The following is a 55,191-nucleotide window of genomic DNA, read 5'->3' on the forward strand; positions in this document are numbered from 1 at the left end:
GCCCGCAGGCCGGCCGCCTGGATCGCTGGGCCGTCGGCCATTGGATCGGAAAACGGCATGCCGAGCTCGATGATGTCGCTGCCGGCGCCGGGCAGCGCCTTCATGATCGACAGGGACGTGTCGTAGTCCGGGTCGCCGCCCATGAAATAGGTGACGAGTGCCGGTCGACCTTCGGCCTTCAGCTTTGCCATGCGGCGGTCGATACGGGTGGCCATGATCAGATCTCCATGCCCAGCATATTGGCCACTGTGTGCACGTCCTTGTCGCCGCGGCCGGACAGGTTGACGATGACGATCTGTTCCTTGTCCATATCAGGCACGATCTTCACCGCCTGCGCGATGGCATGGGCCGATTCCAGCGCCGGAATGATGCCCTCGACGCGCGTCGTCAGCTGAAACGCCTCCAGCGCCTCGTCGTCGAGGATCGGCACATAGTCGACGCGGCCGGAATCGCGCAGCCACGAATGCTCCGGCCCGACGCCCGGATAGTCAAGGCCCGCCGAGATCGAGTGGCCGTCCATGATCTGGCCGTCGGCGTTCTGCAGGAGGTAGGTACGGTTGCCATGCAGCACGCCGGGCGCGCCGGCACTCATCGAGGCGCAATGCTCGATGCCGTCGAGGCCGCGACCGCCGGCTTCGACGCCGATGATGCGCACCTCACTATCGTCGAGGAAGGGATGAAACAGGCCGATGGCGTTGGAACCGCCGCCGACACAAGCGATGATCGTGTCCGGCAGCCGGCCTTCCTGCTCGAGGATCTGGGCGCGCGCCTCGGTCCCGATCACCGACTGGAAGTCGCGCACCAGCTCCGGATAGGGATGTGGGCCGGCGGCGGTGCCGATCAGGTAATAGGTGTCCTCGACATTGGTTACCCAGTCGCGCAGGGCCTCGTTCATGGCGTCCTTCAGCGTGCCGTGGCCGGCGGTCACCGGCCGCACCTCGGCGCCCAGAAGCTTCATGCGAAACACGTTGGGGCTTTGCCGGGCGACGTCGGTCGCGCCCATATAGACGATACAGGGAAGCCCGAAGCGCGCCGCCACTGTAGCGGAAGCGACGCCATGCTGGCCGGCACCGGTCTCGGCGATGATCCTCGTCTTGCCCATGCGCTTGGCGAGCAGGATCTGGCCGAGGCAGTTGTTGATCTTGTGCGAGCCGGTGTGGTTCAGGTCCTCGCGCTTGAAATAGACTTTTGCGCCACCCCCGAGGCCCTTAGCCGCGGAAACCCCGCGAAGATGCCGGGTAAGGCCTTCGGCGAAATAGAGCTTCGACGGCCGCCCGGCATAGTGCGTCGAGAGATCGGTCAGTTCGGCCTTGAAATCCGGGTCGTTCTTGACCTCGTTCCAGTGCCGCTCCAGCTCGAGGATCAGGGGCATCAGCGTTTCGGCAACGAAACGACCGCCAAAAATGCCGAACATGCCCTGCTCGTCGGGGCCGGTGCGGAAGGAATTCGGTATCGCCGGCTTATCCATCGCCGATCTCCTGGTCTGTGGTTTGAAGCGTGGTCAGGCGGCGCGGTTGTCGCGTGCTGCCCCGACGGCCCGGAAAAATTGTTCGATCAGCGCCGGTTCCTTGACGCCCGGTGCGCTCTCCACGCCCGAGGAAACATCTATTCCGGGCGGGTTCGCCAGCCGAAGCGCGTCGCCGATATTGCCGGCGTTGAGCCCACCGGAAAGCATGTAATCAACGCCGGCGTCAAGGCCGGCCAGAACGCGCCAGTCGAAGGCAAGGCCGTTGCCGCCCGGCAATTCCGAACCCTTAGGCGGCTTGGCGTCGAACAGGAAACGGTCGGCAATGCCGATGAAGGGTTTAACCCGCTCGAGATCGGCAGTCTCGCTGACCGGCAGCGCCTTCATCACCGGCAAGCCGTAGCGCGCCTTCACTTCGGCCACCCGCCCGGGGGTTTCGGCGCCGTGAAGCTGCAGCATGTCGGGCTGCATCTTTTCGACGATCTCGTCCAGGAACATATCGCTGGCGTCGACCGTCACCGCAACAGCCTTAGCCTTGCCGCGCGCCGCTTCGCGCAGGCGGCCGGCTTCCGCCGGCCCGACATAGCGCGGGCTTTTGGCAAAGAAAATGAAGCCGACATGGCTGGCGCCGCCGGCCAATGCCGCAGCCAGTGCCTTGTCGGTCTTCAACCCGCATATCTTGATGTCGAGCGCCATGGCGCGGGATTGGCACGAAACGGCAAAAGAGTCGAGAAAAAGCATCCTGTTTGCCGCCAGCGCGGAACGCGCTACCTTGCTAATGTAAGAGCGGAACGCGCTACCTTGCTAATATAAGAGCGCGACGCGCTACTTGCTCAGGCACAAAGGCGGGAGAACAAAGACATGCCGGAAAAGACCGTCGCGGAACTCAGGCAAAAGCTGGCACAGGCCCATGAGGTCATCGCTCATTTGATGGACAAGGCGGCTTTCAACGGCGCCGAGGCGCACCGGGCGCTGGCCTATTTCAGCAACGAGACCTTCGAGCAGGATTTTCTGCCTTGGCCGCGCCATGTCGATGAGGGGTTGCGGCCGGAGGAGTTGAACGCGGCGAATGACGATTGATCGGACAACTACTCGAACGCGATCGCCTGCAGCGCGCCGCCATTGCGCTTGAGCCAGTCCTTGCAGCGGTCAGTGTCCGGGCAAAGCTGCTCGCATAATTTCCAGAATTTCGGGCCGTGGTTCATCTCCTTGAGATGCGCCACCTCATGCGCGACGAGGTAGTTTATCACCGGCCGCGGCGCCATCATGATGCGCCAGGAAAACGACAGATTGCCGTCCGACGTGCACGATCCCCAGCGGCTCGACGTATCCTTGAAGCGGATCGCCTTGGCGCGCTTGCCAACCGCAGCACAGTGCTTGGTCACCAGCGCCTCGATCTCGCGCTTGGCCTCGCGCTTCAGGAAATCGGCGATGCGGCGCGGCAGATGCACGCGTTCGCCATGCACGATCATCAGCGGCCCGCGCTCGTCGTGCGACAGCGTGACGGTGCCGCGTTTCGACGGTTCATGGACGATGCGATGCGGCACGCCGCGCATCGGTATCTTGATGCCGGGCCGCACCTGCGGCCGATTGGGCACTTTGGCCAGCCTTTGCTCCAGCCAGTCCTGATGGCGGTCGAGGAATTTTTCGACCTCGCCGCGGCGCAGCCCCGGCGGCACGGTGATGCGCAGGCCGCGGCCGCCGGAATCGATGCGCAGCGTCAGGCGCCGCGCCCGGTCGTTCTCGACGATCTTGAGCGGCAGAGTGCGGCCGGCAACGCAATGCTCGCGCTCCACGACGGGCGTGGGCTTGGGTTTCGTCGGGGTGCGGAAGAAGCCGAAGGACATTCCGGGACGATACGTGATTCGAGGGAAACGACTAGAACAAAAAAGAAACGGCGCCGCTGACGCGACGCCGTTGGATTATCTATCTGCGCACGGGACCTTACTCGTCGAGCAGGCCTGGCGTGCCGCTGGGTTTGTTGTTCGTCGTCGATCCGGTCGTGGGTGATGTCGACTTGTTGCGGTTGGCCATGAAGCGGTCGAACTCTTCCTGGTCCTTGGCGCGGCGCAATTCGCGGGCATATTCGTCGAACTCGCTCAGCATCTCGTCGAGCTTGCGGCGTTCCTCGGCAAGCCGCTCGAGTTCCTTTTCGCGCCAGTCGTCGAAAGCGACGTTGCCGGTGCGGGCGGAGCCATGACTCCAGCGCGCGGCCTTGTCGGAACCGCGGCGGCAGCCGGCGAAGATGCCGTCGGTGGCGCGGTTGACGTCACGCTTGAAGCCGTCGAGCCTGTCGCCCCAGATGATGTAGGCGAGCATGGCTAAGCCGAGCGGCCAGAACACCATGAACCCGATCACCATCAACGCGATGGTCGCCGGCGTCCAGGCCGGACGGATCAATGCAGATGTGTTCATTTCTCCCAATCCTTCAGTTGGAGACAGCCAAATCCGGCTGCGTGGAATCGAAATGGGATGGAGAAAACGGCGATTCAAGACAGCAACCGCCAAAACCGGACAAGCGGCTGAAATGATTATCGCTTTTTGAGCTTTTCGAGGAAAAGCACGACCAATCCCGCTATCAGCCCCCAGAACGCCGCACCGACGCCGAATAACGTCAGCCCCGACGCGGTGACCGCGAAGGTGACGGTGGCGGCCATCCGCTCGTCCTCGTCTTTCAGGGCGATCGACAGCGCATTGGCGAGCGGTGCCATTAGCGCCAGGCCGGCGACCAGCGCGATCAGGCTCGGCGGCAATACGGCGAAGATCGCCACCAGCGACGCGCCGAACAGGGCAAAGACGAGATAGGCCAGTGCGTAGAACGGCCCGGTCTTCCAGCGCTCGGCTGGATCGGGATGCACGTCGGGTCCGGTGCAGATCGCCGCCGAGATCGCCGCCAGATTGGTGGTCGAGGCACCGAACGGCGCCGTCAGCAGCGAAAACAGGCCGGTGACGCCGATCAGCGGCCCGGGTTCGGGATGATAGCCGGCTGCCCTCAGCACGGCGAGGCCGGACAGGTTCTGCGAGGCCATGGTGACGAGGTAGAGCGGCAAAGCGAGGCCGATGATCGCGGTGGCGGTGAACTGCGGCATCACCAGCGTCAAGCTCGAGAGTTCCGGTGCCGGCAGACCGCCGACTCGGCCGGTGAGGAAGGCGGCGAGACCGCCGCCGATCAGCACCAACAGCACCGACAGCGCCGGGTTGAACAGGCGGATGACGAAGAACGCCGCAACCAGCGGCAGGATCAGCCAAGGGTCGACGGGACGGTCTTCACCGCATTGATGGCGAAGGTGACGACGATGCCGGCCAGCATTCCGGACGCGACCGAAGCCGGTATTCTGGCGATCAGCTTGGTCAACGGCCTGAACAGGCCTGTGGTGATCAGCAGGACCGCGGTGACGATGAAGGCGCCGACCGCCTCGCCCATCGAAAAGCCGGTCGATGCGGCGATCAGCGCCACGCCTGGCGTCGACCATGCGGTGATGACCGGCATTTTTGTGCGCCAGGACAGCCACAGGCTCTCGATCGCCATCGCCAGGCAAAGCGCCGCCACCAGCTTGCGGTCTCAACCTGCGTTGCGCCGACCGCCTTGGCGGCGGCGATGACGATGGCCAGCGTACCGCCGAAGCCGACGATCGCCGCCACAAAGGCAGACATCGGAATGGAAATGCGCATGTCCTTATCCCGCCTGCCGCACCATCGCGCCCACCGCCCGCACCAGCATGTCGAGATCCTGAGGCCGCGACAGGCGGTGGTCGCCGTCGGGGATGAGCGACAGCGTGACGTCGTCGGCAGGCAGCAGGCTGACCAGCTTCAACGCATGGCTCGACGGCACGTCGGGATCGGCCAGCCCTTGCAGGATATGGACCGGGCAGTGCGTGTCGATCGGCCCGGTCATCACCCGGTTGCTGCGGCCGTCCTCGATCAGTGCGCGCGTGTAGATGTACGGTTCGGCGGAATAGTCCGATGGCTCTTCGAAAAAGCCTTTTTTCCTGAGGTCGCGCTTCTGCGCCCCGGTCAGCACCGGCTCCACCAGTTCGAACGTGAAATCGGGCGCCGGGGCCAGCAGCACAAGGCCGGCAACGCTGTTCTCGCCCGCCTTGCGCAATTCCTGCACCATGCGCAGCGCGATCCAGGCGCCCATCGATGAACCGACCAGGATTTGCCTGCCCCGGGTGAAGCGACGGTAAACGGCCAGGCTCTCGTCCAGCCATTTCGAGATGGTGCCGTCGGCAAAGGCGCCACTCGATTCGCCATGGCCGGAATAATCGTGGCGCAGGAAGGCGCGGCCTTCCCCGAGCGCCCATTCCGACAGGGCTTCGGCCTTAGTGCCCAGCATGTCGGATCTGTAGCCGCCAAGCCAGACGATGCCGGGCTCGGCAGCTGCCGCATGCCTGACGGCGATGCTCGTCCCGTCGACGTCCAGAAAGATCGGGGTGGTGGTCATGGTGTATTCCCTCACGCCGGTCTTTTGGCACAGCAAGGCATTCAACGAAAAGTGCTCTGCTACTTTCTTCGCTTGGTGCAGAGGAGCATTCATCGAGCAGGTGATTTCCTGAGAATGCTGTGCTATTGACTCCGACCGCGCGCTCACCACATTGCGCGTTCGCAATTCTGAACTGAAGAACCCCTTAACGAAACGGCTCAAGGAGACCACGACCATTCGCAGACCTTTCAAAGCAGCGGCGCCCACCAAGGAAGGCCCGCGCTCCAACCGTGACATCCGGGTTCCCCGGGTCCAGCTAATCGACGCCGAAGGCCAGAACCGCGGCGATGTCTCCATCAACGACGCATTGCTGCTCGCCGAAGAGGCTGGGCTCGATCTGGTCGAGATATCGCCCAATGCAGTGCCGCCCGTCGTAAAGATCCTCGATCTCGGCAAGCTGAAATACGCCAACCAGAAGAAGGCGGCCGAGGCGCGCAAGAACCAGAAGGTCATCGAGATCAAGGAGATCAAGATGCGCCCGAACATCGACAGCCATGATTATGAGACCAAGATGAAGGCCGTCCGGCGCTTTTTCGAGGAGGGCGACAAGGTCAAGCTGACATTGCGCTTCCGCGGTCGCGAGATGGCGCATATGGAACTCGGCATGCAGCTTCTGAACAAGGTTCGCGAGGAAGTGGCGCCCATCGCCAAGGTCGAAGCCGAACCGAAGCTCGAAGGCCGCCAGATGATGATGGTGCTGGCGCCCCGCTAAAGCGCGTTGCGCTTTAGTTCTGTTTTGTGCATGTCGTTGTCCCAAAACCGCGGCGCACTTTTGGGCGACATGCATTAAATCCGCCTGAATCATGTTGCAAGGCGTCCCGGCGATCGGCGGGGCGCCTGTTTCTTGTCCAGACGCTGCGATCGCCGGCGAGCGCAAAGACGCTCTGGTTCCCTCGACGATCGGATTCCCGACATGGTCAATGACGTCAAGCATTCGGAAGCCAAATATGGGCTGGGCAGCTACCAGCACACGCGCAGGATGGTGCTTGCCGTCGTCGTCGTCGTCCTGTTCGCGATGCTTTTGTTCGGGCAGTCGGTTTTTCCGCCCGATACGCCAGTGCATGAAACGATCGAAATGGTTGGCGTCGTGCTGATCTTTCTCGGCATCGTCGGGCGCTTGTGGTCGACGCTCTATATCGGCGGTCGCAAATCCTCCGAAGTGGTGACCGGCGGACCCTATTCGATCACCCGCAACCCGCTCTATGTCTTCTCTACTTTAGCTGCCGCCGGTGTCGGCGCACAGATCGGCTCCTTCACCGCCACGATCGGCTTTGGAGCGCTCTGCGCGGGTGCCTTTTACATCGTTATCCTGCGCGAGGAGAAATTCCTCAAGGAGGTTCTCGGCGCGCCATACCAGGCCTACCTGGCGAAAGTGCCGCGCTTTTTACCGAAGCTGTCGCTGTATCAGGAAGGCGACACCGGCGGCTTCAAGCCGCGCCTGCTGCGAACCACGCTGCTGGACGGTCTGGTCTTCCTGGTTGCCTTGCCGGCTTTCGAACTGATCGACGGCGCCCAGCAGTCCGGCATATTGCCGGTGCTGTTCCGTTTCCCCTGAGTACAGTGTTGCTGAGTACAGCGTTGCTGAGCACGGGGTGTTGCGCGCGCCCCCGCTTTGACGTATAGGACCGCCGTTCCCAAAAAACCGCCCGGCAGGGCATGCCGTGGCGGTTTCATTTGCTTTTCGGGCTTTGGTCGGCCTGAAGCGAACAAAAAGCGCATTGGTGCGCATATAAACGGAGTAGCAAAATGCCCAAGATGAAGACCAAATCGGCCGCCAAGAAGCGGTTCAAGATCACAGGTACGGGTAAAGTTCTGTCGGCTGCGGCCGGCAAGCGTCACGGCATGATCAAGCGTTCCAACAAGTTCATTCGAAATGCCCGCGGCACGATGGTTCTGGCTGAACCGGATGGCAAGAAGGTCATCAAGAATTTTCTGCCGAACGGCCTCTAGGGCATGATGCCAAAAAGTTGCAGACTTTTTGGAAAACATCATGCACCAAAATAAGGGCATTCGGTCTGGACACGCATTTGTTTTACGCAATTCCGAACGGAAAACCGCTAGGCACTTTTCCTGGAATTGCTTTTAAGGAGATCATGACATGGCACGCGTAAAGAGAGGCGTCACCTCGCACGCCAAGCACAAGAAGGTCCTGAAAGCCGCCAAGGGTTTTTACGGCCGTCGCAAGAACACCATCCGCATCGCCAAGCAGGCGGTGGAAAAGTCGATGCAGTATGCGTATCGCGATCGCAAGAACCGCAAGCGCTCGTTCCGCGCGCTGTGGATCCAGCGCATCAATGCGGCGACGCATGAGCATGGCCTGACCTATGGCCGCTTCATCGACGGTCTCAACAAGGCCGGCATCGAGATCGACCGCAAGATCCTGTCGGATATGGCCATCCACGAGCCGCAGGCCTTCGCCGCACTCGTGGCCAAGGCCAAGGTTGCACTCGAATACCTCAAGAACACCACGCCGAATGCTTTTGAAAGCGCTGTCGCTTAAGACCAGCGCTTCCCAAGCTATTCGACACTTGATTTGGGAAACCCGCGCTGGCAGGGCTGGCGCGGGTTTTTCTTTGCTTCCAATCGGATCTGGAACATGAGTGACATGGAAACTCTCGAAAATTCCCTGATGGCCGAGATTGCCTCGGCTGCCGATGAGCAGGCGATCGAGGCGGTGCGTGTCTCTGCTCTCGGCAAGAAGGGCTCGGTTTCCGAGATACTGAAGACACTCGGCTCGATGAGCGCCGAGGAGCGCCAGGTCAAAGGCCCGGCAATCAACGGCCTCAAGAACCGCGTCACCGAGGCACTTTCTGTTCGCCGCGCCGAGCTGAAGGACGCGGCGATTACGGCCCGTCTCGCCGCCGAGAAGGTCGACGTCACCTTGCCGGTCAGGCAATCGCCGGCCGAGCGCGGCCGCATCCATCCGATCAGCCAGGTTATCGACGAGATCGCGGCGATCTTCGGCGATCTCGGCTTTGCCATCGCCGAAGGTCCGGACATCGAGACCGACTATTACAATTTCACCTCGCTGAACTTCCCGGAAGGCCACCCGGCGCGCGAGATGCACGACACCTTCTTCTTCCAGCCGGACGCGCAGGGCGAGCGCAAGCTTTTGCGCACCCACACCTCGCCGGTACAGATCCGCACCATGGAAATGCAGAAGCCGCCGATCCGCATCGTCATTCCCGGCAAGACCTACCGGCAGGATTCCGATGCCACCCACTCACCGATGTTCCATCAGGTCGAGGGGCTGGTGATCGACAAATCGGCCAATGTCGCCAACATGAAGTGGGTGCTGGAGGAGTTCTGCAAAGCCTTCTTCGAGGTGCCGAGCGTCAAGATGCGCTTCCGGCCGTCCTTCTTCCCGTTCACCGAGCCCAGCCTCGAGGTCGACATCCAGTGCGACCGTTCGCGGCCGGGCGAAGTGCGCTTCGGCGAGGGCTCGGACTGGATGGAGATCCTCGGCTGCGGCATGGTCCACCCCAATGTGCTCCGCTACGGCGGCCTCGATCCCGACGAATACCAGGGCTTTGCCTGGGGCATGGGCATCGACCGTATCGCCATGCTGAAATACGGCATGCCAGATCTGCGCGCCTTCTTCGACGCGGATGTGCGCTGGCTGTCGCATTACGGTTTTAGGCCGCTCGACATGCCGACGCTGTTCGGGGGCTTGAGCGCGTGACAACCGGGCCGCAGCAAATCCGCGGGCAGCTCGCCTTCCTGCACATGTCCGACGCGCGGCCGCATAGCTTCAAGTGCAGCGTGCCTAGACCAGACGGAACACAGTCATGAAACTTACCCTCTCCTGGCTCAAGGATCATCTCGAGACCGACGCCTCGCTGGCGGAAATCGTCGAGCGTCTCACCTCGATCGGCCTCGAGGTCGAGCATGTCGACGACCGGGCGAGCCTGGCCCCCTTCGTCATCGCCAAGGTGGTGACGGCGGTCCAGCATCCCGACGCCGACCGGCTTCGCGTGCTGACCGTCGACACCGGCGACGGCAGGGCGCCAGTGCAGGTTGTGTGTGGAGCGCCGAACGCCCGCGCGGGCCTGATCGGCGCCTTTGCAGCACCGGGCACCTATATTCCCGGCATCGACGTGACGCTGACCGTCGGCAAGATCCGCGGCGTTGAAAGCCACGGCATGATGTGCTCCGAGCGCGAGCTCGAATTGTCAGAAGAGCATGACGGCATCATCGACCTGCCGGCCGATGCGCCGGTCGGCACCAGTTTCGCCGCCTATGCCCATCTCGACGATCCGCTGATCGAGATCAATCTGACGCCGAACCGGCCCGATGCAACCAGCGTCCATGGCATCGCCCGCGATCTGGCTGCGAGCGGGCTCGGCACGCTGAAGAGCGCGCCGATAGAGCCGGTCCCCGGCAAGGGCGAGACGCCGGTCAAGGTGACGATCGAAGCGCCGGAGCTCTGTCCCGGTTTTGCGCTGCGCCTGGTGCGCGGCGTCAAGAACGGTCCGTCGCCGAAATGGCTGCAGCAAAGGCTTCTCGCCATCGGCTTGAGGCCGATCAGCGCGCTCGTCGACATCACCAATTACGTCACCTTCGACCGCGGCCGGCCCCTGCATGTCTTCGACGCTGGGAAGGTCACCGGCAATCTCGCCGTGCGCCGGGCGCGTGACGGCGAAAAGGTGCTGGCGCTCGACGGCCGCGAATACACGCTTACGCCGGAGATGTGCGTGATCGCCGACCAGGACGGCATCGAATCGATCGCCGGCATCATGGGCGGCGAGCATTCCGGCTGCGACGAGAACACCACCGACGTGCTGATCGAGTCGGCGCTTTGGGACCCGATCGCGACCGCCCGCACTGGCCGCACGCTCGGCATCATCACCGATGCACGCTATCGGTTCGAGCGCGGCGTCGACCCGGAGATGATGGTTCCCGGCCTGGAGCTGGCAACGAAGCTGGTGCTCGATTTCTGCGGCGGCACGCCGGCGCAAACCGAAGTCGTCGGCTACGCAGGCCATCGGCCGAAGATCGTCTCGTTTCCGTTGTCGGAAGTGAAGCGGCTGACCGGCATCGAAGTGCCGCGCTCGACGAGCCTCGACATTCTTGCCCGCCTCGGCTTCGAGCCGGAGGGCACGGGCGATGTCGTCAATGTGGCGGTCCCGTCCTGGCGGCCGGATGTCGCCGGCAAGGCCGACCTGGTCGAGGAGGTCATGCGCATCCACGGCGTCGACAACATCGCGCCGCAGCCGCTTGGTTCTCATGATGCGGTCAACGCCAAGATCCTGACTGTGCTGCAGATCCGCACCCGCGCCGCCAAGCGGGCACTCGCCGTGCGCGGCATGATGGAGGCCGTCACCTGGTCGTTTATTCCGGCAAAACACGCCGAATTGTTCGGCGGCGGCCAGCAGGCGCTGAAGCTTGCCAACCCGATCGCCGCCGATATGTCGGACATGCGGCCGTCGCTGCTGCCGGGGCTGATTGCGGCCGCGCAGCGTAATGCCGACAAGGGCATCGGCGATGTCGCGCTGTTCGAAGTGTCGGGCACCTACGAGGGCGATGGCGCCGACCAGCAGCGGCGTGTTGCCGCCGGCGTGCGGCGCGGCACCGCCAAGCTCGAGGGCTCCGGCCGCCATTGGGCCGGCAACGCCGGCGCCGTCGGCGTCTTCGACGCCAAGGCCGATGCGATCGCAGCACTCGAAGCCTGCGGCGCGCCGGTCGAGCGGCTGCAGATCGAGGCCGGCGGCCCGGCCTGGTATCATCCCGGCCGCTCCGGCACGATCAAGCTTGGGCCGAAGGTAATCCTTGGCACGTTTGGCGAGTTCCATCCGAAGACGCTGGAGGGGCTGGACGTCTCCGGCCCGCTTTGCGGCTTCGAAGTGTTCATCGATGCGGTGCCTGAGCCGAAGGCCAAGCCGACGCGGACGAAGCCGAGGCTCGATCTGTCCGCCTTCCAGGCGGTCAAGCGCGATTTCGCCTTCGTCGTCGACAAGGCGGTCGATGCCGGCACACTCGTTCGCGCTGCCCTTGCCGCCGACCGGAAGCTGATTTCCGGTGTCTCGGTGTTCGATGTTTTCGAGGGTGCAGCGCTCGGCGCGGCGAAGAAGTCGATCGCCATCGAAGTGTCGATCCAGCCGGTTGAAAAGACGCTGACCGATGAGGATTTCGAGGCGCTTGCCAAGCGCATCGTCGAGAATGTCGGCAAGCAGACCGGCGGCGTGCTCAGAACCTAGAACGGTTGCGATGATGGTTCACACCAGCAAGCTCTCCATCACCTGGCTGGCAACTCACATCGGGACGATCGACGGCTTCCTGGATGACCAGGAATGCGCCGATCTGATCGCTGACAGTGAACGGCGCGGTTTCGAGGCGGCCAAGGTGAACAGCTCCGGCGGCGCCACCGTCCTGAAGGAGCTTCGCAACAACGACCGGGTTGTCTTCGATGACGAGGACCTTGCGGATTTGCTCTTCGCACGGGCGCGGCCTCTGCTCTATCGTGGTCTCGGCGACTGGCGCTTGACCGGGCTGAATGAGCGTTTCCGTTTCTATCGCTATGGGCCGGGCCAGAAGTTCGATTGGCACCATGACGGCTATTTCGAGCGCCACGCCTTGGAGCGCAGTCAGTTCACGTTCATGATTTATCTATCGGATGGATTTGAAGGGGGAGGAACCTCGTTTCGCGGCGAGATGCCGGGCTATGCCGGTAGCAGTCTTCTGGTGAAGCCGAAGAAAGGAATGGCACTGGCGTTCTACCATCCGATCGAGCATCGCGGCGACGAGGTGCTGTCGGGGCGCAAGTACGTCATCCGAACGGACGTGATGTACAAGCGCCAATGAAAGGCTGTCCGTTGTGCCGCTGAGCTAGATGCACCTGACCCCGCTGGAAGTGTTTTTCGTCCAGGAGTTCTGCCGTTCCGCCGGCATTTCTCCTGACATGATGAGTGCGCTGAAAGTCAAAGAACGCAGCCGCGATCCTGTGGGATTCATGACCAGAGTCACTCCCTCATCGGTTGCTCCGGAATTGCGATGCGAGAGTCGGGTGTTCAGTTCACCCAAGGTAGCGCATGTCGGACCCGACCGGCTTCCTTGCGGCATGGTTTTGTTCTTCGACGAGATTACAGGAAGGCTCGCCGCCATCGAGGGCTTTGTATATGGCGAAGAATGGCCCTCAACCGAAGAACCGGCTTCTGGGCAGAGCCTGACGAATAATGAACTGATGGATTGCGCAGGCATCGCGAATCGCCTTCCAAGAGCCGATGGACCATCTGCGCTATTCCGGGCTCTCCTTCGAAACGCAGCGCACGGCGTTTCTCGACATCGTCTCGAAAGACGCCCTGATCCATGAAGCGCTGGTTCGCGCACGCGGTCTCGACCTCCCCGACTGGCTGGTCGTGTCCGGCGCGCTTTACAACACCGTCTGGAACCATCTGACCGGAAAGCCGTCGGGTTACGGCATCAGGGATGTCGACTTGTTCTATTTTGACGAGAGCGATCTGTCCTATGAAGCCGAGGACAGTGTGATCGCCCGCGCCGCGCCGGTCTTCGCCGATCTGCCCGTGCCGGTCGAGATCCGCAACCAGGCGCGGGTGCATCTGTGGTATCCGATCAAGTTCGGGCAGGAATGCCCGCGTTATATGAGCGCTAGCGAATCGGTCAGCTATTTTGCGTCGAAGACCCATGCGGTTGGCGTCCGCTTCGACGCCGAGGGGCGCCTCGATCTGGTGGCACCGTTCGGACTCGACGACATTTTTTCGTTTCGCATCACGCCAAATAGAGTGCTGGATAATCAGCGGACGCATGAGATAAAGGGCAGGCGGGCACAGGAGTGCTGGCCGGAGATTACTGTCGTGCCTTGGTAGAATGTCGGCGCGAGGCACCCCCCTCTGCCCTGCCGGGCATCTCCCCCTCAAGGGGGGAGATCGGATGTCGCCTCGGCTTTCGCCAATCACCGGCGCCGGAAGGACGGGCAGGGCGCTGGAACTGCCAATCTCCCCCTTGAGGGGGAGATGTCCGGCAGGACAGAGGGGGGTGTCTCGCGCCGGCGTTCCGCAACCTCTTTGCGCCGCGATACGCAAAAAGAGGCGCCTGAGCGCCCCTTTCGTTTCTGAGATCGCCACTCACCCGTTGACCAGGGCCAGCAGCTCCTCGGTATAGCGCTTGCCGACCACCTTCTCCGGCGACAGCGCATCGCCGATGGCCTGCACCTCGGCCGCGCTCAATTCGATATCCGCCGCCGCCGTATTCTGTTCCAGATGGCGGATTTTTCGTGCACCAGGGATCGGTACGATGAAATCGCCCTGATGCAGCACCCAGGCGAGCGCCAGCTGCGCCGGCGTCACGCCCTTCTCGGCGGCCATCTTTTCCAGCACGGCGACGACCGCCGCATTGGCCGCCATGGCGTCGGCCTGGAAGCGCGGCAACCCGCGGCGCCAGTCGTCGGCGCCGAGAACATCGGGCTTGGCGATCGTGCCGGTGAGCAGGCCGCGGCCGAGCGGGCTATAGGGGACAAAGCCGATGCCGAGCTCGCGGCAGACGGCCAAGACCTCTTCCTCCGGATCGCGGGTCCACAGCGAATATTCGCTCTGCACGGCGGCGATCGGATGCACGGCATGCGCCCGGCGGATGGTCGCCGCACTCGCCTCCGACAGGCCGAGCGCCCGCACCTTGCCCTCGCGCACCAGCTCGGCCATGGCGCCGACCGTATCCTCGATCGGCACGTTGGATCGACGCGGTGCTGGTAGTAGAGGTCGATAACCTCCGTATCCAGCCGCTTCAACGACGCTTCGGCAACCGCCTTGACGTGTTCGGGACGGCTGTCGACGCCGGCCATGCGCTCCATGCCGCTGCCTTCTTCGAGGATCTTGAAGCCGAATTTGGTTGCGATCGTCACCTTGTCACGCACCGGCTTCAGCGCCTTGCCGACCAGGACCTCGTTCTCGTAGGGGCCATAGACTTCGGCCGTGTCGAAGAAATTGACGCCGATCTCGACGGCGTGGCGCAGCGTGGCAATCGCCTCCGCCTCCGGCTGGCCGCCATAGGCAAAGCTCATCCCCATGCAGCCGAGGCCGACCGGGTAGACGTCGAGTTCATTGCCAAGCTTGCGGGTTTGCATCACGTGTCTCCTTGTTGTGATGGTTGTGATGCGGCAGAGATAGCGTCTTGCGCTGCGTTCGATAATCGGCTCTCATCTGCACGGGCTGTTCCAAGAAATAGATCAATGAAGCGAACCCATCTTTCACAGCTCGCTGTGCTGGCAACGGTCGCCCAATGCGGCAGTTTTCGCGGTGCCGCCAAGGAGCTGGCAATCGCGCCATCCGCGGTCAGTCATGCGGTTTCCAGCCTCGAAGCGCGCCTCGGCGTCCGCCTTCTGGCGCGCAGTACGCGCAGCGTCGCGCCGACCGAGGCGGGCGCGCAGCTGCTCGAGCGTCTCAGGCCGGCGCTGTCGGAGATCGACCTGGCGCTGGAATCGGCGATCGAGGCACGCGACCGGCCGGCCGGCAATCTCAGGCTGACCGTGCCGCGCACCGCGGCCCACCTGGCGCTGACGCCAAGGCTCGGCGCCTTTGCCGCTGCCTATCCGGACATCGTGCTGGAAATCGTCATCGAGGACCGCTTCACCGACATGGTCGAGGGCGGCTTCGATGCCGGCGTGCGGCTGGGCGAGAGCCTGCAGCGCGACATGATCGCCGTGTGCATCGGGCCGAACCTCCGCGGCGCCGTGGTCGGCGCGCCGTCCTATTTCAAGACCAGGCCCAGGCCGCTGCATCCGCACGATCTTGCCGCTCACCGCTGCATCCGTTTCCGCTTCTCCAGCGGCATTCTCTACCGATGGGAATTCGAGAAAAACGGCGAGGAGATCGAGATAGCGGTACAGGGGCCGCTGATCCTCGACGAGGACCATCTGATTGCCAACGCCGCGGTAGATGGCGCCGGGCTTGCCTTCGTGTTCGAGGACTATGTCCGCGATGCGCTCACCACCGCCAAGCTCATTCGCGTGCTGGAGGACTGGTGCCCGCCTTTCGACGGCTTCTTCGTCTATTATCCCAGCAGCCGCCAGATGCGGCCGGCGCTCAGGGCCTTTGTCGATTTCTTCAAGGTCGGCGAGTAAGCCAACCCTCCCCACAAGGGAGAGGTGGAAGAAAGCCGACCTGGCATTCGTTCACCGACCATGTCAGCACTGCCCAAAAACCAGGCCACCGGCTACGGCTGGACGGCGATCATCCTTCACTGGCTGATCGCGGCGCTCTTTATCGGCCAGTTCGTGCTCGGCTTCGTCATGGTGAGACTGTCCAGCCAGCGCACCGCCTTCGAACTGATCCAGCTGCATAAATCCTTCGGCTTCCTGCTGCTTGGGCTGGTCATCCTGCGCATCGCCTGGCGCCTAGGCAGACCGACCCCGCCGCTGCCGCGCTCGGTCGGCCCGTTCGAGCGCCGGATGGCGCCGCTGGTCCATCTCGCGCTTTATGCGTTTCAGCTCGCTCTGCCGTTGTCCGGCTGGGCGCTGGTCTCGGTCTCGGTGCTGGAGATCCCGAGCGTGCCGTTCAATCTGTTCGTCATGCCCAATCTGCCGCTTGGCGAATCGGACAAGGCAGAAAGCTTCTGGGCAGCGACGCACTGGTATCTCGCCTATGCCGGCATCGGACTTGTCGCTTTGCATCTCGCCGCGGCGCTGCGCCATCATTTCTGGCTGAGGGATACGGTGCTGACGCGCATGATCACGGCTTCGTCACATCGCGACACGGAATAGAGCGGGCGGCTCATTCGTTGATGGGGCGAGGACGCAAGAAAGCGTTGCCTGCCAAGAGGACCATTTCCATGTACGCGCGCATCTTCGGATTTGCGGCAACCGCCGCTTGTTTTGCCATGCCTGTTTTCGCCGCCGTTGCCCTTGGCGACGCGGCCGGCAGCTACACCATCAGTCCGGGGAGTTCCAGCATCCACTTCTCCATCGCCAAGCTCGGCGGCGGCGGGCTCGACGGTGCTTTCTCCCGCTTCAAGGGCAGTATCCTCATCGACAACAGCGATGTCGGCCGGTCCCAGGTCAATTTCACCATCTTCCCCGAAAGCGTCGGTACCGGCCAAGGCCGCATCGATGCCTTTCTCCGCTCGGACGCAGTCTTCGACGCGGCCAACAATCCGGAGATCCAGTTCCGTTCGACCAGCGTCAAACGGACCGGCGACACGTCAGCCCTTGTCACCGGCCGGCTGACGGCGCGCGGCAAGACCTTTCAGGAAAAATTCACGGCCGAGCTTGGCGGCCTCAAGGCGGGCACGATAAAATTCCACGTCACCGGCAAGGTGTTGCGGTCGCGCTATGGCATGGATGTCGGCACGCCGATTTATTCCAACGTCGTCGACTTCGACATGACGCTGACGGGTAGAAGGGGATAGTCTTTGCGGAACCTGGTTCCTCGCCCTCGCAAAGCGGGGGAGAGGTGGCCCGGCGAAGCCGGGACGGAGAGGGGGACGACGGCCGCCAAGCCAGAATCCTGCAGGGGCAGGGCGCGGACTGATTATGATGCGAAGCCCATAACGGGCGCGTGAACAGCCAATTCGGCCGCCGCGAAGGCCCCTCTCCGTCTCGGGCTTCGCCCGAGCCACCTCTCCCCACTTCGTGGGGCGAGGAACCAGTGTCCCGCATTGGCTTTTCTCTTGAATTAGGGCAAACCTCCAGGCCTGCAATCGAGAGGAGAAACCTGATGTTCCGATGGGGTGTTTTGTCGACGGCCAAGATCGGCCGCGAGCAGCTTTTGCCGGCAATCGTCGAGGCGGAGAATGGCGTGCTGTCGGCGATCGCCAGCCGCGACCTGTCGAAAGCCCGGGCACTCGGTGAACGCTTCGGCGCGCGCCACGCTTTCGGCTCCTATGAGGAGCTGCTCGCCTCCAGCGACATCGACGGCGTCTACATTCCGCTGCCGACCTCGCAGCATGTCGAATGGACGGCCAAGGCGATCGAGGCCGGCAAGCATGTTCTGGTCGAAAAGCCGCTGGCGCTCGATGCCAAGGACATTCCGCCGCTGATCAAGCTGCGCGATGCCAGGAAGGTTCTGGTCTGCGAAGCCTTCATGGTCGTCTACCATCCGCAATGGATCAAGGTGCGCGAGCTGATCGCCAACGGCGCCATCGGCCGGCTGCGCCATGTCCAGGGCGCGTTCTCCTATTACAATGTCGACCCCAACAACATGCGCAACAAGCTCGATCTTGGTGGCGGCGCGCTGCCCGACATCGGCGTCTATCCGACGGTGTCGACACGCTTTTCGACGGGCAAGGAGCCGCTGCGCGTCCAGGCGACGATCGAGCGCGACAAGACATTCGGCACCGACATCTATTCCTCGATCCGTGCCGATTTCGGCGACTTCGAGCTGTCCTTCTACCTGTCGACGCAGATGGCGGCACGCCAGGTGATGGTCTTCCACGGCGAGAAGGGCTTCATCGAGGTGTTCTCACCGTTCAACGCCGGGCTCTACGACCATCACCGCGTCGAGCTGCACAACCAGAACCACAGCGAGGCGCAGGTGTTCCGCTTTCCTGGCACGCAACAGTACCGGCTGGAAGTCGAGGCCTTCGCGCGGGCGGCACAGGGCGGCAAGGACCGCGTCTTCACCCTGGAAGAATCCGTGCTCAACCAGAAGGTCATCGATGCCATCTTTCGCGCCGGCGAGAAGGAAGGCTGGGAGGCAGTCTAGGCCGGCCATGATCCCAAAAAGTGGGGGACCGGTTTTTGGACGAGATCATGGTCAAATAGATGCCCGACGACGCGGATGTGATCATTGTCGGCGCCGGCCTTGCCGGCCTTGTCGCGGCGGCCGAACTGACTGCGGCCGGCAAGAAGACCATCATCGTCGAGCAGGAGCCGGAACAGTCGCTTGGCGGTCAGGCATTCTGGTCGCTCGGCGGCATCTTCCTCGTCGATTCGCCCGAACAACGGCGCATGCGCATCCGCGATTCGTATGAGCTGGCGCTCGAGGACTGGCTGGGCACCGCAGCCTTCGACCGTGCGGAAGATCTCTGGCCGCGCCGCTGGGCCGAGGCCTATCTCGGCTTCGCCGCCGGCGAGAAGCGGTCCTGGCTCATGCAGCGCGGCCTGAAATTCTTTCCGGTGGTCGGCTGGGCCGAACGCGGCGGCGGCAATGCCGTCGGCCACGGCAATTCGGTGCCGCGCTTCCACATCACCTGGGGCACCGGCCCTGGCGTGCTCGAACCGTTCGTCCAGCGCGTGCGCGAGGCCGAGAAGCGCGGATTGATCCGCTTCAGGTTCCGTCACCGGGTCAACGAATTGACCCGGACGGGCGGCGTCGTCAACGGCGTGCGTGGCGACCTATTGGCGGCGAGCGATGCCGAGCGCGGCCGCAAGAGCTCGCGCGAGATCGCCGGCGATTTCGAGCTGAAGGCGCAGGCCGTCATCGTCGCCTCCGGCGGCATCGGCGCCAATCACCAGCTGGTTCGGGAGAATTGGCCGCAGCGGCTGGGTGCGCCGCCGAAACGCATGATCACCGGCGTTCCCGATCATGTCGATGGCCGCATGCTGGCGATCGCCGAGGCTGCCGGCGGCAGGCTCATCAACCGCGACCGCATGTGGCACTATGTCGAGGGCGTCAGGAACTGGGCACCACTCTGGACCGATCATGCGATCCGCATCCTGCCCGGCCCGTCATCGCTGTGGCTCGACGCGCGCGGCAAGCGCCTGCCGGTGCCGCTTTATCCCGGTTTCGACACGCTGGCCACGCTCAGCCACATCATGAGCACCGGATACGACTATTCCTGGTTCATCCTGACCAAAAAGATCATCCAGAAGGAGTTCGCGCTGTCGGGCTCCGAGCAGAACCCCGATCTGACCGGGAAAAGCTGGCGCCAGGTGCTTGGCCGCGCCACCAGCGGCGTGCCCGCGCCGGTCAAGGCGTTCATGGAGAAGGGCGAGGATTTCATCGTCGAGCCTGATTTGCCGGCGCTGGTCGCCCGCATGAACGCAGTGGCCGGCGGCGAGCCGCTGCTCGAACTGGCTCAGGTCGAGCGCGAAATCCGCGCCCGCGACCGGCAGCTCGACAATCCGTTCTCCAAGGACATGCAGATTACTGCGCTGCGCGGCGCGCGAGCCTATCTCGGCGACCGGCTGATCCGCACCGCAAGGCCGCACAAGCTGCTCGATCCCGCCAATGGCCCGCTGATTGCCGTCAGGCTCAGCATCCTGACCCGCAAGACGCTCGGCGGGCTTGAGACGGACCTCGACAGCCGCGTGCTGGGCGCCGGCGGCCAACCGGTCGAGGGGCTGTACGCGGTGGGCGAGGCCGCCGGTTTCGGCGGCGGCGGCATGCACGGCTATGCAGCGCTCGAAGGCACGTTTCTCGGCGGCTGCATCTTTTCCGGCCGCAGCGCTGGACGGGCGGCGGCACGCGCGGTGGGGTGAAACAAGGCCCGCCGGCGGCCGTTGCGCCAAGGTGGCGGTCGCACCGAATGGCCAACTTCCCTTAGGCGAAGGGCTGCAAATTGACGTCCTGAAGTTTGGAACCGGCAAGCAAAGCCTCGAGCACCTGCTTCTTGAGATACAGGCACTGCGAACGGGCAAGTTTGACGATGCCGGAAACGTCGCCTGCCTCGCAGGCAAGAACCAGTTCCTTTTGCTGGGCGATGATCAACTGGGTGAAGTCGCGCGACTTGAACCCGAGGTGGAGAACCCGCGCCGACTGGTCGAGTATCTGGTCCAGCAGATGCGCCAGCCGCAGATTTCCCGAGAGCTCCGCAAGGGCCAGACGAAAGGCGCGATCGGCCGCAAGGAAGGCGACGTGGCTGCGTAGCGTCTCCGGCTTCAGCACTTTTTGCGCTGCCAGCCTGACATCCTCGAGCCCGCGCTCGGTCATGTTCGATGCCGCCACCCTGAACACTTCCGGTTCGATCAAGCTGCGGACATCGAAGATCTCGTTGACGTCGCGCAGGCTGAGCGTAGCAACGACGTAGCCGCGGCGCGGCTCGCTCCTGACCAGTCCTTCCTGCATCAGGCGGGCCAGCGCGGCGCGGATGGTCGCCTTCTTGATCAGGTATCGATCGCCGATCTGTTTCTCGGTCAGCGCTTCACCGGGGCGCAGCACGCAGGCAATGATGTCGTTCCTCAGCTGCTCATATGCCTGTTCCCTGCGAAGGACATCGGCGGCTGACAGTGCTGTCGCCTCGCCCGTGGCCGGCCTTGCCGGTTCGGCCGTCAACTTCGTCGTTTTCATATTTTGTCCGTCTGGCTGTCCGGTTGACGCTGGCATCAGCCTTCGCTAGCGTGAGCATCTCAGATTGGAAATCTGAGCATCTCAGGGAGGATAACTGATATGCCTTTACCCGCCAAGTCGCCTCTCTACGCCGTTGCCGATGATATCGTCAATGCCGCGAAGGGGCCAGATCCCCTCGAAGCGGTAAGGACGGTCCTGGGCGACTACACCAACCGTTTTCACGCATCGGCAACACTCGCTCACGAAGAAGACGACGACGAGGTTCTTTTGCATGCGAGCCCGAACCTGACGATCTATCACATCACGCTGTCGCCCGGCCTGCAGTACCCGCCCCACAACCACCGGATGGATGCCTTGATCGGCATATACGAGGGCAGCGAGACGAACTTCATCTATCCCGTTGCTGGCAGCGAACTCGATGTTCCCGAAAGGCAGGACATCGCAGCGCCTGCCGTGGTGCATCTGGCGTCAAATACCGTGCATTCGGTTGCGAATACAGGCAGCGCGCGATCGGGTGCGCTGCATGTCTACCTCGGCGATCTCACACGAACCCACCGCCAGCTGTGGAGCCCGGACAGCAACCAGGCCGAGCCGTTTGACAATGACCGCTACCTCGCCGGCGCTCGGCCCATTCAGCAGTCCGGGCACGAATGAGCGCGGGGGCGCCACGGGTGGCAAAGTCGGCAGTGATCAGCGAACCCGTCGGAATCGCGTCACACTTGTCACTCTCGCCAATCTGCTATCGCCCCTATCCTATCTCACGACCCAACCCGTCGCGCCTGCGGCGACAAACCAGCAAGGGAGATGCACAATGACGGCACATCAGAATGGCACAGGCGAGCAGACGACGCGGCTCGCGATGAAGACACCACCGGTCGTTTCGCCTGACGCGTGGGAAGCCGCGCGCCAGCAACTGCTCGTGAAGGAGAAGACGGTGACCCGGGCTCGCGACGCACTGGCCGCCGAGCGCCGGCGGATGCCGTGGATGGCGGTGGAGAAGACCTATACGTTCGAAGGGCCCGACGGAAAGGTCAGCCTGCTCGACCTGTTCGAGGGCCGCCGTCAGCTGATCGTCTACCGCGCCTTCTTCGAGCCCGGCGTATTCGGCTGGCCCGACCACGCTTGCCGCGGCTGCTCGCTGGGGGCCGATCAGGTCGGCAACCTCGCCCATCTGAACGCCCGCGACACCACGCTTGCCTACGCCTCGCGCGCACCGCAGGCCGACATTGCGCGGCTGAAGGCGCGGATGGACTGGAAGATGCCCTGGTACACCATCACCGACAGCTTCGATGCCGACTTCGGCGTTGACGAGTGGCACGGTCATAACGTGTTCATCCGCGACGGCGATCGCGTGTTTCGCACCTACTTCATCAACAACCGCGGCGACGAGGCGATGGGGACGGTATGGAGCTATCTCGACCTGTCGCCGCTCGGCCGCCAGGAGGTTTGGGAAGATTCGCCCGAGGGCTATCCGCAGACGCCGACGTACAAGTGGTGGAACTGGCACGACAATTACGGCGCCGAAGCCGTTCCCGACAAAAAGTGGGTCGAGGTGTCGGACGCCGGAGAGGCCGCGTTCCGGAACCGCACTGAATAGAACGTCTTTGGCGTCGCGGAAATGCGGCTAGGACAATTGGAGGAGCGGGATGCACGGTTCAATTCGACTGCATCCCGCTCACTACCAGGGACAACGGACATGAGCGAGATTCATGCAGGCGGATCCGCCGGCGATGCGAGCCCGGCCGGCCATAGTGCAGCCGATTGGCTGTCCTTTGCGGCCGCGCCGACCTTCGCAACCATGGCGCTGCTGACGCTTCTCGGCGGAGCGCCGGATATGATGTGCTCGACCGGCCAAGAGGCGTCACCGCTGGGCGGCATGGTCCCGATGTACCTGCTGATGAGCGCCTTTCATTTGGGACCTTGGCTGAAGCGGGTTTCCGGCCGGCGACGCCGCCGCAAATAGAGCTGTACCGGCCGACAAAGGCCCGTTCTGGTCGGGAAGACATCCCTCACCAGATCCACTCGCCCCTTCCCAAAACCGCTACCGCATCGACAATCCGGGTAAAGCTCGAGCGGGCGCGGCCGGCCGTGTGCCTGGCGCGCAAATAGCCGTGCACCAGTCCCGGCTCCTCGAACCACCAGGCGCGCCCGCCTGCAGCAACGATGCGATCGCGATAGGCTTCGCCGTCCGACGACAGCGGGTCGCATTCGGCGGTGATCACGATGGTGGGCGGCAGATTGGCAAAGTCGGCGTCGGCGAGCGGCGACAAGGTGAGATCGCCGGTGCGGTCCTCGCCACCGGTCCTGATGTCCTTGTAGAAAACGAGGTCGCGCACGTTAAGCATCGGCGCTTCCGCGTGGGTGACATAGGAACCGGCGGAGCTGTCGCCGCCAAGGCCGGGATAGACTAGGATCTGGCCGATCGGCTTGCGCGCATGGCCGCGCGTCGCGTGGCTGACGGACGCGGCGAGATTACCGCCGGCACTGTCGCCGCACAGCAGGATAGGCCGTTCGTAAGTGGTCGACGCCCATTCGAAGGCGCTGATGGCATCGTCGAAGGCGGCCGGATGAAGGTGTTCCGGCGCCAGCCGGTAGTCGACCGAAACCACTTCGTAGCCGGTGCGGCTGCAAAGCTCGGCGCAGAGGTCGTCATGGCTGTCGAGCCCGCCGAGCATAAAACCGCCGCCATGGAAATAAAGCACCATCGCCGCCGTTTCCGGCGCCGGAGCGCGGTAGATGCGGATTGGAACCGGATGCCATGGCGTGGCAATGGCGGTGGTTTCCGCCGTGACGCCTTGGGGATAGCCGGCAAAGAACTCGCGGCACATCCGGTTATAGATCTCGCGCTGCTCGGCGATAGTGTAGTCGATCGTATCGGGCGGATAATAGGAATTGGTCCGCTCGATGAAGGACCAGGTCTCGGCGTCGATGAGCTTTTTGTAGTCGGTCATGGGCGCTGAATGGATCGCAAAGAATCCGCCTGAACACCCCCCTCTGTCCTGCCGGACATCTCCCCCGCAAGGGGGGAGATCGGCAGCTTTGGCCTTACAACCCGTCTGTCAACGGTGGAGATTGGCGAAAGTCGAGATGACATCCAATCTCCCCCCTTGCGGGGGAGATGCCCGGCAGGGCAGAGGGGGGTGTGAAGGATCGCCATCATCTCCTCAGCGTCATTTCCCCTTCCACACCGGATCGCGTTTTTCGGCAAAGGCGCGAAAGCCCTCGAGATTGTCCTCCGAGCCGTAGAGCGCGTCAACCGTCGGCAGTTGCCGGCGCGTCACCCGGTTCATGGCGTCCTGGAAGGTCAGCGATTCTGCGACCCGGGCCGTTTCCTTGATCGCAGCGAAGACCAGCGGCGGGCCGCTGGCAAGCAGCCGGGCGATCTCCCAGACGCGGTCCTCCAGCGTGTCCTTGGGCAGCACTTCGTTGACCAGGCCCCAGCGATGCGCCTCCGCGACATCCATCCAGCGGCCGGTGAGCAAAAGGTCCATGGCGACGTGATAAGGGATGCGCTTCGGCAATTTGATCGTCGCCGCATCGGCCAGCGTGCCGGCGCGGATTTCGGGCAGGGCGAAGGAGGAATGATCCGACGCATAGATGAGGTCGCAGGACAGCGCCAGTTCGAAGCCGCCGCCGACCGCCATGCCATTGACGCAGGCAATCACCGGCTTGTTGAGATCGCGCAGTTCCTGCAACCCGCCGAAGCCGCCGACGCCATAATCGCCGTCGACCGCGTCGCCGCCGGCCGCGGCTTTCAGATCCCATCCGGCGCAGAAGAACTTGTCGCCGGCGGTCTTGACGATGGCGACGCGCAGGTCGGGATCGTCGCGAAACGCCTTGAACGTCTCGCCCATCAGCCGCGAGGTCTTCAAGTCGATGGCATTGGCCTTCGGCCGGTCGAGCGTCACTTCGAGGATCGTGCCCTCGCGGCGGGTGGTGATGATTTCAGCCATTCTTCTTGTCTCCCAGCACCAGCAGCGCATCGGCGATCCAGGCGCCCTTGCCCTCGGTGCAGACGATCAGCGGATTGATGTCGAGCTCCTCGATTTCGCCGGCATTTTGCTGCACGAAGCCGGCAATGCCTGATATCGCATCGATTGCCGCCGCGACGTCGGCCTTCGGCCGACCGCGATAACCGTCGAGCAGCGGGAACAATTTCAGCCCGCGCAAAGCGGCCTCGATATCGTCGGGGGTCGCCGGCAGCATCAGCGTGACGCTGTCGCGCAACAGCTCGACCAGCACGCCGCCGGTGCCGAGCGTCATCACCGCGCCGAACATCGGGTCGCGGGTGAAGCCGACCAGCAGCTCGGCGACGCCATCGCGCACCATGCGCTCGACATAAAGCCCAGTGCCGAGCGGGCCGAGGTCATGCGCCGCGGTGCTAACGGATTCGGCATCCCTGAGGTTGAGCCGGACCGCATCGAGCTCGGATTTGTGGATGACGCCAAGGGCCTTCAGCGCCACCGGGAAGCCGAGCGCCATCGAGGAGATCACAGCCTCGACCGCATTGCCGGCGCGCTCGCCCTTCGGCACGGGGAGCCGGGCCTCGATGAGCCGCGCCTTCGCCTCGGCCTCGTCCGGCGTGACATGGTCGCCGGCCGGCGCGCCGGACGCCGAGGTGTCGATCGGCTGCGCCCGCGGCTCGCGCCAGGCCCAGCCGATGAAGGCCGCCGCCTGGGCGGCGTCCATGGCCTCGGAAATGCCGAACAGCGGCACCATGCCCCGCGCCATCAGGCCGGCAGTGTATTCCTCGGGCAAGTTCTCCGGCAGCGAGGAGACGATCGCGCCTTGCGCGCTGTTGGTCTTCAGCGCCGCTTCGAAGGCGCGCAGCGTCGCCCACCAGTCCGTGTCCGAACAGCGGTCGGGGCGGGGGAAATCGAGCACCAGCATGTTGAGGTCGAAGCCGCCAGACACCATGGCGGTGAAGGTGGCGGTCATCGCCGGCTCGTTGTTCCAGATGAAGGTGTGATAGTCGAGCGGGTTGGCCACCGCGACCAACGGCCCGAGCGTCGATTTGACATGCGCGCGGTGCTCGGGGGTGAGTGGCGGAAACGTCACCCAGCGGCCTTCGGCGCTGTCTGCCATCACCGATGCCTCGCCGCCCGAACAGCTCATCGACGACAGCCGGTAACCGGGCAGGGGGCCGGTGACGTGCAGCAGCTTCAGCGCCTCGATGAAGGCCGGGATCGAATCGATGCGGGCGATGCCGAGCCGCTTCAGGAAGGCACCGGACGCTGCGTCCGAGCCGGCCAGCGACGCGGTATGCGAGACGGTCGCCTGCCGCGCCTGCTCGGAGCGGCCGACCTTCATGGCGATAACAGGCTTCTTCAGCTCGCGTGCCCGTGCCGCCAGCCTTTCGAAGCCGGCTACCGAATCGAAAGCCTCGATATGCAAGCCGAGCGCGGTGACACGGTCGTCCTCGATCAGGCCGAGCGCCATTTCGGAAAGCCCGGTCTGCGCCTGGTTGCCGGCGGTCATCAGAAAGGCGATCGGCAGGCCGCGCTTCTGCATCGTCATATTGATGGCGATGTTCGACGACTGGGTGATGATGGCAACGCCGCGACCGCCTTCTGGTAGCCTGATGCCGCCATGCTGGTCGGGCCACAAAAGCGCGCCGTCGGTGTAATTGATCAGCCCATAGCAGTTCGGCCCGATGATTGGCATCCGGCCCGCCGCCGCGACCAGCTCGGCCTGCAGCCGCTCGCCGTCCTCGTCATAGGCCTCGGTTTCGAGGAAGCCGGCGGCGAAGCAGACCGCACCGCCGGCGCCGCGCTCGGCCAGCGCCTTGACCACTTCGATGGTCAAGTGCCGGTTGACGCCGATGAAGGCGGCATCCGGCGCACCGGGCAACTCGGCCACCGAGCGATAGGCCTTGCGGCCGGCGACTTCGTCCTTGCTCGGATGCACCGGCCAGATCTCGCCGGCAAAGCCCATCTTGATCGATTGTGCGACGACGGCAGCCGCCTGCGCACCGCCGAACACTGCAATGGAGCGTGGACGCAGGAGACGTTCAAGTCTGTGCATCGATCAGCCCCCGAACGGGCGCAGCAGCGCCCGCGAAATAATGTGGCGCTGGATTTCCGACGTGCCTTCCCAGATGCGCTCGACACGGGCGTCGCGCCAAATGCGTTCCAGCGGCAGGTCGTCCATCAGCCCCATGCCACCATGGATCTGGATCGCCTCGTCAGCGACGAAGGCAAGCATTTCGGTGGCCTTCAGCTTGGCCATGGCCATGTCCTGATCGGTGACGGTGCCCTGATCGTACTTCCAGCCGGCTTCGAACACCATCAGGTCGGCGGCTTTCAACTCGGTCGCCATGTCGGCGAGTTTGAACGACACGCCCTGGAACTTGCCGATCTGCTGGCCGAACTGCTGGCGCTGCGCGGCATATTCGATGGCGTGGCCGAGCGCCCGCTCGGCACGGCCAAGGCAGGTGGCGCCGACTTGAAGGCGGGTCGCGCCGAGCCATGAATTGGCAACATCGAAACCCTTGTGGACCTCGCCGAGGACCTGGCTTGCGGGCAGCCGGCAATCGTCGAATTCGAGTATGGCGTTGGTGTAGCCGCGATGCGAGACGTTACGGTAGCCGTCGCGCACGGTGAAGCCCTTGGTGCCCTTGTCGACGAAGAAGGCGGTGATCTTCTTGCGTTTTCCACGCGAAGACTCTTCCTCCCCCGAGGCCATGAAGACGATGGCGAAATCGGCGAGGTCGGCGTGGCTTATGAAATGCTTGGTGCCGTTCAGCACCCAGTCGTCGCCGTCTTGCACGGCGGTTGCCTTCATGCCGCGCAAATCGGAGCCGGCGCCCGGCTCGGTCATTGCCAGGCAATCCCATTTTTCGCCGCGAATGCACGGGAACAGATACTTCTCGCGCTGCTCCGGCGTGCCGGCAAGGAGGATGTTGGAAGGCCGCGCCACGCAGGTCCAGTGCAGCGCGTAATTTGCGCGGCCGAGTTCTTTTTCATAGAGCAGCCAGGTCACCGTATCGAGCCCGGCGCCGCCGACATCGGCCGGCATGTTGGCGGCATAGAGGCCGGCTTCGATCGCCTTGGCCTTGATCTCCTCGATCAGCTCGCGGCGCAGCACGCCGGTACGCTCCACTTCGCGCTCATGCGGGTAAAGCTCGTTCTCGACGAACGCCCGCGTCGTCTCGACGATGAGCTTCTGCTCCTCCGAAAGACCAAAATCCATGGTCAGCCTTTCTTCTTTTTCTTCGCCTTTTCAGCCTTGGCCTTTTCGGCCGCCTTGGAGGCAACGGGCTTCTTCGCCGCAAGCTTGGCCAGCTGCCTGGTGTAGTCCTTATGCAAGGCGCCGGCACCCCAGCCTTTGCCTTTGTTCTGCTTCGACAGTGCCTCCATGATGGCGACCAGATTGTCGTCGCGGATCTTTTCGAGCTCGCGGATCGACAGGCCGTGCGCCTGGTCGTCCGACTGGGTGGCGATCAGCTCGACCAGCTCGTCGTTGAACTCCGGCACGTCCATCAGCTTGGTCCATGGCCATTTCAGGCACGGGCCGAACTGCGCCATGAAGTGGCGCATGCCGGCCTCGCCGCCGGCGACGCGATAGACCTGGAACATGCCCATCTGCGCCCAGCGCAGGCCGAAGCCGTAGCGCATGATGTCGTCAAGCTCCTCGACCGTGCAGATTCCGTCCTTGATCAGCCACAGCGCCTCGCGCCAGGCCGCTTCGAGCAGGCGATCGCCGACGAAGGCCTCGATCTCCTTGCGGATCACCACCGGCTTCATGCCGATCGAGGCATACATCTCCTTGGCGACTTCGATCGCCTCGGGAAAGGTCTGTTCGCCGCCGACGATTTCGACCAGCGGCAGGAGATAGACGGGGTTGAACGGATGGCCGACGACCAGCCGCTCCGGATGCTTCTTCATCGCCACCTGCATGTCGGTCGGCTTGATGCCGGAGGTGGAGGAGCCGACAATGGCGTTGGCCGGCGCATAAAGGTCGATCTCGGCCAGCACGCGGTGCTTCAGGTCGAGCCGCTCAGGCACGCTTTCCTGGATGAAGTCGGCATCTGCCACCGCCTCGGCGATCGTCTTGGCGAAGGTGAGCTTGCCCTCCTTCGGCAGGCCGCCGGGCAGCATCTGCTTGTAGGCGCGTCGCGCTCCCTTCATCACCTCGCCGACCTTGCGTGACGCCTCGGGATCTGGATCGAAGATCGACACGTCGATGCCATTGAGCAGCAGCCGCGCCACCCAGCCGGCGCCGATGACGCCGCCGCCGATGGCGGCCGCCTTGTTGATGATGCTCATGCGGAGGCTCCGGTTCTTGTCCTGGCTGTTGCGGGGTCGGTGAGGGCGACACGCTCGCCGGCACGGATCACGGACGCGTCATAGGCCTTGCGCGCGAACACTTCGAGCACGAAGGGCCGGAAGAAATCGATCGGCAATGTCTCAAAATCCGGGTCGAAGCTCGACTGGTCCCAGCGCTCGCAAAACTCATCGCAATCGTCGAAATACATGTGCCCGGCGAAACGGTCGCGGGCGTGCGGATTGCCGCGGAGGTGATGGGCGTAATAGAGACGCTGGAAGTCGCCGTGCTTCTCCACCACCCAGGTGCATTGCTCGCGCACAAAAGGCTTCAGGATCGACGCCGCATACTCGTCGTGATTATAGGGTGCATAGATGTCGCCGATATCGTGCAGCAGCGCGCAGGCGATCCAGTCGGTGTCGGCGCCGTCGCGCCAGGCCCGTGTTGCCGCTTGCAGCGAATGGCCGAGCCGGGTGATCTTGTAGCCCGACAGGCCCTCGTCGAGTTGGACCAGCGCATTGAGCAGCCGTTCGCCGGTCTTTGCCGCGTAGTCGATCTCGTGCTCGGTGAGGAAGGCGTAATCCTCGCGGTCGCCGTCCTTCATGGCGGTGAACTTCACGGTCTTCATCGGCGGCTCCTCCCAACCGGGTTCTTCCCGCCCTTGCTCAAAGCGGTGCGCGCTTCGTCAGGTTCAGCTTCTTGCGGACTTCGTCCGGGCCGATGACCCTGGCGCCCATATTCGACACGATGCTGACCGCCCGCTCGACCAGTTGCGCATTGGTCGCCAGCACGCCTTTGTCGAGCCAGAGATTGTCCTCCAGCCCGACGCGGACATTGCCGCCGGCGAGCACCGCGGCCGCGACATAGGCCATCTGGTTGCGGCCGATGGCAAAGGCCGACCAGTTCCAGGTTGGCGGCACATTGTTGACCATCGCCATGAAGGTGTTGAGGTCGTCCGGCGCGCCCCACGGCACGCCCATGCACAATTGCACCAGCGCGTCCGGCTTCAGCACTTCTTCCTCGACCAATTGCTTGGCGAACCACAGATGCCCTGTGTCGAAGGCCTCGATCTCCGGCTTGACGCCGAGCGCCGTCATCATGCCGCCCATGGCGCGCAGCATGCCGGGCGTGTTGGTCATGACATAATCGGCCTCGGCGAAATTCATCGTGCCGCAGTCGAGCGTGCAGATTTCCGGCAGGCACTGGCGCACATGCTCCATGCGGTTGCTGGCACCGCCCATGTCGGTGGCTTTTTCGTTCAGCGGCAGCGGCTTCTCCGGCGGGCCGAACACCATGTCACCGCCCATGCCGGCAGTCAGGTTCAAAACCACGTCGACGTCTGCCGCGCGGATGCGCTCGGTTACCTCGCGATAGAGATGCACGTCGCGCCTAGGCTTGCCGGTCTCGGGATCGCGCACATGGCAGTGCACGATCGCAGCCCCTGCCTTTGCCGCCTCGATGGCCGAATCGGCGATCTGCTTGGGCGAGCGCGGCACATGCGGGCTGCGGTCCTGCGAACCGCCGGACCCGGTCACGGCACAGGTAATGAAGACCTCACGGTTCATCGCAAGCGGCATCGGACTCTCTCCCAATAGAACGTAGGGCAAGAATGCCTGACTTGCCGGAAACTGTTTTGCGTTTTACGAAGATCGTGTGACGAAAAACGAAAAACCGACGATCTTTCGCGCCGAGCGTTTGCCGCTCAAGGTGACGCTGCTGGTGTTCTCCGGCTCGTCGATCATGTGCGTCGCCTCGGCCGTCGATCCGTTGCGCGCCGCCAACCGCATCGCCGGCGAGACGCTGTTCGATTTCAGGCTGGTCTCGGTCACAGGCGAGGCGCCGGTCACCACATGCGGCCTGCCGGTGGCGGTCAGCGGCCGCTTCGATGCGGCTGACACAACCGACATGCTGGTCGTCGTCGCCGGCTTCGGCACGCAGAACTACGCCACATCGGCCCTGCTGTCCGGACTGCGCCGGGCGGCGCGCGCGGCGCGCGCCTGCGGCGGCGTCGAGGCCGGCACCTGGCTGGTGGCGCGCGCGGGCTTGCTGGAGGGGCGCAGCGCCACCACCCACTGGGAGGATATGGAGGATTTTTCATCGGCCTTTCCCGGCGTCGACGTGCGCCCCGACCGCTACGTCATAGATGGCCCGGTGTTCACCACAGGCGGCGCCTCGCCGACCTTCGACCTGATGCTGCATCTGATCCGCACGCGGCTCGGCATGGCCGTGGCGCTCGATGTCGCGAGCGTCTTCATCTACGACCAGGCGCGCGCCGCGACGGACGCGCAGCCGCTGGTCTCGCTCGGCCGTCTTGACGGCTACGATCCCAGGCTGGCGCAAGCCATCCGGCTGATGGAAGCGCATGTCGACCAGCCGCTGACCATAGCCGCAGTGGCAAAGCGCGCCGGGGTGACGGCACGGACGCTGGAAGGCATCTTTCGCAAGTCGATCGGCGAAACGCCCGGCGCTTATTACCTCAGGCTGCGCCTCGGCGCCGCGCGCCGCCTGGTGGTCGACACGCGCATCGCCATGGCGGACATTGCCGGGCGAACGGGGTTTTCGTCCGCCGCGGCATTTTCCAGAGCGTTTTCAAGAGCGTTCGGCGAAGCGCCGGTCAGGCTGCGCCAGAGATAGTAGGGGTCAGGCAGCGTCCTGGCGGACGCTGTTGCCGTCGATCTGCGAGCGCATCTGTCTCGCAAGATGGGTCTCGAAGCGGCTGGCGACCGCGCGATCCCATTCGTTTGCGCTCAACGCACCTCGCTTCGGGTGCGGCAGCGCCATCAGCCGGTCGATGATCGATCCGGCCTCGCCAGATGAGAGCAGGGCGTCGATTTCGCGTTCGTGCTGCATATCGTTTCGCCTCCTTCTTTCTGATTCCCGCCACGAACCACACTATAGGAGGTTCGTGACGGCTGTTTGAAGGCAAGAGCGAGGCGATTGATGGGCGATGCCGGGCAAAGTTTTGTCCGCCGCCGCTCATCTTGGGCACGATCGTTCCGGCAGGTCAGGAAGTGCTTCAGCCAAGCCGCATCGACAGTTCAACATCCTCGCCGAACGGCGTGGACATGTAGCCACTCCCGGTCGAGCGCACCCGCTCGAGGTATTCGGGGCAAAGATCGGCGTTGTCGGCAACGACGAAGGCGCCCGGCCTGAGGCGGTTTTCAACCAGACTCAAGATCTCGGGATAGAGCGCTTTGGCGCCGTCGAGCAGAAGCAGGTCGACGGTTTCGGGAAGATCGACGCTTAATGTTTGCAGCGCGTCTCCTTCGCGGATTTCCACCATGTCAATGAGACCGCCTGCTGTCAGATTACTCCTGGCGCGCGTCACCTTGGATGGCTCGAACTCGCTGGTGATCAGGCGGCCGCCGCCATTGTCCCGCAAGGCTGCGGCAAGGTGCAGGGTCGAGATGCCGAACGAGGTTCCAAATTCGACGATCGTCCGTGCGCCACTGCCTCGTGCCAGCATGTAGAGCAGCGTACCGGTCTCTCGCGAAACGGGAAGCCAGAGGTCCCTTAGCCGCCCATAGAGCTCGACGTATTCGGTCTTGCTTCGAACCAGGCGGCTCCGCTCCTCGGCGGAGAGCTCCGCCACTGCAGGGCTCGTTGCCGCAGCGGCTTCCTCGAACAGGCGGTCCAGCAGGGGCGCGAGCGGCTTTGTCGTCAGTGTGGTCATAGCGGTCTCCAGTCAAAGTTGAATGCGTTCTTGTGCGGCATTCAAAATACGACTAATCATTCGCATTCACTAATCGCATTGGCGCGCCTCTCAATGAGCGATCACCGAAGTCCGCGGATTTCCTCGCGAAAACAGCCCAAGCAGGTCCGCTCGGCGGAACTCGTCGCTGCGATTTTGCAGGCTGCTGTTCAGGTTTTGGCGAAAGAAGGCGCACAGCGCTTCACCACGGCACGGGTGGCCGAGAAGGCCGGCGTCAGTGTCGGATCGCTGTATCAGTATTTTCCGAACAAGGCGGCGATCCTGTTCCGGCTCCAGAGCGACGAATGGCGGCAGACGACCGATTTGCTGCGCGACATCCTCGAGGATATCAGGAAACCGCCGCTTGAACGGCTGCGCGGCCTGGTCCACGCCTTCCTCCGCTCGGAGTGTGACGAGGCCGCGGTGCGTGTGGCGCTCGACGACGCCGCGCCGCTTTACCGCGATGCGCCTGAGGCGCAGGCGGCAAGGGCGTCCGGAGACCGCACCATCCAGTTCTTCATGCAGGAGGCGTTGCCCAACGCCGCGCAAGTGACTCGCGAATTGGCCGGCGACTTGATCGTGTCGACGCTCAGCACGGTGGGGAAGCAGTTCTCGGAGGCGCCCCGAACTTCCGCGGAGATCGAAGCCTACGCCGACGCCATGGCCGACATGTTTTGCGCCTACCTGAGAGGCCTCGATCACGACTAAGACCTTGTCGTCGGTCTCAGCCCCGCGGAAAGTGCTCTTTATCCCGCGGCCGCTGAACAATGCGGCCGCGAACCGGGTACGCCTCAGACGTACCGGTTGACGATGTTCTCGAGCAGCTCCTGGCGGCCGGATCGGGGCTGCGGCTCGATCTTCTCCTTGACGACGCGCTCGGCGATCTCCTCGAGAGTGCGCTTGCCGGCAAGCATCGCCTTGGCCTCGGCCGCATCCCAACCGGCATAGCGCTCGGCGAGCGGAGCGGACAGCGCCTTGTCCTCGACCATGCGCGCTGCCGCCTTGAGGCCGCGAGCGCAGCAATCCATGCCGCCGATATGGCCGATCAGCAGATCCTGCGGATCGAGCGACTGGCGCCTGAGCTTGGCGTCGAAATTGGTGCCGCCGGTCTTGAAGCCGCCGGCCTGCAGCACCTGGTAGTAGGCTAGGGCCATCTCCGGCACATTGTTTGGGAACTGGTCGGTATCCCAGCCCGACTGGTAGTCGTTGCGGTTCATGTCGATCGAACCGAAAATGCCGAGCGCATTGGCCAGCGCCAGTTCATGTTCGAACGAATGGCCGGCCAGGATGGCGTGGCCCTGCTCGATGTTGAGCTTGACCTCATTCTCCAGTCCGAAGCGTTTGAGGAAGCCATAGACGGTGGCGACGTCGTAATCATACTGGTGCTTGGTCGGCTCCTGCGGCTTCGGCTCGATCAGAATGGTGCCTTCGAAGCCGATCCTGTGCTTGTAGTCGACGACCAGGTTGAGGAAACGGCCGGCCTGTTCCTGCTCGCGGGCAAGGTCGGTGTTGAGCAGTGTCTCATAGCCCTCGCGGCCGCCCCACAGCACGTAGTTCTCGCCGTTCAGCCGCTTGGTGACGTCGATGCAGTGTTTCACCGTCGCCGCCGAATAGGCAAAGACGTCCGGATCGGGATTGGTGGCGGCGCCCGACATGAAACGGCGGTTGGAGAACAGGTTCGCCGTGCCCCAAAGCAACTTGACGCCGGTCTGCTTCATCTTTTCGGAGAAATAATCGGCGATCTCGTCGAGCCGCGCCGCACTTTCGGAAAAGTCCCGGCCCTCCGGCCGCACATCGGCATCGTGGAAGCAGAAATAAGGCGCGCCCAGCAATGAAAACATCTCGAAGGCGACGTCTGCCTTGAGCTTGGCCAGCTCCATCGTGTCGGTGCCGCCGGCCTTTGGGAACCACGGCCGCTCGAACGTCTGGCCGCCGAACGGATCGCCGCCCGGCCAGGCAAAGGAATGCCAATAGGCGACGGCAAAGCGCAGATGGTCTTCAAGCCGCTTGCCGGCGACGATCTCGTCGGGATTGTAGAACCGGTAGGCCAGCGGATTGATCGAATCCGGTCCCTCATATTTGATCTGCTGGATGTCGCCGAAAAAACCGCTGCTCATGTTCTTTTCCTCTCGCATGGTTCGGCCTGATTACCTCAGGCGTAATTGGTTTCGCGCTGGCGCTGGTCGAAAAGGCTCATGTCAAAGCCACCCAACGAAGGAGACAGACCATGACCGACCTCAACACCATTGCCGAAAACTACATCGCCGTCTGGAACGAGAGTGACGCCGCGCGCAGGAAAGCCTTGCTCGAGGCGACCTTCACCGAGGACATCGGCTACCGCGATCCGATCATGCAGGGCAATGGCCATGACGGCATCGCCGCGCTGATCGACGGCGTGCAGCAGCGCTTTGCCGGCTTCAGGTTCTCGCTGAAAGGCAAGCCGGACGGCTTCGCCGATACCATCCGCTTCTCCTGGAACCTCGGGCCGGACGGCGTCGAGTCCATCATCGAAGGCACCGATATCGGCGTCATCGAAAATGGCCGGCTGAAAAGCATCACCGGCTTTCTCGACAAGCTGCCGGCGTAGTGAGGAAATCTCGGCAAAGTGGGGGCCAAGCACCCCCCTCTGCCCTACCGGGCATCTCCCCCTCAAGGGGGGAGATTGGCTGGCCTTTCCGCCTTCGCCAATCACCGATCTTGCAAGACTGGCATAGCCGTCGACGCTGCCGATCTCCCCCCTTGAGGGGGAGATGGCCGGCAGGCCAGAGGGGGGTAAGCGCCAGCTCACGCGGTTACAGCCCTGATCGCCGGATAAAGCGCCCGGTAGCGCTGATAAGCATCCGCGTAGGCATCGCCGAGGGCGGCGACCGGCTCGACCGTGGTGTCCGTCGCCGGCGCCGTGCACACGGCGCGCGGATTGGCGCCGGTCGCTGCGATCAGGCCAAGCCGGGCCGCACCGAACGCGGCGCCGAAATCGCCGTCGGCGGGAATTTCGACTGGCAGGCCAAGCGCGGTGGCGATGGCCTTCAGCCAGTAGCGCGAACGCGAGCCGCCGCCGATCGCCGTCACCCGGGTCAGCGTCGTGCCGGCTTTGGCCAGCGCGTCGAGGCTGTCGCGGAAGGCGAAGGCGACGCCTTCGAGCACGGCCTGGGTCAGCGCGGCGCGGCCGGTCTCGTGTGCAAGCCCGGTAAACGCGCCACGAATGGCGGAATCATTGTGCGGCGTCCGTTCGCCCGAGAGATAGGGCAAAAAGGAGACGCCGGTCGGCGCCTGCAGCGCATCGCCAAGTTCGGCGGTCAGCTCGCCGGCGCTTTTTCCAGCGATTGCCGACAGCCAGTTGAGCGAATCGGTTGCCGATAGGATGACGCCCATCTGGTGCCAGGTGCCGGGTAGTGCGTGGCAGAAGGTGTGTACCGCACTTTCCGGATTGGGCAGATAGGAGGCGTTGGCGGCAAAAAGCACGCCCGACGTGCCGAGCGAGACGAAAGCCTGGCCGGCGCCGACCGTGCCCATGCCGCAGGCCGAGGCCGCATTGTCGCCGGCGCCGCCGGCGATCGGGATGCCCGCCTGCATGCCCCATTTCGCAGCCAGTTCGCTGCGCAAGGCACCGGCCTTTGCCGTTCCTTCGACCAATGACGGCATCTGCCTTTCGTCGAGCGACGTGGCGGCGAGCAGTTCGGCGGACCAGGATCGTTTGCCGACATCGAGCCACGACGTGCCAGCCGAATCCGACATTTCCGAAATATGCTCGCCGGCGAGCCAGAGCCGCAAAAAGTCCTTCGGCAGCAGGACCTTTGCCACCTTGGCGAAAACAGCCGGTTCGTTGTTTTTCACCCAGGCCAGCTTCGGCGCGGTGAAGCCGGGAAAGACGATGTTGCCGGTCAGCTTGCGAAAGCGCGGGTCGGCATCGAGTACAGCCGCCTCGGCGTGGCTGCGTGTGTCGTTCCACAGGATGCAGGGACGCAGCACCTGGTCGGCGGCATCGAGCAGGGTGGCGCCATGCATATGGCCGGAAAGGCCGATGCCTTTGACCGCCGCGAGTTCCTTCGCATGCATGGACCTCAGCTCGGCGATCGCCGCTTCGCAGGCGCGGGTCCAGTCGGCCGGGTTCTGTTCGGACCAGCCGGGATGCGGACGCGACACGTCGAGCGACGCATGGCCGGAACCGACGATGCCCTGCGCCGCATCGATCAGCAGCGCCTTGACGCCCGACGTGCCGAGATCGAGGCCGAGATACATGTTTCCTCCCATGTCCGTCATGCCTGGCGGCGACGGTCTTCCTTGCTTCCCTGCCCAGTCCTGCGACAAAGGCGGCGAAGATATCCCGGCAATCGTGCCGCCGGAAACGCGCTCCGGTCAACACGCGAAGATTTTTTCGACACTCGAAAAAATCTGGCCGGGGCAGTTTTTAAGGCAAGACGTGGCCCTGGTCAATTCGCTGCGAGAGCGGTTGCGCGCCGTGAAAACAGTGCCGACAACGGGCTGTTCGGCCGTGCCAGTGCGCGTTCCGCCGCAAGCGCCCTCGCCAGCGCGCCATCACCGGAACGCAATGCCGCCTCGATCAGCGTCAGGTCGATGACGTCGCGTTGTGCGTGGCTGCCGCCGAAGCGATGGGCGATCGCCCGGATCGGCCGGATCAGGCGTATCGTCTCGGCATAATTGCCCTCGCCGAATGCCTTGATGGCGAGCGTCAGCGGATAGCCGACATCCCGGGTGAAAGCAGCGTTGTCGTCTTTGCCCTGCATCGCCTCGCGCTGCGCCTCGAGCAGGCTGCGGGCCGGCGAGTCGAGGCCGGCGCGGACAAACGCCATCATCGCGTGGGCGTCGTTGAAGGCATAATGGCCGGCGCTGGCCTTGGGCAACCAGTTGGCGGCGAGTGCCGTCCAGCGCTCGCCGACATCGACGCCGCCGAGATGCAGCCGCCACAGGATCGCCGAGGCATCGACCATGTTGAGCGCCAGCGTCGAGCGCTCGCCATAGATCGGCCCGTCATAGAGCGCCAGCACCTCGTCGGTCTCGCCGAGATCATAATGGAACAGCGCCAGGTGCCACCAATTGTGCACCTGCAGGAAGCTTTCCCGCGTCCACGCTTCGGGATTGGCGCGCATCCACAGAATGCCGTCCTTCTGCCGGCTCTGCATCTCCATGACATGGGCCACCGCATGCTGGGCCCAGCCGTCGCGCGGCTCGAGATCGACTGCGGTGCGGCCAAGTTTTTCGGCGCGCGCGTAGTCGCCCATTTCCTCCAGCCCAAAGGCCTGCATGCCGAGTATGGCGTGATAGCCCGGCATGCCGCTCTGCCAGGACGGCAGCGCGCGGCCGATGCGGTCGCGCAGCATGCGCGCATTGCCGGTGAAGAAGTCGATCTGGTGGCCGGTCTGCAGCGCCAGCGCATCGAGCGGAAACTCGATGGCGATATCCTCCAGCACGCGGGCGGCCTCGTGCCAGCGTCCCTCCGCAAGGTGGCCAAGGGCGGCGACATGCGCCTGCTCGCGCGTCGTCGCGGCAAGCGGCAGCGCTGCCTCGTGACATGCCTTGGCCAGCGCCGTCGCTTCGCGCTCTGTGGCAAGGCCAAAGAGATAACCTTTGAACACATGCGCCATGACGAAGCCGGGATCGTCGGCGATTGCCCGGTCAACTGTACCGACCGGATCGCCGATGAAGCACTGCAACTCGCGCGCAGCCCGGCTGTAGGACGAGAGCCCGGCCTCCGTCGCGCCGGACAGTGTCAAGCCGAATGCATCGCTGACCGCCATGGTCTGTCCTCAGTTGCCCGATCGCATCGCCACCGTCGCGATCCCGGCGCCGACCAGCAGCGTGCCGCCGGTGCGATTGAAGATGCGGATCGCCTTCGGGTTGCGCACCACGTTGCGCGCCCTTGCCGCGATCAGCGCATAACCGAAGGCATTGGCGAAGGCGAGCGCCAGGAAGGTCATCTCGAAGATCAGCATCTGTGCCCAGAAATCCGCATGCCGGTCGAGGAACTGCGGCAGGAAGGCGACGAAAAAGGTGATGCTTTTCGGATTGAGCGCGGTGACCAGCCAGGCATGCGCCGTCATTTTCGCCGACGATACCGCATCGGTGCGCGGTTCGGCCCTGAGCGCACCGCCGGCGCGAAACAACTTTATGCCGAGATAGATCAGATAGCCGGCGCCGATCACCTTCAGCACGGTGAACACGGTGGCCGACGCCGCCAGCAGCGCGCCGATGCCCAGCATCGACAGTGTCATCGCGGTGAAGTCGCCGAGCGCCACGCCGACTGCCATCGGCAGCGCGGTACGCCAGCCCTGGCCGAGCGCATAGGACACCACCAGCAGGATGGTCGGGCCCGGGATGACCAGAAGGACTGCCGAGGCGGCGGCAAAGGCGGCCCAGTTTTCGAAGGACATTTTCTTCTCCTCGAGCTCAAAGAAGAGGATAAATCCTTGGCCTCGCGCAGATGTAAAGAGGCAAAAATCGAAAAAGCCCCTCGTTAACGCCAGCCGGCCGGCCTTCACGCTTTTTCAACCATGATTGGTGAAAATGCCTGCTATCCGGCCGGACCGTGTTTCCCGCCGATAGCGTAGGGTTTGGGTAAATGCGTGAGTTGCCGCAAGGTCTGTCGCTGCCGCACACCGGCGACGCAATCAAAACCGAAATACAGCTTTCCCGCCGCACGGTGCTGTCCGGCGCCGGCGCGCTGGCGCTGCTCGGCGTCGCCAGCTGCAGCCAGACGCTGGATCTGCCGTCGCTGCAGCTCGACGACGTCACCACCGGCTCGATCCGGCCCATCCGCCCGAGCATCAGCGTCGACAAGAACATTACCAGCCCCGACGTGATGTACGCGTCGCTCACCGACGGTGGCTTCAATGTGCCGGAAGTGCCCTATCTCAAGGTCAAGTCGGAGTTTCGCCGCCAGATCGTCGTCGATCCGACCGGCGAGCAGCCCGGCACCATTGTCGTTCACTCGCAGGAGCGGCTGCTCTATCTGGTGCAGCCCGGCGGCGAGGCGATCCGTTACGGCGTTGGCATCGGCAAGGACGGATTCCGCTGGTCCGGCCGCGCCAACATCCAGTACGGCAAGGAATGGCCGGTCTGGACCCCGCCGCCCGAAATGATCGCCCGCAGGCCGGAACTGTTGAAATGGCAAAGCGGACAGCCGGGCGGCCTCGACAATCCGCTCGGCGCGCGTGCCCTCTACATCTATCAGAACGGCAGCGACACCGGCTATCGCATCCACGGCTCGCCCGAATGGTGGAGCATCGGCCAGGCGATGTCGTCGGGCTGCGTGCGCCTGATCAACCAGGACATCATCGACCTCTACAGCCGCGTCTCCAAGAAGAATCCGGTCGTCGTCGTCTGATCGGCGGCTTCCCTTTCAGCGATCACTCTGCCGTTGCGCGATGCCGCAAGACAGGCGAATGTGCCTGCGATTTTCATCGCCCGGGAGACGTGAACAATGTCCGGAACTTTTGTCATCGCGCAAGGCGGCGGCCCGACCGCCGTCATCAACCAGACCGTGGTGGGCGCCACGCTCGAAATCCGCAAGCGGCATTCCGGCGCTAAGGTCCTTGGTTCCATCCACGGCGTGCGCGGAATTCGTGACGGCAATTACGTCGATCTTTCTGCCATCCCCGAGGACCGCCTGCGGCTGATCGCGGCGACACCGAGCGCCGCGCTTGGTTCGACGCGCGACAAGCCGGATGCCGCCTATTGCGACCTCATCCTCAACGGCTTGAAGAAAGCCGGCGCTGACGCCTTCATTTATATCGGCGGCAACGACACCTCGGGCACGCAGCAGATCCTCACCGACGCCGCCGGCGGCAAGATCGCCTTCGTCCACGCGCCGAAAACCATCGACAACGATCTCGAGGAGAACGATCACACGCCCGGCTTCATGTCGGCGGCCGAGTTCGTCGCCGGGGCATTCCTTTCGGTCGATCTCGATTTCCGCGCTCTGCCGGGCATCTATGTCGGCATCGTCATGGGGCGGCATGCCGGTTTCCTGACGGCCGCATCCGCGGCATGGCAGCTCGACCAAGACAGCGGCCCGCATCTCGTCTACGTGCCGGAGCGGCCGTTCTCGGCGGCAGGTTTCATCGACGACGTGCGCGCCACGCTCGACCGCCACAAGCGCTGCATCGTTGCCGTCTCCGAAGGCGTCAGCACCGCCGACGGCAAGGCGCTGGTCGAAAGCCTTGTGCCGCCGGAAAAGCTGGAGCGCGACCAGCACGGCAATGTCAAGCTGTCGGGCAGCGACCTGCCGGCAGCCTTGGAGCGCGCGCTCGCCGAAGGATTGCCGGGCAAGCGGGCGCGCGTCGATGCGCTCGGCTATATGCCGCGCGGCTATGTCGGCGCCATCAGCGCGGTGGACGCGCAGGAGGCCTTCGACGCCGGCGCCTTCGCGGTCACGGTGGCCGACGAGGGCGGCGGTTCGGTGGCGCTGCAATATGACGGCAAGAAAACCGTGCTGAAGAAGGTGCCGCTGAAGAACGTCGCCGGCAAAACGCGCCATATGCCGGATGATTTCATGCTGCCCGATGTCAACCGGCTGTCCGATGCGGGGATGGCCTATCTGAAGCGGCTGGTCCCGCAAAAGTACAAGATCGGCAAGCCGTTCGTCTGATGCCGGCCTTGATCTGATGGACAGCTGGTTCAGCAAAACCATCGTCGATGCCAAGACGACGATGCTGACCGAGCCCTTGGTGCATGAATTCGTGCGCGCCAACATCTGGCATTTGCGCGGCCGCGATGTCGACCTGCTGGTCGACACCGGCATGGGGATCTGCCCGCTGGCGCCGCAGATCGACACGCCGGCCGGCAAGCCGCTGCTGGTCGTCGCCACGCATATCCATCTCGATCATGTCGGCTCGCTGCACGAGTTTCCGTTGCGGGCAGGGCCGAGCCACAGCGCCGCGCAGTTCGACAGCATGGATGAAGCGGTGACCTACGCCTACATGTTCCATGATCTGGAAGGCGCCGTCTCCAGGCTGCCGGCAAAGGGCTGGAAAGCGGCCGATTACAGGATTCAGCCGGCGCCGCTGACTAGGACCCTGGACGAGGGCGATAGGATCGACCTCGGCGGCCGCCAATTCCGCGTCCTGCATCTGCCCGGCCACTCTCCGGATTCGATCGCGCTGTTCGACGAGGCAGACGGCCTCTTCTTCGCCGGCGACGCCATCTACGACGCCATGCTGATCGACGACCTGCCGGATTCGGATCGCGTCGCCTATCGCCGCACCATGCAGCGCCTGCTCGACCTGCCGATCCGCATCGGCCATGGCGGCCATGGACCGAGCTTCGACGGCAGGCGAATGCGCGAGATCGCCACCACCTATCTCAGCCGGACCGACGGGAAAGGCGAATAGGAGGCCTCTGCTGAAGCGGCGCAAATCTGAAGCGATTTGTCTTGGGTAGCTATTTTGTTCTTGCTTTGTGCCGGCAGCTATGCTACTAATTTGGGTATGGTGCTGATTCGCCCCAACGACCCGCCGCAAGGCGGGTTTTTGTTTTCGGGTTTCGGCGCCAGCCCGGCACGGCGGTTGCCAGCCGGAAATTAAATCTTCGTAATATTATCTGGAAACGACGATCGGTGCCCTAAATGCGGGGCTGTCGATCCGGTCGGCTGCCGTGACAGGCGAGACAGGCAAGGCCGACGACCGACGCGCCGGTGAATCGTTCCGGTGACGGAACGTTGTGGCTTCACCAATCTCTCGCCCGGACAACGGCCATGTCACCAATCCAGACCCTTCGCAGACATCGCGTCGCCGCTCTGCTGGGCGCCGCGCTGGTTGTCAGCCCCTTCGCCCTGCCTCTCGCTCCCAGGCTGAATGATGTCCTGGCGGCAACAGTCACCCCTCCCGTCACCGGCATGACGGCGCCGAGCGGCTCGTTCGCGCCGGTCGTGGCGGCGGACAAACCGGCGGTGGTGACCATCACGACGGTCATGAAAGCTCAACAGCCGGACACCATGAGCGACGCCTCGCCGTTTGGCGGAACCTCGCCTTTCGACGACTATTTCCGCCATTTCTTCGATGACCAGGGACAGCCCGCCCCCAAAACACCGCCGGAGCAGGCGCCGCGCACCGAGGCCCTCGGCTCAGGCTTCATCGTCGGCGCCGACGGCACCATCGTCACCAACAATCACGTCGTCGACGGCGCCCAGTCGATCAAGGTGACGCTCGACGACGGCACCGAGCTTCCCGCCAAATTGATCGGCCATGACGCCAAGAACGATCTTGCCGTGCTCAAGGTCGAGGCCGGCAAGCCCTTGCCGACCGTCAAATGGGGCGATTCCGATAAGCTCATGCCGGGCGACCAGGTGCTCGCCTTCGGCAATCCTTTCGGCCTTGGCACCACGGTCACGGCCGGCATCGTCTCGGCGCGCGGCCGCGACCTGCACAGCGGGCCGTTTGACGACTTCATCCAGATCGACGCGCCGATCAACCGGGGCAATTCCGGCGGCCCGCTGACGGATGTGAACGGCAATGTCGTCGGCATCAACACGGCGATCTTTTCGCCGAATGGCGGCAGCGTCGGCGTCGGCTTCCTCGGACCAGGCGCAAAAGGTCGTCGCCAAGCTGATGAAAGGCGGCTCCATCCAGTACGGTTATCTCGGCGTCCAGATCCAGCCGGTGACGCCTGACATGGCGAGCGCCATCGGCCTCGATCACCCCGCCGGCGTGCTGGTCGCGCAGGTCAGCGACGGATCGCCGGCCGCCAGGGCAGGCATCGAGACCGGCGACGTCATCACCAGCTTCGCTGGCCAGGACATAAAGGATCCAAGGGATCTGTCGCGCGCCGTCGCCGACGTTGCGCCCGGCACGAGGGAAACCCTCAGTGTCTGGCGCAAGGGGCAAAGCCTGCAGATCTCCGTCGAGGTCGGGCGCAACGAAGACGACATGGCAACGGGATCGGTGACAGGCGATCAGGGTCAGCCGTCGACGGAGCAGGGCTTTCGCGCACCGGCGCTCGGTCTCGGCCTGATGGACGTCACCCCGGATGTGCGCCAGGCAATGAACCTGGCAGGCAACCAGCACGGCGCACTGGTCGAGCGCGTCGACCCGAACAAGGCGGCATCGGCTTCCGGCATCCAGCCCGGCGACATCATCGTCACCGTCGACCAGCATCCGGTGAGGAGCGCCAGGCAGGCTAACCAGGCGATTGTGCAGGCTGCCAAATCTGGCAAGAAATCGGTGCTGCTGCTTGTCGAGCGTGGCGACGCCCAGATGTTTGTCGCCGTGCCCTTCGCCAGTGGCTGAAGCAGACGGCGCGCTGCCAAGGTCGATGTAGAGCATTGCCGCCAGGCCGGAGCCAAGATTTCGGTTGCCCGCGGGCGCGTCTTCGAGAAAACTGACAAAGGTCGATTGGACCTTGCGCAAACGGATATTCTCGATGGTTACCCGAGGCTTCTCTTCCGGACGAAAGCCGCCGACGGATACGGATGCACGTATCCCGCCGGGGCAATATCTCGAGCAAGGTTTCCCGGTCCTGTCGGCCGGCCCGACGCCGCATGTGCGCACCGAGGATTGGTCGTTCACGCTTAAGCAAGGGCCGCGGCCAATCAAGAAGTGGCACTGGGCCGAGTTCAACGCGCTGCCCTTGACCAAGATGACGCGCGACATCCATTGCGTCACCGCATGGACCAAGTTCGACACGGCGTGGCAGGGCGTGCTGGTCGACGACATCCTTGCCGACGCCGGCATCGAGCCGCCCACTGCCTTCACGCTGGCGCTGGGTTTCGACGGCTATTCCACCAACGTGCCGACGAAGGATCTCACCGGCGGCAAGGCGATGGTGGCGCTGCTTTACGAGGGCAGGCCGATCACCCCCGACCATGGCGGCCCGGCACGGCTGCTCGTTCCGCATCTCTATTTCTGGAAATCGGCCAAATGGCTGAACGGGTTGCAGTTCACCGAGCGTGACGAGCCGGGTTTCTGGGAGTTGCGAGGCTATCATATCTATGGCGACCCGTGGCGCGAGCAGCGCTACACGAACGATCCATGAGCGGCGACGCACCGGCGGCGCAGTCGCCCTGGCAGACGGTCACCATCACCCGCATCCAAAAGCGTACGCCGCGCGTCACCAGCTTTTTCCTGCAGCCCTCGCGGCCCTTCGCTTACCGGGCCGGACAGCATGTCGACGTCAGGCTGACTGCACCTGACGGCTATCAGGCGCGCCGCTCCTACTCCATCGCCTCGGCGCCGGAGACCGGCGAGACCATCGAGCTGGCGATTGAAAAACTCGAGGACGGCGAGGTCTCGCCATTCTTTCACGAGATCGCGGCGGTGGGCGACGAGGTCGAGTTGCGCGGGCCGCTCGGCGGCCATTTCGTCTGGTCCGACGGCGATGGCGGACCGCTCCTGCTCGTCGGCGGTGGGTCGGGCGTGGTGCCGCTGATGTCGATGGTCCGTCACCGGGCGATGCGGGGATCGCTGGTCGCCGCCGCCCTGGTGTTTTCGGCGCGGGTCTGGGACGAGGTGGTCTTTCGCGACGAGTTGATCCACCTCGCCGAGCGCCGGGATGGTTTCGACCTGGTGCTGACGCTGACGCGCGAGCCGGCCCGCCGTCCGGCGGATTATGCGCGGCGGATCGACGCCGCGATGATGGTGCAAGCCATGACGAGGCTGCCCGCGCCGCTGAAGCTCGCCTTCGTCTGCGGCTCGAACGCATTCGTGACGGCCGCCGCCGAGGCACTGATCGATGCCGGCGTGCCGGCGGCACTCATCCGCACCGAACGCTACGGAGTCTGACCCGGTTCTGCTTGCCCGGTTGCTGCCTTCGCCGGCCGGCATAAATGGGCCGAAAACAGGCAGAACGGCGAGGCCGCGTTTGGCTGAAATGGTTAACGATTCCATAAACAACCCCTGCTGCTACTTTTATCGGTTTTAAAAAATCGAACCGAACGGTTCGTTTCTGTTGACAATGCGTGCAGGACGCTGTGAACGCTGCCTCTCCAAGTCACCTTGCAGCCAGACCGATGCTACGGGCTATCCAACTGATATTTATAAATAAAATTGTGGCGAAGGGAATCTCTGGCACAATTTCAAGGTGTAGATTCTTGGTCCACACCAAACAACTTCGTGATTGGAAACTGGCCATTGGCTTTCCCACATCGGGGCTGTCCGAACGACGCGAATTCCTCCCAAGACACGCCGCTAGACGGACCGAAAACTAAGATACTGGAGTACTAAAATGAAAAAGATCGCTCTTGCCGCCGTCGCCGTTTTGGCCATCACCGGCAGCGCCTTCGCTGGCAGCGACAACTTTGGTTCCAATGGTGCGAACCAGCCTGCCGCTTCGGTCGACAGCTCGTACACGGCTTCCATTCAGAAGCCGGTTCATGCTGACAAGCAGCCTGTCCAGGGCGCCGACCGTAACCTCTTCGGCAACAACTAACAGCCGATCCCAGTATCAGGGCGGCGGGCATATCCGCCGCCCGGGATCTGAAAAAATTCAGGAGTATTAAAATGAAAAAGATCGTTCTTGCTGCCGCCGCCGTTCTGGCCATCACCGGCAGCGCTTTCGCCGCTAGCGACAATTATGGTTCCAACGGTGCCAACCAGCCTACCGCTTCTGTCGATAGCTCGTACACGGCTTCCGTCAAGACGTCGGACCAGGCTGAAAAGCAGCCGGTCGTCCAGGGCGCCGACCGCAACCTCTTCGGCAACAACTAACAGCCGATCCCACCATCAAGGCGGCGGCATGCCCGCTGCCGGGACCCGAGAAATTCAGGAGTATTAAAATGAAAAAGATCGTTCTTGCTGCCGCCGCTCTCTTGATTGCCGCCGGCAGCGCCGATGCCCGCAACGACAATGTTGGCGGCACCGACATCAACAAGCAGACGACCGTCAACGTCGACAAGACGCAGACGTATTCGGTGCGTGACAGCAACTCGCCGATCTACAAGCTGCTGAATTCGTCTGGCGATGTGCCTAAGTCCGCGCCTCAGGGCGCCGACCGCAACCTCTTCGGCAACAACTAACAGCCGAACTGGAATTAAAAACAAGAGCGGCGGGCCATGCCCGCCGCTCCTGTCTTTTGCATGGCGGAAAAACGCCTGCTTCAAGCCGCCTTTGCTTCTGCTTCATGGAGCGCGAAAGAGCGCCCGTCCGCGTCGAAAATATGCAGGTCGCCGGCGTCAGCCGTCAGCCGCAGCGTCGCTCCGCGCTTGACCTCGACATTGCCCGGCAGCTTGGTCACCAGCGGCAGGTCGGCGCGGCCGATGTCGACATAGACGAGTTGGACCTCGCCGAGCTGCTCGACATAATCGACCGTGCCTTCGAACAAATAGTCGGCGCCAGTGGCAATCATCAGATCCTCCGGCCGCACGCCGAAGCTCACCGCAGCGCCTTTCGCCGAGACAGGCGTTGCGATCGGCACCGTCGCCTTGCGGCCGCCGACATGGCTGACGACGGTGGGGTTGCCGGTCCTGTCGATCGTTGCCGGCAGGATGTTCATCGCCGGCGAGCCGATGAACTGGGCGACGAACAGATTGCCGGGCCGCTTGTAGAGCTCCATCGGCGTGCCGACCTGTTCGATATGGCCTTCCTTCAGCACTACGATGCGGTCGGCCAGCGTCATCGCCTCGACCTGGTCGTGGGTGACGTAGATCATCGTTGTCGCCGGCATCGATTCCTTGAGCTTGGCGATCTCGATGCGGGTGGCGACACGCAGCGCCGCGTCGAGGTTGGATAGCGGCTCGTCGAACAGGAAGACCTTGGGATTGCGCACGATGGCGCGGCCGATGGCGACGCGCTGGCGCTGGCCGCCCGACATCGCCTTGGGCAGACGGTCGAGATATTTGGTCAGCTGCAGGATCTCGGCCGCCTGGCGCACCCGCTTGTCGATCTCGGCCTTGCTTTCCTTGCCGATCTTCATCGAGAACGCCATGTTGTCGTAGACCGTCATGTGCGGATAGAGCGCATAGGACTGGAACACCATGGCGATGCCGCGTTTCGACGGCGGCACGTCATTGACAATTTCGCGGTCGATCTTGAGCTCGCCCGAGGTGATCTCCTCCAGCCCGGCGATGCAGCGCAGCAAGGTCGACTTGCCGCAACCAGACGGACCGACGAAGACGATGAATTCGCCCGACTTTATGTCGAGGTCGACGCCGTGCAGAATGTTGAGATTGCCGTATGATTTCTTCACTTGCCTTAGCGTGACATCGGCCATGGTACGTACCCTCCAGTTCTTCCTTGAATTCAGTCGATACGCCCGAACCAGGCGCCGTAGCCGCCGAGGCGGATAGTGCCGGCGCCAGTCTGTCCCGAAAACCCGTGTCCCGGCAAGGGCTGCAGTGAGCGGCCGCCAAGATCGACTTCGGCCGGCTTTGCGCCGAGATTGAAGGCGCAGACGATCTGCTCGTTGCCTTCGCGGCGCGTGAAGGCGACGGTGTCACCGTCGCTTTCGATGAACTCGATATCGCCCTTGGCCAGTGCCGGATGAGCGCGGCGGAAAGCCAGGAAGCGCCGGTAGTGCTCGAGCAGCGAGCCGTCGTCGCCTTGCTGCACATTGACCGCTTGCGCAAGGTGCTTGCTGGGCACCGGCAGCCAGGGCTTTGCCGTCGAGAAGCCGCCATTGCGGGCAGCGCCGTCCCAAACCATCGGCGTGCGGCAGCCGTCGCGGCCCTTGAATTCCGGCCAGAAGCGGATGCCGTATGGGTCCTGCAGATCCTCGAAGCTGAGTTCAGCCTCGCTGAGCCCGAGCTCCTCGCCCTGATAGATACAGACCGAGCCGCGCAACGACATCAGCAGCGCCGAGATCACCTTGAGGTAGGCGGTCGGGTCGGGCTCGCCGGCTGCCCAGCGCGAGGCAGGGCGCATCACGTCATGGTTGGAGAAGGCCCAGCACGACCAGCCGTCGCTGGCCACCTTGCCGAAGGTTTCCAGCACCGAGCGTACCTTTGCCGCGCTGATCTTCTCCGGCGCCAGGAAGTCGAAGGAGTAACACATCTGCACGCGCTTGCCGCCTGCCGTGTAGGCCGCCACTACTTCCAGCCCACGCTGCGAATCGCCGACCTCGCCAACCGCGGCCGTCGCCGGATATTCGTCGAGCAAGGCGCGGAAGCGTTCAAGGAAGCCGAGGTTTTCAGGCCGGCTCTTGTCGTAGAGATGGTCCTGGTAGTTGTAGGGGTTGACGGCAGGCGCCGTCTGGTCGTTGCGCTGCTCGGGCGGCAGCGGCGGATTGTCTTCCAAGCCTTGGCTGTGGAAATAGAAATTGATGGTATCGAGGCGGAAGCCATCGACGCCGCGCTCCAGCCAGAAGCGGGTGACGTCGAGCAGCGCGTCCTGGACCGCGCGGCTATGGAAATTGAGGTCGGGCTGCTCGGCCAGGAAATTATGCAGATAATATTGCTGGCGGCTGGTGTCCCACTGCCAGGCCGAGCCGCCGAAGATCGACAGCCAGTTGTTGGGCGGCGTGCCGTCCGGCTTGGCATCCGCCCAGACGTACCAGTCGGCTTTTGGATTGCTGCGGCTCGAACGGCTTTCCTTGAACCAGGGATGGATGTCGGCGGTGTGCGAGAGCACCTCGTCGATCATCACCTTGAGACCAAGCCGGTGCGCCTCGGCGGTCAGCGCGTCGAAGTCGGCCAGCGTGCCGAACATCGGATCGACGTCGCAATAATCCGACACGTCGTAGCCAAAATCCTTCATCGGCGATTTGAAAAATGGCGAGATCCAGATCGCGTCGACACCGAGCGAGGCGATGTAGGGCAGCCGGCCGATCATGCCCCTGAGGTCGCCGATGCCGTCGCCGTTCGAATCCTGATAGCTGCGCGGGTAGATCTGGTAGATCACGGCACCTCGCCACCAGTCGCGATCGATAGCGAGATCGGGCTTCGGGGTGGCCTTCAAAGCGGATTGCATGATCTCAACCTCCTTTCACCGAGCCGGCAAGCAGCCCGCGGACGAAATAGCGCTGCAGCGAGAAGAACACGATCAGCGGCACGATGATGGTGACGAAGGCCGATGTCGTCAGGATCTCCCAGTCGCCGCCGCGCGAACCGAGCAACGCATTGAGCTTGGCGGTCAGCACGATCTGGTCGCCCTCGGTACCAAGGAAAACCATCGCCACCAGCAGATCGTTCCACACCCAGAGAAACTGGAAGATGGCGAACGAGGCCAGCACCGGGAACGACAATGGCAGCACGATCTTGACGAAGATCTCGAAATCGCTGGCGCCGTCGATGCGCGCCGATTCCATGATCTCGCGTGGCAGGCCGGCGATATAGCTCCTCAGGAGATAGATGGCGAAAGGCAGGCCGAAGCCGGTATGCGCCAGCCAGATGCCGAGATAGGTCTTCGACGGCACGCCGAAGAAGCTGCCGACGCCGTTATAGAGCTTCAACAGCGGGATCAGCGACATCTGCAGCGGCACGACCAGGAGGCCGATGATGACGGCGATGAGCAGGGCCCGGCCGGGAAAGCGCATCCAGGCCAGCGCGTAGGCGGCGAACGCGGCGATCAGGATCGGGATGACGGTCGCCGGAATGGTGACGGTCAGCGAGTTCATGAAGGAGCGACCGATGCCTTCCGAAAACAGCACCGTGTCGTAATTGTCGGTGGTGAATTTCGGCGGCGCCGACGAGGCGTAATAGACGCGCTGGCCGCGTTCGCCTTCGAAAGCCTTCGGCGAGGTCATGACGAAACTGCCGTCGGCATTGAGCTGCAAGGTCACGCCGTCGCCGAGATCGGCTGTCGTGCTGGCGGGATATTGCGTCGGCGCTGCCGACTTGACGCCGAAGGCGCTGATGTTGCGGGCCGGGCCGTCGCCGAAGATATTGCCTTGCAGGACGAACTTGCCGTCCTTCTCGACCTGCGCCGAGGCGGGCGGCAGCCGTCCGGCTTCCGTCTGGCTGGAACTGGTGAACGAGTTCCACCAGCCCGAAGCGATGATCTGGTCCTTGTCGCGCAGCGACGAGACCAGAATGCCGAGCGTCGGGATCGTCCAGATCGCGACGAAGATGAAGACGGCGATATGGACGCCGAAACGGCTGAAAAAGGACTTTCCGGTCGACGCGGCCATCTCAATGTCCTTCCGTCTCTTTGTTCGCCTGGCGGATGTTCCAGACCATGATCGGAATGACCGCGATCATGATGATGATGGCGATGGTGGCGCCGCGACCGAAATCGCCGCCGCCGCGGAACATCCAGTCGAACATCAGATTGGCCAGCACCTGGCTGTTCCACTGGCCGTTGGTCATGGTCAGCACAATGTCGAAAACCTTCAGCACCAGGATGGTGATGGTGGTCCAGACGACGGCGATCGTCCCCCAGATCTGCGGCACCATGATCTTCCAGAAGATCTGGAAAGGGTTGGCGCCGTCGATGACGGCGGCTTCCAGCGTCTCTTCCGGAATGCCGCGCAAGGCCGACGACAGGATGACCATGGCAAAGCCGGTCTGGATCCAGATCAGGATGACCATCAGGAAGAAGTTGTTCCAGAACGGCAGCGATATCCAGACCTGCGGCTGGCCGCCGAAATACTGGATGATGGCGTTGAGCAGACCGATCTGCGTCTGCCCGTCGCCGCGATACTCGTAGATGAATTTCCAGATGACGCTGGCGCCGACGAAGGAGATGGCCAGCGGCAGGAAGATCAGGCTCTTGGCGATGGTGCCCCACCAGATCTTGTCGGTGAGCACGGCGATTATCAGCCCGAGGAAGGTGCAGGCGGCCGGCACCACCGCCAGCCAGATGATGTTGTTGAGGATCGAGTTGCGGAACTCGCGGTCGCCGAACGCCCATTGATAGTTGGCCAAGCCGACGAAATGGCCGCCGCCGCGATCGAGGAACGACAGCCTCAGCGTCTCCACCACCGGGTAGATCAGGTAGATGGTGAGGATGATCATCGCCGGCCCGACGAACAGCCAGGGTCGGATCACCCCCTGCCGGCGCAGATTGTTAATCGCCGCCTTGCCGGAAACGCCGCGTGCCGGAAAGATTGTGTCGAGTGCCTTGTTGGCGCCCCAGAAATAGGCGACGCAGCCGCCCACGCCGATGATGATGACGAATATCGCCGAAAAAATCTGAGCCGCCATGGGTCCCTCCCCCTGCGCACGGATCCGCCAGTCGAGAATGGCTTTGGCGACGGGATCATGCGCCGATTCAGTTGTCTGGAGCGCGACCAGCCGAAAAGCAGGTCACTGGGCGCGCGTCATGCCGGAATGCGTTGTGCTCACGACAATCGACGCGACGCCAAGCACCGGATAGGATCCGGGCCGTTTGAGGCCCGGACCGCATCAGATTGGGAACTCAAGCCGGCCGCTTACTTGATCGCGTCCCAGCTTTTCTGGATGTCGGTGGCGACGTCCTGGGCGGACTTGCCGCCGACCAGGTCGATCATGCCGGTCCAGAACGCGCCGGCGCCGATCTTGCCCGGCATCAGGTCGGACCCGTCGAAGCGGAAGGTCGAGGCGTTGGCCAGGATCTCGCCCTGCTTCTTCAGCGCGTCGCTGGCATAGGCGTCCTTGTTGACCGACTTGAACGGCGTCACGAAGCCGCCCTGTGCCATCCAGATCTCATGAGCGAGCGGCAGCTTCAGGAATTCGATGAAGGCGCGCGCTGCCTTGGAGTCCTTGGTGATCATGGCCAGCGTGCCGGCGCCGAGCACCGGAGTGCCGAGCTCGGGCTTGGAGGCGTAGGGCGGGTAATAGAAGAAGTCGGCATCCTCGCCGATCTTGGTGCCTTGCGGGAAGAAGGTCGGGATGAACGATGCCTGGTGGTGCAGATAGCATTTCGGCGGCACCGAGAAGAGGCCCTTCGGGCTGTCGCGGAAATCGGTCGCCGCAACCGCCTTGGCGCCGCCCTCGACCATCTTGTCGTCGGTCGCGATCTTGCCGAAAATGTCGATGGCGTTGACCACGGCCGGATCGTTGAACGGAATTTCGTTCTTCACCCATTTGTCGTAGGTCTCGGGCGTCTGGGTGCGCAGCATGATGTCTTCGACCCAGTCGGTCGCCGGCCAGCCGGTGGCGCCGCCCGAACCAAGCCCGATGCACCATGGCGTGCCGCCGTCGGCGATGATCTTCTTTTCGAGCTCGGCAAGCTCTTCCTGCGTCTTCGGCACCTTGTAGCCGGCTTCCTCGAAATTGTCCGGCGAGTACCAGACCAGCGACTTCACGTCGGCCTTATAAGGAAAGGCGAAGAAGCCGGGCTTGCCGTCCTTGTCCTTGAAGGTGCCGAGGTCGACCCAGGATTGGCCGGCGCCGTAATTGTCCTTGACCCAGTTGGCGGTGTCGTCGCCGAGCGGCGTCAAAAGGCCCTTCGATGCCAGATCCTGGATCAGGCCCGGCTGCGGCAGCACGGCGATGTTGGGCGGGCTGCCGGCCTGCGTGTCGATGACGATCTGCTGCTCGTAATTCTCCGACGAGGAGTACTTGATCTCGGCGCCGGTGGCTTCGGAGAAGTAATCGAGGACGGTGCGGACAAGTCCTTCGTCCTCGCCGCGCCACGGTCCAAAAATCGTCAGCGTCTCGCCCTTGAGGTCGACCTTCTTGAGCTCTTCGTAGTTGGCCCAGTTGAAACGGGGATCTTCGCCCGGCTTGAACTTCAGTTCGGCTTGCGCGGGCATGGCCAGGGCTAGCGTGGCAAACGCGGCGCCCAGCAGAAGCATTTTCTTCATCGGTATTCCCTCCCAGTGGTGACAAACACCGAACGAAACCTCCATTCCGTCCGCCGGCGCTGCAGGACTGTGACTCAGTCGGAAAGGAACTGCAACCTTTCGTAGAGTCTTCCAAAGCGCTTTGGTCATTTTGATCTCGCCACTGAATTGATCGGGAGTCAAGAGGAAGCCCGGCTAATCGATTTAATTTCTGCGGTCGAGTGCCGGCGAAAGTGCGCTGCAGCACAGTTTTCTGGCGGTGCAGCAGCAAATTCGGCTTCAAACCGGTCCGAACCGTGCGTATGGTCACTGCGCTCGGCAACGCGGTTCGTAGCGGCCACATCGATTCAGATTAAAAGCGCTTTGAGGTTTGGAGGCCTCCGGTGAACCTCAAGCAGCTCTCCCACATGCTGGCGCTTTCGCAGACCACGGTCAGCCGCGCATTGAACGGCTACCCCGAAGTCAACGAGGAAACGCGCCGGCGGGTGGTCGATGCCGCCAAGCGTCACGGCTATCGCCCCAATCCGAGCGCGCGCCGGCTGGCGACCGGCAAGACCGGCATGATCGGCTATGTGCTGCCGACGGGAACGACCGTCGATATCGACCCGCATTTCGTCGAGTTCCTGTCCGGCCTCGGCGACTATGCGCGTTCGCACGAGCTCGACCTGGTGCTGTCACCGGCCGATGCCGACGACCAGGAGACGACCTACCGCCGCATTGTCGCCAACCGGCAGGTCGACGCGGTCTATATCTCCTCGCCGAGGCCGGCCGACCGGCGGGTGGCATTCGTTAATACGCTCGGCATTCCCTTCATCGTCCACGGCCGCAGCGAAGGCTTCGATTTCGACTATCCCTTCACCGACATCGATAATGAGGGCGCCTTCCACGAGGCGGCGCGGCTACTCGTCCAACTCGGTCACAGACGGCTGGCACTGATCAATGGCGATGATCGCGAGACCTTCGCCATCCATCGCGAGCGCGGCGTGCGGCGCGCGCTTGCGGCAAGCGGCCTGGTGCTTCGTGATCAGCATGTCTGTTCCCTCACCATGACCGAGGAGAACGGCTACCGCGCCGCCAGGCGTCTGCTGGAACAAAGCGACGCGCCGACGGCGATCGCCTGCTCCAGCCTGATCATGGCGCTCGGCGTGGTGCGCGCGGTGCGCGATCTCGGCCTGACCATTCCGGGCGACCTGTCGCTGATCGCCCATGACGACGTCTTTCCCTGGCTGAAGCCGGAAAATTTTTCGGTGCCGCTGTCGACCACACGTTCGTCGATCCGCCTGGCCGGCGCACGCATCGCCGAACGGCTGGCGGCGCGGATTTCCGGCCTGGAGGAGGGGGCTCGCGGCGAGGTCTGGCCGGTCGACCTTGTGGTCAGGGGATCGGTCGCCGGCGCGCCTGCCTAGGGGCATAACTCAATCACTCTGAACGACCAAAGTCGCCGTTGGGTGGCTGTTGGCCAGCACAGGCAATCGCCATGCGTCATGTCTCAGGCCGCGGACTTGAGGTGATCGATAAAGACGCG

At 63.5% G+C, this 55,191-nt stretch carries 55 protein-coding genes and 3 pseudogenes (2 of these 58 cut by a window edge); 30 read left to right on the forward strand and 28 right to left on the reverse strand.

Going from position 1 to position 55,191, the window contains the following annotated elements:
- The 3 genes in view from trpA to NKI95_RS13250 are tightly spaced (at most 33 nt apart) and all read right to left on the reverse strand, a layout consistent with a single transcriptional unit that may run on beyond the window.
- A protein-coding gene (gene trpA, locus NKI95_RS13240; protein WP_292662785.1) for a tryptophan synthase subunit alpha crosses the window boundary here: on the reverse strand, positions 1-215 show its start. The gene continues 625 nt to the left of window position 1, outside the view; 215 of the gene's 840 nt are visible here — the first part of the coding sequence; the start codon lies at positions 213-215; its stop codon lies beyond the left edge, outside the window.
- A gap of 2 nt (positions 216-217) precedes the next feature.
- Complete coding sequence (gene trpB / locus NKI95_RS13245) at positions 218-1,468, reverse strand: tryptophan synthase subunit beta (RefSeq protein ID WP_352717215.1); 1,251 nt, start codon at positions 1,466-1,468, stop codon at positions 218-220.
- A 33-nt stretch (positions 1,469-1,501) separates the two neighbouring features.
- Positions 1,502-2,161, reverse strand: a complete 660-nt coding sequence (locus NKI95_RS13250) for a phosphoribosylanthranilate isomerase (RefSeq protein WP_352717373.1) — start codon at positions 2,159-2,161, stop codon at positions 1,502-1,504.
- Positions 2,162-2,326: 165 nt separating this feature from the next.
- On the opposite strand from NKI95_RS13250, the gene NKI95_RS13255 reads away from it, so the two are divergent.
- A complete protein-coding gene (locus NKI95_RS13255; protein ID WP_352717216.1) occupies positions 2,327-2,545 on the forward strand; it encodes a hypothetical protein in 219 nt (72 codons plus the stop codon).
- 8 nt (positions 2,546-2,553) lie between these two features.
- Here NKI95_RS13255 and NKI95_RS13260 read toward each other — a convergent pair whose 3' ends face one another.
- The 4 genes and pseudogenes from NKI95_RS13260 to NKI95_RS13275 form a co-directional block, all read right to left on the reverse strand.
- The gene (locus tag NKI95_RS13260; protein ID WP_352717218.1) at positions 2,554-3,312 is read right to left on the reverse strand and encodes a M48 family metallopeptidase; all 759 of its coding nucleotides are present in this window, start codon (positions 3,310-3,312) and stop codon (positions 2,554-2,556) included.
- A gap of 97 nt (positions 3,313-3,409) precedes the next feature.
- On the reverse strand, positions 3,410-3,880 hold the full coding sequence (locus NKI95_RS13265) for a DUF2852 domain-containing protein (RefSeq protein ID WP_352717219.1): 471 nt from the start codon (positions 3,878-3,880) through the stop codon (positions 3,410-3,412).
- Positions 3,881-3,996: 116 nt separating this feature from the next.
- Positions 3,997-5,137: pseudogene (locus tag NKI95_RS13270) on the reverse strand (benzoate/H(+) symporter BenE family transporter).
- 4 nt (positions 5,138-5,141) lie between these two features.
- Complete coding sequence (locus NKI95_RS13275; protein WP_352717220.1) at positions 5,142-5,909, reverse strand: alpha/beta hydrolase; 768 nt, start codon at positions 5,907-5,909, stop codon at positions 5,142-5,144.
- 214 nt (positions 5,910-6,123) lie between these two features.
- Here NKI95_RS13275 and infC point away from each other — a divergent pair, with 214 nt between their 5' ends.
- The 8 genes from infC (at position 6,124) to NKI95_RS13315 (ending at position 13,771) form a co-directional block, all read left to right on the forward strand.
- On the forward strand, positions 6,124-6,660 hold the full coding sequence (infC, locus tag NKI95_RS13280; RefSeq protein WP_023677573.1) for a translation initiation factor IF-3: 537 nt from the start codon (positions 6,124-6,126) through the stop codon (positions 6,658-6,660).
- Between the two features lie 201 nt (positions 6,661-6,861).
- The gene (locus NKI95_RS13285; protein WP_352717221.1) at positions 6,862-7,503 is read left to right on the forward strand and encodes a methyltransferase family protein; all 642 of its coding nucleotides are present in this window, start codon (positions 6,862-6,864) and stop codon (positions 7,501-7,503) included.
- A 191-nt stretch (positions 7,504-7,694) separates the two neighbouring features.
- Positions 7,695-7,898, forward strand: a complete 204-nt coding sequence (rpmI, locus tag NKI95_RS13290) for a 50S ribosomal protein L35 (RefSeq protein ID WP_006201248.1) — start codon at positions 7,695-7,697, stop codon at positions 7,896-7,898.
- Positions 7,899-8,046: 148 nt separating this feature from the next.
- Positions 8,047-8,448 carry a 50S ribosomal protein L20 gene (gene rplT, locus NKI95_RS13295; protein ID WP_352522431.1) on the forward strand — a complete coding sequence of 134 codons (402 nt, stop codon included), beginning with the start codon at positions 8,047-8,049 and terminating at the stop codon, positions 8,446-8,448.
- Positions 8,449-8,544: 96 nt separating this feature from the next.
- The gene (gene pheS / locus NKI95_RS13300) at positions 8,545-9,630 is read left to right on the forward strand and encodes a phenylalanine--tRNA ligase subunit alpha (RefSeq protein WP_352717222.1); all 1,086 of its coding nucleotides are present in this window, start codon (positions 8,545-8,547) and stop codon (positions 9,628-9,630) included.
- 106 nt (positions 9,631-9,736) lie between these two features.
- Positions 9,737-12,145: a phenylalanine--tRNA ligase subunit beta gene (gene pheT / locus NKI95_RS13305; protein ID WP_352717223.1), complete on the forward strand. Its 2,409-nt coding sequence runs from the start codon at positions 9,737-9,739 to the stop codon at positions 12,143-12,145.
- 10 nt (positions 12,146-12,155) lie between these two features.
- Positions 12,156-12,749: a prolyl hydroxylase family protein gene (locus NKI95_RS13310; RefSeq protein WP_352568469.1), complete on the forward strand. Its 594-nt coding sequence runs from the start codon at positions 12,156-12,158 to the stop codon at positions 12,747-12,749.
- Between the two features lie 419 nt (positions 12,750-13,168).
- Entirely contained in the window at positions 13,169-13,771 is a 603-nt protein-coding gene (locus tag NKI95_RS13315) for a nucleotidyltransferase family protein (protein ID WP_352717224.1), read from the forward strand.
- A gap of 258 nt (positions 13,772-14,029) precedes the next feature.
- On the opposite strand, the pseudogene NKI95_RS13320 reads toward NKI95_RS13315, so the two are convergent.
- Positions 14,030-15,024: pseudogene (locus tag NKI95_RS13320) on the reverse strand (aldo/keto reductase).
- Between the two features lie 105 nt (positions 15,025-15,129).
- Between NKI95_RS13320 and NKI95_RS13325 the strand changes: the two are divergent.
- The 5 genes from NKI95_RS13325 to NKI95_RS13345 all read left to right on the forward strand — a co-directional run bounded on the left by NKI95_RS13325 (position 15,130) and on the right by NKI95_RS13345 (position 20,316).
- On the forward strand, positions 15,130-16,020 hold the full coding sequence (locus tag NKI95_RS13325) for a LysR family transcriptional regulator (protein ID WP_352717226.1): 891 nt from the start codon (positions 15,130-15,132) through the stop codon (positions 16,018-16,020).
- 60 nt (positions 16,021-16,080) lie between these two features.
- Positions 16,081-16,659, forward strand: a complete 579-nt coding sequence (locus tag NKI95_RS13330) for a cytochrome b (protein WP_352717227.1) — start codon at positions 16,081-16,083, stop codon at positions 16,657-16,659.
- Positions 16,660-16,727: 68 nt separating this feature from the next.
- Complete coding sequence (locus NKI95_RS13335) at positions 16,728-17,303, forward strand: YceI family protein (protein ID WP_352717229.1); 576 nt, start codon at positions 16,728-16,730, stop codon at positions 17,301-17,303.
- A gap of 308 nt (positions 17,304-17,611) precedes the next feature.
- Positions 17,612-18,598, forward strand: coding sequence for a Gfo/Idh/MocA family protein (locus tag NKI95_RS13340; RefSeq protein WP_352490432.1), 987 nt, complete (start codon positions 17,612-17,614; stop codon positions 18,596-18,598).
- 59 nt (positions 18,599-18,657) lie between these two features.
- A complete protein-coding gene (locus tag NKI95_RS13345) occupies positions 18,658-20,316 on the forward strand; it encodes an FAD-binding dehydrogenase (protein ID WP_352717231.1) in 1,659 nt (552 codons plus the stop codon).
- A gap of 61 nt (positions 20,317-20,377) precedes the next feature.
- On the opposite strand, the gene NKI95_RS13350 is transcribed toward NKI95_RS13345, so the two are convergent.
- Positions 20,378-21,124, reverse strand: coding sequence for a GntR family transcriptional regulator (locus NKI95_RS13350; protein WP_352717232.1), 747 nt, complete (start codon positions 21,122-21,124; stop codon positions 20,378-20,380).
- Positions 21,125-21,223: 99 nt separating this feature from the next.
- Here NKI95_RS13350 and NKI95_RS13355 point away from each other — a divergent pair, with 99 nt between their 5' ends.
- The 3 genes from NKI95_RS13355 (at position 21,224) to NKI95_RS13365 (ending at position 23,087) form a co-directional block, all read left to right on the forward strand.
- Complete coding sequence (locus NKI95_RS13355; protein WP_352717233.1) at positions 21,224-21,778, forward strand: autotransporter; 555 nt, start codon at positions 21,224-21,226, stop codon at positions 21,776-21,778.
- A gap of 157 nt (positions 21,779-21,935) precedes the next feature.
- Positions 21,936-22,721 carry a DUF899 domain-containing protein gene (locus NKI95_RS13360; protein ID WP_023677589.1) on the forward strand — a complete coding sequence of 262 codons (786 nt, stop codon included), beginning with the start codon at positions 21,936-21,938 and terminating at the stop codon, positions 22,719-22,721.
- 99 nt (positions 22,722-22,820) lie between these two features.
- A complete protein-coding gene (locus NKI95_RS13365; RefSeq protein WP_352717235.1) occupies positions 22,821-23,087 on the forward strand; it encodes a hypothetical protein in 267 nt (88 codons plus the stop codon).
- Between the two features lie 46 nt (positions 23,088-23,133).
- Here the strand turns inward: NKI95_RS13365 and NKI95_RS13370 are convergent, their stop codons facing one another.
- The 7 genes from NKI95_RS13370 to bcoG all read right to left on the reverse strand — a co-directional run bounded on the left by NKI95_RS13370 (position 23,134) and on the right by bcoG (position 30,966).
- Complete coding sequence (locus tag NKI95_RS13370; protein WP_352717237.1) at positions 23,134-24,075, reverse strand: alpha/beta hydrolase; 942 nt, start codon at positions 24,073-24,075, stop codon at positions 23,134-23,136.
- A gap of 219 nt (positions 24,076-24,294) precedes the next feature.
- A complete protein-coding gene (locus NKI95_RS13375) occupies positions 24,295-25,077 on the reverse strand; it encodes a carnitinyl-CoA dehydratase (protein WP_352717239.1) in 783 nt (260 codons plus the stop codon).
- Complete coding sequence (locus NKI95_RS13380) at positions 25,070-27,148, reverse strand: acetate--CoA ligase family protein (protein WP_352717241.1); 2,079 nt, start codon at positions 27,146-27,148, stop codon at positions 25,070-25,072. The genes NKI95_RS13375 and NKI95_RS13380 overlap by 8 nt, the downstream gene beginning before the upstream one ends.
- Positions 27,149-27,151: 3 nt before the next feature.
- Positions 27,152-28,315, reverse strand: coding sequence for an acyl-CoA dehydrogenase family protein (locus tag NKI95_RS13385; RefSeq protein ID WP_352717242.1), 1,164 nt, complete (start codon positions 28,313-28,315; stop codon positions 27,152-27,154).
- A gap of 2 nt (positions 28,316-28,317) precedes the next feature.
- Positions 28,318-29,391, reverse strand: coding sequence for a carnitine 3-dehydrogenase (locus NKI95_RS13390; RefSeq protein WP_352717244.1), 1,074 nt, complete (start codon positions 29,389-29,391; stop codon positions 28,318-28,320).
- The gene (locus NKI95_RS13395) at positions 29,388-30,017 is read right to left on the reverse strand and encodes an HD domain-containing protein (RefSeq protein ID WP_352717246.1); all 630 of its coding nucleotides are present in this window, start codon (positions 30,015-30,017) and stop codon (positions 29,388-29,390) included. Before NKI95_RS13395 ends, NKI95_RS13390 begins: the two co-directional genes overlap by 4 nt.
- A gap of 37 nt (positions 30,018-30,054) precedes the next feature.
- Positions 30,055-30,966, reverse strand: coding sequence for a 3-dehydrocarnitine:acetyl-CoA trimethylamine transferase BcoG (gene bcoG, locus NKI95_RS13400; protein WP_352717247.1), 912 nt, complete (start codon positions 30,964-30,966; stop codon positions 30,055-30,057).
- Positions 30,967-31,042: 76 nt separating this feature from the next.
- Here bcoG and NKI95_RS13405 point away from each other — a divergent pair, with 76 nt between their 5' ends.
- A complete protein-coding gene (locus NKI95_RS13405; protein WP_352717248.1) occupies positions 31,043-32,023 on the forward strand; it encodes a GlxA family transcriptional regulator in 981 nt (326 codons plus the stop codon).
- Between the two features lie 6 nt (positions 32,024-32,029).
- Here the strand turns inward: NKI95_RS13405 and NKI95_RS13410 are convergent, their stop codons facing one another.
- Both NKI95_RS13410 and NKI95_RS13415 read right to left on the reverse strand, forming a co-directional pair.
- Positions 32,030-32,239 carry a hypothetical protein gene (locus NKI95_RS13410; protein WP_352717249.1) on the reverse strand — a complete coding sequence of 70 codons (210 nt, stop codon included), beginning with the start codon at positions 32,237-32,239 and terminating at the stop codon, positions 32,030-32,032.
- 166 nt (positions 32,240-32,405) lie between these two features.
- Positions 32,406-33,062, reverse strand: a complete 657-nt coding sequence (locus NKI95_RS13415; RefSeq protein WP_352717250.1) for an O-methyltransferase — start codon at positions 33,060-33,062, stop codon at positions 32,406-32,408.
- A gap of 93 nt (positions 33,063-33,155) precedes the next feature.
- Between NKI95_RS13415 and NKI95_RS13420 the strand changes: the two genes are divergently transcribed.
- Positions 33,156-33,788 (forward strand): TetR/AcrR family transcriptional regulator, encoded by a 633-nt coding sequence (locus tag NKI95_RS13420; RefSeq protein ID WP_352717252.1) that lies wholly within the window; start codon positions 33,156-33,158, stop codon positions 33,786-33,788.
- 83 nt (positions 33,789-33,871) lie between these two features.
- Here NKI95_RS13420 and xylA read toward each other — a convergent pair whose 3' ends face one another.
- Complete coding sequence (xylA, locus tag NKI95_RS13425) at positions 33,872-35,197, reverse strand: xylose isomerase (RefSeq protein ID WP_352717253.1); 1,326 nt, start codon at positions 35,195-35,197, stop codon at positions 33,872-33,874.
- 110 nt (positions 35,198-35,307) lie between these two features.
- Between xylA and NKI95_RS13430 the strand changes: the two genes are divergently transcribed.
- The gene (locus NKI95_RS13430; protein WP_352717255.1) at positions 35,308-35,667 is read left to right on the forward strand and encodes a nuclear transport factor 2 family protein; all 360 of its coding nucleotides are present in this window, start codon (positions 35,308-35,310) and stop codon (positions 35,665-35,667) included.
- Positions 35,668-35,864: 197 nt separating this feature from the next.
- Here the strand turns inward: NKI95_RS13430 and xylB are convergent, their stop codons facing one another.
- The 3 genes from xylB to NKI95_RS13445 form a co-directional block, all read right to left on the reverse strand.
- Positions 35,865-37,319, reverse strand: a complete 1,455-nt coding sequence (xylB, locus tag NKI95_RS13435; protein ID WP_352717374.1) for a xylulokinase — start codon at positions 37,317-37,319, stop codon at positions 35,865-35,867.
- A gap of 191 nt (positions 37,320-37,510) precedes the next feature.
- The gene (locus NKI95_RS13440) at positions 37,511-38,836 is read right to left on the reverse strand and encodes a tetratricopeptide repeat protein (protein WP_352717257.1); all 1,326 of its coding nucleotides are present in this window, start codon (positions 38,834-38,836) and stop codon (positions 37,511-37,513) included.
- Positions 38,837-38,845: 9 nt separating this feature from the next.
- Positions 38,846-39,469 (reverse strand): LysE family translocator, encoded by a 624-nt coding sequence (locus NKI95_RS13445; RefSeq protein WP_352717259.1) that lies wholly within the window; start codon positions 39,467-39,469, stop codon positions 38,846-38,848.
- A gap of 188 nt (positions 39,470-39,657) precedes the next feature.
- Here NKI95_RS13445 and NKI95_RS13450 point away from each other — a divergent pair, with 188 nt between their 5' ends.
- The 9 genes and pseudogenes from NKI95_RS13450 (at position 39,658) to NKI95_RS13490 (ending at position 47,043) form a co-directional block, all read left to right on the forward strand.
- Positions 39,658-40,422 (forward strand): L,D-transpeptidase, encoded by a 765-nt coding sequence (locus NKI95_RS13450; protein WP_352717261.1) that lies wholly within the window; start codon positions 39,658-39,660, stop codon positions 40,420-40,422.
- Between the two features lie 96 nt (positions 40,423-40,518).
- Entirely contained in the window at positions 40,519-41,685 is a 1,167-nt protein-coding gene (locus tag NKI95_RS13455) for a diphosphate--fructose-6-phosphate 1-phosphotransferase (protein ID WP_352717262.1), read from the forward strand.
- 16 nt (positions 41,686-41,701) lie between these two features.
- Positions 41,702-42,427, forward strand: coding sequence for an MBL fold metallo-hydrolase (locus NKI95_RS13460; protein WP_352717263.1), 726 nt, complete (start codon positions 41,702-41,704; stop codon positions 42,425-42,427).
- Positions 42,428-42,789: 362 nt separating this feature from the next.
- Positions 42,790-44,320, forward strand: a pseudogene (locus NKI95_RS13465) (DegQ family serine endoprotease).
- 133 nt (positions 44,321-44,453) lie between these two features.
- Positions 44,454-45,065 (forward strand): molybdopterin-dependent oxidoreductase, encoded by a 612-nt coding sequence (locus tag NKI95_RS13470; protein WP_352717264.1) that lies wholly within the window; start codon positions 44,454-44,456, stop codon positions 45,063-45,065.
- Positions 45,062-45,811, forward strand: a complete 750-nt coding sequence (locus NKI95_RS13475) for an FAD-binding oxidoreductase (RefSeq protein WP_352717266.1) — start codon at positions 45,062-45,064, stop codon at positions 45,809-45,811. Before NKI95_RS13470 ends, NKI95_RS13475 begins: the two co-directional genes overlap by 4 nt.
- Positions 45,812-46,253: 442 nt before the next feature.
- Positions 46,254-46,457 (forward strand): DUF680 domain-containing protein, encoded by a 204-nt coding sequence (locus NKI95_RS13480; protein ID WP_352717268.1) that lies wholly within the window; start codon positions 46,254-46,256, stop codon positions 46,455-46,457.
- Between the two features lie 71 nt (positions 46,458-46,528).
- Positions 46,529-46,735: a DUF680 domain-containing protein gene (locus NKI95_RS13485; RefSeq protein WP_352717269.1), complete on the forward strand. Its 207-nt coding sequence runs from the start codon at positions 46,529-46,531 to the stop codon at positions 46,733-46,735.
- A 68-nt stretch (positions 46,736-46,803) separates the two neighbouring features.
- Positions 46,804-47,043 carry a DUF680 domain-containing protein gene (locus NKI95_RS13490; RefSeq protein WP_352717270.1) on the forward strand — a complete coding sequence of 80 codons (240 nt, stop codon included), beginning with the start codon at positions 46,804-46,806 and terminating at the stop codon, positions 47,041-47,043.
- 80 nt (positions 47,044-47,123) lie between these two features.
- On the opposite strand, the gene NKI95_RS13495 is transcribed toward NKI95_RS13490, so the two are convergent.
- From NKI95_RS13495 to NKI95_RS13515, 5 genes are all read right to left on the reverse strand, one after another.
- Positions 47,124-48,236, reverse strand: a complete 1,113-nt coding sequence (locus NKI95_RS13495) for an ABC transporter ATP-binding protein (protein WP_352717271.1) — start codon at positions 48,234-48,236, stop codon at positions 47,124-47,126.
- A 29-nt stretch (positions 48,237-48,265) separates the two neighbouring features.
- Positions 48,266-49,930: a beta-galactosidase BglA gene (gene bglA, locus NKI95_RS13500; protein WP_352717273.1), complete on the reverse strand. Its 1,665-nt coding sequence runs from the start codon at positions 49,928-49,930 to the stop codon at positions 48,266-48,268.
- A 4-nt stretch (positions 49,931-49,934) separates the two neighbouring features.
- Positions 49,935-51,089: a carbohydrate ABC transporter permease gene (locus tag NKI95_RS13505; RefSeq protein WP_352717274.1), complete on the reverse strand. Its 1,155-nt coding sequence runs from the start codon at positions 51,087-51,089 to the stop codon at positions 49,935-49,937.
- A gap of 1 nt (position 51,090) precedes the next feature.
- Complete coding sequence (locus NKI95_RS13510) at positions 51,091-52,104, reverse strand: carbohydrate ABC transporter permease (RefSeq protein WP_352717276.1); 1,014 nt, start codon at positions 52,102-52,104, stop codon at positions 51,091-51,093.
- A 227-nt stretch (positions 52,105-52,331) separates the two neighbouring features.
- Entirely contained in the window at positions 52,332-53,687 is a 1,356-nt protein-coding gene (locus NKI95_RS13515) for an ABC transporter substrate-binding protein (RefSeq protein WP_352717278.1), read from the reverse strand.
- A 362-nt stretch (positions 53,688-54,049) separates the two neighbouring features.
- On the opposite strand from NKI95_RS13515, the gene NKI95_RS13520 reads away from it, so the two are divergent.
- Positions 54,050-55,072, forward strand: coding sequence for a substrate-binding domain-containing protein (locus tag NKI95_RS13520; protein WP_352717279.1), 1,023 nt, complete (start codon positions 54,050-54,052; stop codon positions 55,070-55,072).
- Between the two features lie 83 nt (positions 55,073-55,155).
- Here the strand turns inward: NKI95_RS13520 and NKI95_RS13525 are convergent, their stop codons facing one another.
- A protein-coding gene (locus NKI95_RS13525) for a LysR family transcriptional regulator (protein ID WP_352717280.1) crosses the window boundary here: on the reverse strand, positions 55,156-55,191 show its final stretch. It continues 873 nt past the right edge of the window; only the last 36 of its 909 coding nucleotides appear in the window; its start codon lies beyond the right edge, outside the window — the gene reads right to left on this strand; its stop codon occupies positions 55,156-55,158.

Source organism: Mesorhizobium sp. M0306 (genome assembly GCF_040321655.1).
GTDB lineage: Bacteria > Pseudomonadota > Alphaproteobacteria > Rhizobiales > Rhizobiaceae > Mesorhizobium.

Coding starts and splice junctions, on each gene's coding strand:
- NKI95_RS13355 (WP_352717233.1), top strand. CDS start 21,224: ATGCCTTTACCCGCCAAGTCGCCTCTCTACGCCGTTGCCGATGATATC.
- NKI95_RS13420 (WP_352717252.1), top strand. CDS start 33,156: ATGAGCGATCACCGAAGTCCGCGGATTTCCTCGCGAAAACAGCCCAAG.
- NKI95_RS13350 (WP_352717232.1), bottom strand. CDS start 21,124: ATGAAAACGACGAAGTTGACGGCCGAACCGGCAAGGCCGGCCACGGGC.
- NKI95_RS13510 (WP_352717276.1), bottom strand. CDS start 52,104: ATGGCGGCTCAGATTTTTTCGGCGATATTCGTCATCATCATCGGCGTG.
- NKI95_RS13410 (WP_352717249.1), bottom strand. CDS start 32,239: ATGCAGCACGAACGCGAAATCGACGCCCTGCTCTCATCTGGCGAGGCC.
- NKI95_RS13490 (WP_352717270.1), top strand. CDS start 46,804: ATGAAAAAGATCGTTCTTGCTGCCGCCGCTCTCTTGATTGCCGCCGGC.
- NKI95_RS13330 (WP_352717227.1), top strand. CDS start 16,081: ATGTCAGCACTGCCCAAAAACCAGGCCACCGGCTACGGCTGGACGGCG.
- NKI95_RS13250 (WP_352717373.1), bottom strand. CDS start 2,161: ATGGCGCTCGACATCAAGATATGCGGGTTGAAGACCGACAAGGCACTG.
- rplT (WP_352522431.1), top strand. CDS start 8,047: ATGGCACGCGTAAAGAGAGGCGTCACCTCGCACGCCAAGCACAAGAAG.
- NKI95_RS13285 (WP_352717221.1), top strand. CDS start 6,862: ATGGTCAATGACGTCAAGCATTCGGAAGCCAAATATGGGCTGGGCAGC.
- NKI95_RS13265 (WP_352717219.1), bottom strand. CDS start 3,880: ATGAACACATCTGCATTGATCCGTCCGGCCTGGACGCCGGCGACCATC.
- NKI95_RS13375 (WP_352717239.1), bottom strand. CDS start 25,077: ATGGCTGAAATCATCACCACCCGCCGCGAGGGCACGATCCTCGAAGTG.
- xylA (WP_352717253.1), bottom strand. CDS start 35,197: ATGAGCAGCGGTTTTTTCGGCGACATCCAGCAGATCAAATATGAGGGA.
- NKI95_RS13495 (WP_352717271.1), bottom strand. CDS start 48,236: ATGGCCGATGTCACGCTAAGGCAAGTGAAGAAATCATACGGCAATCTC.
- NKI95_RS13345 (WP_352717231.1), top strand. CDS start 18,658: ATGCCCGACGACGCGGATGTGATCATTGTCGGCGCCGGCCTTGCCGGC.
- NKI95_RS13370 (WP_352717237.1), bottom strand. CDS start 24,075: ATGACCGACTACAAAAAGCTCATCGACGCCGAGACCTGGTCCTTCATC.
- rpmI (WP_006201248.1), top strand. CDS start 7,695: ATGCCCAAGATGAAGACCAAATCGGCCGCCAAGAAGCGGTTCAAGATC.
- trpB (WP_352717215.1), bottom strand. CDS start 1,468: ATGGATAAGCCGGCGATACCGAATTCCTTCCGCACCGGCCCCGACGAG.
- NKI95_RS13415 (WP_352717250.1), bottom strand. CDS start 33,062: ATGACCACACTGACGACAAAGCCGCTCGCGCCCCTGCTGGACCGCCTG.
- NKI95_RS13390 (WP_352717244.1), bottom strand. CDS start 29,391: ATGAGCATCATCAACAAGGCGGCCGCCATCGGCGGCGGCGTCATCGGC.
- NKI95_RS13475 (WP_352717266.1), top strand. CDS start 45,062: ATGAGCGGCGACGCACCGGCGGCGCAGTCGCCCTGGCAGACGGTCACC.
- NKI95_RS13440 (WP_352717257.1), bottom strand. CDS start 38,836: ATGGCGGTCAGCGATGCATTCGGCTTGACACTGTCCGGCGCGACGGAG.
- NKI95_RS13310 (WP_352568469.1), top strand. CDS start 12,156: ATGATGGTTCACACCAGCAAGCTCTCCATCACCTGGCTGGCAACTCAC.
- NKI95_RS13445 (WP_352717259.1), bottom strand. CDS start 39,469: ATGTCCTTCGAAAACTGGGCCGCCTTTGCCGCCGCCTCGGCAGTCCTT.
- pheT (WP_352717223.1), top strand. CDS start 9,737: ATGAAACTTACCCTCTCCTGGCTCAAGGATCATCTCGAGACCGACGCC.
- bcoG (WP_352717247.1), bottom strand. CDS start 30,966: ATGCCGCTTGCGATGAACCGTGAGGTCTTCATTACCTGTGCCGTGACC.
- NKI95_RS13255 (WP_352717216.1), top strand. CDS start 2,327: ATGCCGGAAAAGACCGTCGCGGAACTCAGGCAAAAGCTGGCACAGGCC.
- NKI95_RS13450 (WP_352717261.1), top strand. CDS start 39,658: ATGCGTGAGTTGCCGCAAGGTCTGTCGCTGCCGCACACCGGCGACGCA.
- NKI95_RS13325 (WP_352717226.1), top strand. CDS start 15,130: ATGAAGCGAACCCATCTTTCACAGCTCGCTGTGCTGGCAACGGTCGCC.
- NKI95_RS13365 (WP_352717235.1), top strand. CDS start 22,821: ATGAGCGAGATTCATGCAGGCGGATCCGCCGGCGATGCGAGCCCGGCC.
- pheS (WP_352717222.1), top strand. CDS start 8,545: ATGAGTGACATGGAAACTCTCGAAAATTCCCTGATGGCCGAGATTGCC.
- NKI95_RS13315 (WP_352717224.1), top strand. CDS start 13,169: ATGGACCATCTGCGCTATTCCGGGCTCTCCTTCGAAACGCAGCGCACG.
- NKI95_RS13515 (WP_352717278.1), bottom strand. CDS start 53,687: ATGAAGAAAATGCTTCTGCTGGGCGCCGCGTTTGCCACGCTAGCCCTG.
- NKI95_RS13260 (WP_352717218.1), bottom strand. CDS start 3,312: ATGTCCTTCGGCTTCTTCCGCACCCCGACGAAACCCAAGCCCACGCCC.
- xylB (WP_352717374.1), bottom strand. CDS start 37,319: ATGTATCTCGGCCTCGATCTCGGCACGTCGGGCGTCAAGGCGCTGCTG.
- NKI95_RS13485 (WP_352717269.1), top strand. CDS start 46,529: ATGAAAAAGATCGTTCTTGCTGCCGCCGCCGTTCTGGCCATCACCGGC.
- NKI95_RS13385 (WP_352717242.1), bottom strand. CDS start 28,315: ATGGATTTTGGTCTTTCGGAGGAGCAGAAGCTCATCGTCGAGACGACG.
- NKI95_RS13340 (WP_352490432.1), top strand. CDS start 17,612: ATGTTCCGATGGGGTGTTTTGTCGACGGCCAAGATCGGCCGCGAGCAG.
- NKI95_RS13380 (WP_352717241.1), bottom strand. CDS start 27,148: ATGCACAGACTTGAACGTCTCCTGCGTCCACGCTCCATTGCAGTGTTC.
- NKI95_RS13455 (WP_352717262.1), top strand. CDS start 40,519: ATGTCCGGAACTTTTGTCATCGCGCAAGGCGGCGGCCCGACCGCCGTC.
- NKI95_RS13395 (WP_352717246.1), bottom strand. CDS start 30,017: ATGAAGACCGTGAAGTTCACCGCCATGAAGGACGGCGACCGCGAGGAT.
- NKI95_RS13335 (WP_352717229.1), top strand. CDS start 16,728: ATGTACGCGCGCATCTTCGGATTTGCGGCAACCGCCGCTTGTTTTGCC.
- NKI95_RS13460 (WP_352717263.1), top strand. CDS start 41,702: ATGGACAGCTGGTTCAGCAAAACCATCGTCGATGCCAAGACGACGATG.
- NKI95_RS13275 (WP_352717220.1), bottom strand. CDS start 5,909: ATGACCACCACCCCGATCTTTCTGGACGTCGACGGGACGAGCATCGCC.
- NKI95_RS13480 (WP_352717268.1), top strand. CDS start 46,254: ATGAAAAAGATCGCTCTTGCCGCCGTCGCCGTTTTGGCCATCACCGGC.
- NKI95_RS13430 (WP_352717255.1), top strand. CDS start 35,308: ATGACCGACCTCAACACCATTGCCGAAAACTACATCGCCGTCTGGAAC.
- NKI95_RS13360 (WP_023677589.1), top strand. CDS start 21,936: ATGACGGCACATCAGAATGGCACAGGCGAGCAGACGACGCGGCTCGCG.
- bglA (WP_352717273.1), bottom strand. CDS start 49,930: ATGCAATCCGCTTTGAAGGCCACCCCGAAGCCCGATCTCGCTATCGAT.
- NKI95_RS13470 (WP_352717264.1), top strand. CDS start 44,454: ATGGTTACCCGAGGCTTCTCTTCCGGACGAAAGCCGCCGACGGATACG.
- NKI95_RS13505 (WP_352717274.1), bottom strand. CDS start 51,089: ATGGCCGCGTCGACCGGAAAGTCCTTTTTCAGCCGTTTCGGCGTCCAT.